Origin of the sequence: Pseudoduganella danionis, assembly GCF_009720775.1 — a bacterium.
In the GTDB taxonomy this organism is placed as follows: Bacteria; Pseudomonadota; Gammaproteobacteria; order Burkholderiales; family Burkholderiaceae_D; genus Rugamonas; species Rugamonas danionis.
In genome coordinates this window covers 343,378-401,048 of the sequence record NZ_WNKW01000001.1, presented here as the reverse complement: position 1 = coordinate 401,048, position 57,671 = coordinate 343,378, and the positions used below count along the sequence as shown (strand labels likewise).

The 57,671-nt window shown below is 61.4% G+C and carries 53 protein-coding genes and 1 pseudogene (2 of these 54 only partly in view); 21 read left to right on the top strand and 33 right to left on the bottom strand.

Annotated elements, in window-relative coordinates; genetic code table 11:
* From lnt to GM655_RS01780, 6 genes are all read left to right on the top strand, one after another.
* A protein-coding gene (gene lnt, locus GM655_RS01805; RefSeq protein WP_155432916.1) for an apolipoprotein N-acyltransferase crosses the window boundary here: on the top strand, nt 1-719 show its 3' portion. Its footprint begins 850 nt before the window's first position; the window shows 719 of its 1,569 coding nt (coding positions 851-1,569); its start codon lies beyond the left edge, outside the window; it ends in the stop codon at nt 717-719.
* 91 nt (nt 720-810) lie between these two features.
* The gene (gene glyQ / locus GM655_RS01800) at nt 811-1,731 is read left to right on the top strand and encodes a glycine--tRNA ligase subunit alpha (protein ID WP_155432915.1); all 921 of its coding nucleotides are present in this window, start codon (nt 811-813) and stop codon (nt 1,729-1,731) included.
* A gap of 14 nt (nt 1,732-1,745) precedes the next feature.
* Complete coding sequence (gene glyS, locus GM655_RS01795; RefSeq protein ID WP_155432914.1) at nt 1,746-3,854, top strand: glycine--tRNA ligase subunit beta; 2,109 nt, start codon at nt 1,746-1,748, stop codon at nt 3,852-3,854.
* Nucleotides 3,855-3,869: 15 nt separating this feature from the next.
* Nucleotides 3,870-4,436, top strand: coding sequence for a D-glycero-beta-D-manno-heptose 1,7-bisphosphate 7-phosphatase (gene gmhB, locus GM655_RS01790; protein WP_155432913.1), 567 nt, complete (start codon nt 3,870-3,872; stop codon nt 4,434-4,436).
* Nucleotides 4,437-4,503: 67 nt separating this feature from the next.
* Nucleotides 4,504-5,196, top strand: coding sequence for a lysophospholipid acyltransferase family protein (locus GM655_RS01785; RefSeq protein ID WP_371866742.1), 693 nt, complete (start codon nt 4,504-4,506; stop codon nt 5,194-5,196).
* A 17-nt stretch (nt 5,197-5,213) separates the two neighbouring features.
* On the top strand, nt 5,214-6,152 hold the full coding sequence (locus GM655_RS01780; protein ID WP_371866741.1) for a M48 family metallopeptidase: 939 nt from the start codon (nt 5,214-5,216) through the stop codon (nt 6,150-6,152).
* A 3-nt stretch (nt 6,153-6,155) separates the two neighbouring features.
* Here GM655_RS01780 and waaA read toward each other — a convergent pair whose 3' ends face one another.
* From waaA to rfbB, 8 genes are all read right to left on the bottom strand, one after another.
* On the bottom strand, nt 6,156-7,499 hold the full coding sequence (gene waaA / locus GM655_RS01775) for a lipid IV(A) 3-deoxy-D-manno-octulosonic acid transferase (RefSeq protein WP_155432911.1): 1,344 nt from the start codon (nt 7,497-7,499) through the stop codon (nt 6,156-6,158).
* A gap of 17 nt (nt 7,500-7,516) precedes the next feature.
* Nucleotides 7,517-8,530 (bottom strand): lipopolysaccharide heptosyltransferase I, encoded by a 1,014-nt coding sequence (gene waaC / locus GM655_RS01770; protein WP_155432910.1) that lies wholly within the window; start codon nt 8,528-8,530, stop codon nt 7,517-7,519.
* A gap of 4 nt (nt 8,531-8,534) precedes the next feature.
* On the bottom strand, nt 8,535-9,917 hold the full coding sequence (locus tag GM655_RS01765) for a phosphomannomutase/phosphoglucomutase (RefSeq protein WP_155432909.1): 1,383 nt from the start codon (nt 9,915-9,917) through the stop codon (nt 8,535-8,537).
* 46 nt (nt 9,918-9,963) lie between these two features.
* On the bottom strand, nt 9,964-11,058 hold the full coding sequence (locus GM655_RS01760; RefSeq protein ID WP_155432908.1) for a glycosyltransferase family 4 protein: 1,095 nt from the start codon (nt 11,056-11,058) through the stop codon (nt 9,964-9,966).
* 277 nt (nt 11,059-11,335) lie between these two features.
* The gene (gene rfbD / locus GM655_RS01755; protein WP_155432907.1) at nt 11,336-12,193 is read right to left on the bottom strand and encodes a dTDP-4-dehydrorhamnose reductase; all 858 of its coding nucleotides are present in this window, start codon (nt 12,191-12,193) and stop codon (nt 11,336-11,338) included.
* On the bottom strand, nt 12,190-12,738 hold the full coding sequence (rfbC, locus tag GM655_RS01750; RefSeq protein ID WP_155432906.1) for a dTDP-4-dehydrorhamnose 3,5-epimerase: 549 nt from the start codon (nt 12,736-12,738) through the stop codon (nt 12,190-12,192). Before rfbC ends, rfbD begins: the two co-directional genes overlap by 4 nt.
* On the bottom strand, nt 12,735-13,637 hold the full coding sequence (gene rfbA, locus GM655_RS01745; protein ID WP_155432905.1) for a glucose-1-phosphate thymidylyltransferase RfbA: 903 nt from the start codon (nt 13,635-13,637) through the stop codon (nt 12,735-12,737). Before rfbA ends, rfbC begins: the two co-directional genes overlap by 4 nt.
* Before the next feature lie 2 nt (nt 13,638-13,639).
* Complete coding sequence (rfbB, locus tag GM655_RS01740) at nt 13,640-14,707, bottom strand: dTDP-glucose 4,6-dehydratase (RefSeq protein WP_155432904.1); 1,068 nt, start codon at nt 14,705-14,707, stop codon at nt 13,640-13,642.
* A gap of 141 nt (nt 14,708-14,848) precedes the next feature.
* Here rfbB and GM655_RS01735 point away from each other — a divergent pair, with 141 nt between their 5' ends.
* The gene (locus GM655_RS01735; protein WP_155432903.1) at nt 14,849-15,706 is read left to right on the top strand and encodes a symmetrical bis(5'-nucleosyl)-tetraphosphatase; all 858 of its coding nucleotides are present in this window, start codon (nt 14,849-14,851) and stop codon (nt 15,704-15,706) included.
* Between the two features lie 58 nt (nt 15,707-15,764).
* Here the strand turns inward: GM655_RS01735 and GM655_RS01730 are convergent, their stop codons facing one another.
* Genes GM655_RS01730 through GM655_RS01705 form a run of 6 tightly spaced genes read right to left on the bottom strand, consistent with a single transcriptional unit; the run spans nt 15,765 to nt 20,433 of the window.
* Nucleotides 15,765-16,532: a lysophospholipid acyltransferase family protein gene (locus GM655_RS01730; protein ID WP_155432902.1), complete on the bottom strand. Its 768-nt coding sequence runs from the start codon at nt 16,530-16,532 to the stop codon at nt 15,765-15,767.
* 13 nt (nt 16,533-16,545) lie between these two features.
* Entirely contained in the window at nt 16,546-17,853 is a 1,308-nt protein-coding gene (locus GM655_RS01725; protein WP_155432901.1) for a dihydroorotase, read from the bottom strand.
* Entirely contained in the window at nt 17,850-18,815 is a 966-nt protein-coding gene (locus tag GM655_RS01720; protein WP_155432900.1) for an aspartate carbamoyltransferase catalytic subunit, read from the bottom strand. Before GM655_RS01720 ends, GM655_RS01725 begins: the two co-directional genes overlap by 4 nt.
* A 6-nt stretch (nt 18,816-18,821) precedes the next feature.
* Nucleotides 18,822-19,337: a bifunctional pyr operon transcriptional regulator/uracil phosphoribosyltransferase PyrR gene (gene pyrR, locus GM655_RS01715; RefSeq protein WP_155432899.1), complete on the bottom strand. Its 516-nt coding sequence runs from the start codon at nt 19,335-19,337 to the stop codon at nt 18,822-18,824.
* 43 nt (nt 19,338-19,380) lie between these two features.
* Nucleotides 19,381-19,767, bottom strand: coding sequence for a Holliday junction resolvase RuvX (ruvX, locus tag GM655_RS01710; RefSeq protein WP_371866684.1), 387 nt, complete (start codon nt 19,765-19,767; stop codon nt 19,381-19,383).
* Nucleotides 19,768-19,782: 15 nt separating this feature from the next.
* A complete protein-coding gene (locus GM655_RS01705; protein ID WP_155432898.1) occupies nt 19,783-20,433 on the bottom strand; it encodes a YqgE/AlgH family protein in 651 nt (216 codons plus the stop codon).
* Between the two features lie 177 nt (nt 20,434-20,610).
* Here GM655_RS01705 and GM655_RS01700 point away from each other — a divergent pair, with 177 nt between their 5' ends.
* Complete coding sequence (locus tag GM655_RS01700; protein ID WP_155432897.1) at nt 20,611-22,047, top strand: cryptochrome/photolyase family protein; 1,437 nt, start codon at nt 20,611-20,613, stop codon at nt 22,045-22,047.
* Between the two features lie 72 nt (nt 22,048-22,119).
* Here GM655_RS01700 and GM655_RS01695 read toward each other — a convergent pair whose 3' ends face one another.
* The 6 genes from GM655_RS01695 to GM655_RS01670 form a co-directional block, all read right to left on the bottom strand.
* On the bottom strand, nt 22,120-27,828 hold the full coding sequence (locus GM655_RS01695) for a hybrid sensor histidine kinase/response regulator (protein ID WP_155432896.1): 5,709 nt from the start codon (nt 27,826-27,828) through the stop codon (nt 22,120-22,122).
* A gap of 29 nt (nt 27,829-27,857) precedes the next feature.
* Nucleotides 27,858-30,131 (bottom strand): methyl-accepting chemotaxis protein, encoded by a 2,274-nt coding sequence (locus GM655_RS01690; protein WP_371866683.1) that lies wholly within the window; start codon nt 30,129-30,131, stop codon nt 27,858-27,860.
* Nucleotides 30,132-30,201: 70 nt separating this feature from the next.
* On the bottom strand, nt 30,202-30,735 hold the full coding sequence (locus tag GM655_RS01685) for a chemotaxis protein CheW (protein WP_155432895.1): 534 nt from the start codon (nt 30,733-30,735) through the stop codon (nt 30,202-30,204).
* Between the two features lie 2 nt (nt 30,736-30,737).
* The gene (locus GM655_RS01680; protein ID WP_155432894.1) at nt 30,738-31,103 is read right to left on the bottom strand and encodes a response regulator transcription factor; all 366 of its coding nucleotides are present in this window, start codon (nt 31,101-31,103) and stop codon (nt 30,738-30,740) included.
* Between the two features lies 1 nt (nt 31,104).
* Nucleotides 31,105-31,524: a response regulator gene (locus GM655_RS01675; RefSeq protein WP_155432893.1), complete on the bottom strand. Its 420-nt coding sequence runs from the start codon at nt 31,522-31,524 to the stop codon at nt 31,105-31,107.
* 82 nt (nt 31,525-31,606) lie between these two features.
* Complete coding sequence (locus GM655_RS01670; RefSeq protein WP_020701174.1) at nt 31,607-31,759, bottom strand: rubredoxin; 153 nt, start codon at nt 31,757-31,759, stop codon at nt 31,607-31,609.
* A 96-nt stretch (nt 31,760-31,855) separates the two neighbouring features.
* Between GM655_RS01670 and thiD the strand changes: the two genes are divergently transcribed.
* Together thiD and hemL are read left to right on the top strand one after the other, a co-directional pair.
* Nucleotides 31,856-32,701, top strand: a complete 846-nt coding sequence (thiD, locus tag GM655_RS01665; RefSeq protein WP_371866682.1) for a bifunctional hydroxymethylpyrimidine kinase/phosphomethylpyrimidine kinase — start codon at nt 31,856-31,858, stop codon at nt 32,699-32,701.
* 16 nt (nt 32,702-32,717) lie between these two features.
* Nucleotides 32,718-34,004, top strand: coding sequence for a glutamate-1-semialdehyde 2,1-aminomutase (hemL, locus tag GM655_RS01660; RefSeq protein ID WP_155432891.1), 1,287 nt, complete (start codon nt 32,718-32,720; stop codon nt 34,002-34,004).
* A 108-nt stretch (nt 34,005-34,112) separates the two neighbouring features.
* On the opposite strand, the gene GM655_RS01655 is transcribed toward hemL, so the two are convergent.
* The 10 genes from GM655_RS01655 to mpl form a co-directional block, all read right to left on the bottom strand.
* Nucleotides 34,113-35,423 (bottom strand): ABC transporter ATP-binding protein, encoded by a 1,311-nt coding sequence (locus tag GM655_RS01655; RefSeq protein WP_155432890.1) that lies wholly within the window; start codon nt 35,421-35,423, stop codon nt 34,113-34,115.
* Between the two features lie 32 nt (nt 35,424-35,455).
* Nucleotides 35,456-37,186, bottom strand: coding sequence for an ABC transporter permease (locus GM655_RS01650; protein ID WP_155432889.1), 1,731 nt, complete (start codon nt 37,184-37,186; stop codon nt 35,456-35,458).
* Between the two features lie 118 nt (nt 37,187-37,304).
* Nucleotides 37,305-38,270 (bottom strand): magnesium/cobalt transporter CorA, encoded by a 966-nt coding sequence (gene corA, locus GM655_RS01645; protein WP_155432888.1) that lies wholly within the window; start codon nt 38,268-38,270, stop codon nt 37,305-37,307.
* A gap of 106 nt (nt 38,271-38,376) precedes the next feature.
* Entirely contained in the window at nt 38,377-39,093 is a 717-nt protein-coding gene (mtgA, locus tag GM655_RS01640) for a monofunctional biosynthetic peptidoglycan transglycosylase (protein ID WP_371866681.1), read from the bottom strand.
* On the bottom strand, nt 39,090-39,908 hold the full coding sequence (gene aroE, locus GM655_RS01635; RefSeq protein WP_155432887.1) for a shikimate dehydrogenase: 819 nt from the start codon (nt 39,906-39,908) through the stop codon (nt 39,090-39,092). Before aroE ends, mtgA begins: the two co-directional genes overlap by 4 nt.
* Nucleotides 39,908-40,795: an energy transducer TonB family protein gene (locus GM655_RS01630; RefSeq protein WP_371866680.1), complete on the bottom strand. Its 888-nt coding sequence runs from the start codon at nt 40,793-40,795 to the stop codon at nt 39,908-39,910. Before GM655_RS01630 ends, aroE begins: the two co-directional genes overlap by 1 nt.
* Nucleotides 40,796-40,880: 85 nt before the next feature.
* Nucleotides 40,881-42,971 (bottom strand): ribonuclease catalytic domain-containing protein, encoded by a 2,091-nt coding sequence (locus tag GM655_RS01625; protein WP_155432886.1) that lies wholly within the window; start codon nt 42,969-42,971, stop codon nt 40,881-40,883.
* Nucleotides 42,972-43,020: 49 nt separating this feature from the next.
* Nucleotides 43,021-43,644 carry a chorismate--pyruvate lyase family protein gene (locus GM655_RS01620; RefSeq protein WP_371866679.1) on the bottom strand — a complete coding sequence of 208 codons (624 nt, stop codon included), beginning with the start codon at nt 43,642-43,644 and terminating at the stop codon, nt 43,021-43,023.
* Nucleotides 43,641-44,219 (bottom strand): YqiA/YcfP family alpha/beta fold hydrolase, encoded by a 579-nt coding sequence (locus GM655_RS01615; RefSeq protein ID WP_155432885.1) that lies wholly within the window; start codon nt 44,217-44,219, stop codon nt 43,641-43,643. The genes GM655_RS01620 and GM655_RS01615 overlap by 4 nt, the downstream gene beginning before the upstream one ends.
* Nucleotides 44,216-45,547, bottom strand: coding sequence for a UDP-N-acetylmuramate:L-alanyl-gamma-D-glutamyl-meso-diaminopimelate ligase (mpl, locus tag GM655_RS01610; protein ID WP_229632332.1), 1,332 nt, complete (start codon nt 45,545-45,547; stop codon nt 44,216-44,218). Before mpl ends, GM655_RS01615 begins: the two co-directional genes overlap by 4 nt.
* A 138-nt stretch (nt 45,548-45,685) precedes the next feature.
* Between mpl and GM655_RS01605 the strand changes: the two genes are divergently transcribed.
* The 9 genes and pseudogenes from GM655_RS01605 to GM655_RS01570 all read left to right on the top strand — a co-directional run bounded on the left by GM655_RS01605 (nt 45,686) and on the right by GM655_RS01570 (nt 53,146).
* A complete protein-coding gene (locus GM655_RS01605; RefSeq protein ID WP_155434071.1) occupies nt 45,686-46,336 on the top strand; it encodes a hypothetical protein in 651 nt (216 codons plus the stop codon).
* An 8-nt stretch (nt 46,337-46,344) separates the two neighbouring features.
* A complete protein-coding gene (locus tag GM655_RS01600; protein WP_155432883.1) occupies nt 46,345-46,893 on the top strand; it encodes a TlpA family protein disulfide reductase in 549 nt (182 codons plus the stop codon).
* Nucleotides 46,894-46,977: 84 nt separating this feature from the next.
* The gene (gene aroQ / locus GM655_RS01595; RefSeq protein WP_155432882.1) at nt 46,978-47,415 is read left to right on the top strand and encodes a type II 3-dehydroquinate dehydratase; all 438 of its coding nucleotides are present in this window, start codon (nt 46,978-46,980) and stop codon (nt 47,413-47,415) included.
* A gap of 87 nt (nt 47,416-47,502) precedes the next feature.
* Nucleotides 47,503-47,976, top strand: coding sequence for an acetyl-CoA carboxylase biotin carboxyl carrier protein (gene accB, locus GM655_RS01590; protein ID WP_155432881.1), 474 nt, complete (start codon nt 47,503-47,505; stop codon nt 47,974-47,976).
* A 112-nt stretch (nt 47,977-48,088) separates the two neighbouring features.
* Entirely contained in the window at nt 48,089-49,474 is a 1,386-nt protein-coding gene (gene accC / locus GM655_RS01585) for an acetyl-CoA carboxylase biotin carboxylase subunit (protein ID WP_155432880.1), read from the top strand.
* 2 nt (nt 49,475-49,476) lie between these two features.
* Nucleotides 49,477-50,409, top strand: a complete 933-nt coding sequence (prmA, locus tag GM655_RS01580; protein WP_155432879.1) for a 50S ribosomal protein L11 methyltransferase — start codon at nt 49,477-49,479, stop codon at nt 50,407-50,409.
* Nucleotides 50,410-50,417: 8 nt separating this feature from the next.
* Nucleotides 50,418-50,519, top strand: a pseudogene (locus tag GM655_RS23140) (MJ0042-type zinc finger domain-containing protein); the annotation flags it as partial.
* Between the two features lie 138 nt (nt 50,520-50,657).
* The gene (locus tag GM655_RS01575) at nt 50,658-52,199 is read left to right on the top strand and encodes a DUF3426 domain-containing protein (RefSeq protein ID WP_155434070.1); all 1,542 of its coding nucleotides are present in this window, start codon (nt 50,658-50,660) and stop codon (nt 52,197-52,199) included.
* Between the two features lie 8 nt (nt 52,200-52,207).
* Nucleotides 52,208-53,146 (top strand): carbohydrate kinase family protein, encoded by a 939-nt coding sequence (locus tag GM655_RS01570; RefSeq protein ID WP_155432878.1) that lies wholly within the window; start codon nt 52,208-52,210, stop codon nt 53,144-53,146.
* A gap of 107 nt (nt 53,147-53,253) precedes the next feature.
* On the opposite strand, the gene GM655_RS01565 is transcribed toward GM655_RS01570, so the two are convergent.
* Nucleotides 53,254-53,772, bottom strand: coding sequence for a YggT family protein (locus GM655_RS01565; protein WP_155434069.1), 519 nt, complete (start codon nt 53,770-53,772; stop codon nt 53,254-53,256).
* Between the two features lie 159 nt (nt 53,773-53,931).
* On the opposite strand from GM655_RS01565, the gene GM655_RS01560 reads away from it, so the two are divergent.
* Entirely contained in the window at nt 53,932-54,078 is a 147-nt protein-coding gene (locus tag GM655_RS01560) for a hypothetical protein (protein WP_155432877.1), read from the top strand.
* Between the two features lie 113 nt (nt 54,079-54,191).
* Nucleotides 54,192-55,193 carry a hypothetical protein gene (locus tag GM655_RS01555; RefSeq protein WP_155432876.1) on the top strand — a complete coding sequence of 334 codons (1,002 nt, stop codon included), beginning with the start codon at nt 54,192-54,194 and terminating at the stop codon, nt 55,191-55,193.
* 789 nt (nt 55,194-55,982) lie between these two features.
* Here GM655_RS01555 and GM655_RS01550 read toward each other — a convergent pair.
* Entirely contained in the window at nt 55,983-57,098 is a 1,116-nt protein-coding gene (locus tag GM655_RS01550; protein WP_155432875.1) for a ribonucleotide-diphosphate reductase subunit beta, read from the bottom strand.
* A gap of 93 nt (nt 57,099-57,191) precedes the next feature.
* Nucleotides 57,192-57,671 carry the 3' portion of a ribonucleoside-diphosphate reductase subunit alpha gene (locus tag GM655_RS01545; RefSeq protein WP_155432874.1) on the bottom strand. It continues 2,433 nt past the right edge of the window, so 480 of the gene's 2,913 nt are visible here — the last part of the coding sequence; its start codon lies off the right edge, out of view; the stop codon is at nt 57,192-57,194.

Here is a 57,671-nt window from a genome sequence, read left to right as displayed (position 1 = left end):
AGTTGCCGACCGACTACTTGCCGACCGTAGCCGAATTCCTCAAGAGCACAGGCAGCCAGCTCATTCTCGGCATCCCCGTGGCCGATAGCCAGACTGCCTACTTCAACAGCGTACTGGGCCTCACCGGCCAGCCGGGCGCCAGCTATTACCGCTACGACAAGCACCATCTGGTGCCGTTCGGCGAATTCATCCCGCTCGGCTTCCGCTGGTTTGTCGATCTGATGGCCATCCCGCTCGGTGACCAGACCAGTGGCGCCGACATCCAGCCCGCCTTTACCGTTCGTGACCAGCGCGTGCTGCCGAATATCTGCTACGAAGACCTGTTCGGCGAAGAAATCGCAGCCCAGTTGCACCAGCCTGCCGCCGGCCAGCAGCCGGCCACCATGCTGCTGAATGTCTCCAATCTCGCGTGGTTTGGCGACACCATCGCCATTCCCCAGCATTTGCAGATTTCGCAGATGCGTACGCTGGAAACGGGCCGCCCCATGCTGCGTGCCACCAATACCGGTGCCACTGCCGTGATCGATGGCCGTGGACAAGTGCTGCAGCAATTGCCGGTCAACCAGACCGGCACGCTGGCCGCCCGCGTGCAAGGCATGCAGGGCAACACCCCGTACATTCTCTGGGGCAACCGCCTGTTGCTGCTGCTCACCGCCGTGTCGCTGGGAGCGGCATGGTTTTGGTCGCAGCGCACAAAAAAGGGGCCAAAAGCCGCTTAATCTCTACAGGCTACTAGTAAAACCCGCTAAAATTGTTTTTTTAGCGAACCTCACACCGCGCGCCCACAGGCCGCGCCTTTGACGACACAAGATGCTGACATTTCAACAAATTATCCTGACCTTGCAAACCTACTGGGACAAGCAAGGCTGCGCCCTGCTCCAGCCCTACGATATGGAAGTGGGTGCGGGTACCTTCCACACCGGCACCTTCCTGCGCGCGATCGGCCCGGAACCTTGGCGCGCTGCCTATGTGCAGCCTTCGCGCCGTCCGAAAGATGGCCGTTATGGCGAAAATCCTAACCGTGGCCAGCACTACTACCAGTATCAGGTGGTCATGAAACCGGCACCGGAAAACATCCTCGACCTGTATCTGGGTTCGCTGGAAGCGCTGGGTCTGGATCTGAAACAGAATGACGTGCGTTTCGTCGAAGATGACTGGGAATCGCCAACTTTGGGCGCCTGGGGTCTGGGCTGGGAAGTCTGGCTGAACGGCATGGAAGTGACGCAGTTCACCTACTTCCAGCAAGTGGGCGGTCTGGACTGCAAGCCCGTGCTCGGCGAAATCACCTACGGTGTCGAGCGTCTGGCCATGTATCTGCAGGGCGTAGAGAATATGTACGACCTGATCTGGACCACCTGGGAAGAAAACGGCGAGACCAAAGTGCTCAAATACGGCGACGTGTTCCACCAGAATGAAGTGGAGCAATCGGCCTACAACTTCGAGCATTCGAACACGGAGCTGCTATTCACCCAGTTCAACAATCACGAATCGGAAGCCAAGCGCCTGATCGAAGCCCAGCTGACTCTGCCAGCCTACGAGCAGATCATGAAAGCGTCGCACAGCTTCAACCTGCTGGACGCCCGTGGCGCCATCTCCGTGACGGAACGCGCTGCCTACATCGGCCGTGTGCGCGCCCTGTCGCGCCTGGTTGCACAGGCTTACTACGATTCGCGCGAACGTCTGGGCTTCCCTATGCTGCCTGCCCAGGCTAACGCTGCCGCCGCTGAATAAACCGTATAAATCTTATGACTCAAACTCTGCTCATCGAACTGCTGACCGAAGAACTGCCACCGAAAGCGCTGGCCAAACTGGGCGCAGCGTTCGCCGCCGGCATCGTCAACGGCCTGAAATCGCGCGACTTCCTCGAAGCCGACAGCGTTGCCACCCCGTTCGCCTCGCCACGCCGTCTGGCCGTGTCCATCACCAAAGTGCGCGCCACTTCGCCCGATAAATCCATCCGCGAAAAAGTGCTGCCAGTCGCCGTGGCACTCGATGCCAATGGCAACCCGACCGCGCCGCTGGCCAAGAAACTGGCCGCACTGGGCTTCCCTGACCTGCAAGTAGCCGATCTGGAACGCGCGCAGGACGGCAAAGCCGAAAGCTTCTTCTACACCTACACGGCAGCCGGTAGCGCGCTGCACAGCGGCCTGCAGGCGGCGCTGGAAGAATCCGTCGCCAAGCTGCCGATTCCGAAAGTGATGAGCTACCAGCGTCCAGACGGCAGCACCGTGCAGTTCGTGCGTCCGGCCCACAGCCTGATCGCGCTGCATGGCGCGACCGTGATTCCGCTCACGCTGCTGGGTCTGACCGCCTCCAACGTCAGCGAAGGCCACCGCTTCCTGACCGCACCGGGTCAGCGCATGGTCACCATCGCTGATGCCGACAGCTACGCTGCCACGCTGGAAAGCGCCGGTAAAGTGCTGGCCAGCGTCGAACAGCGCAAGGAGAAAATCCGCGCCGAACTGCTGGCCAAAGCCGGTGCCGACACGGTGCTGATGCCGGAAGCCCTGCTGGACGAAGTGGCGGCGCTGGTCGAATGGCCGGTAGTCTACGAATGCAAATTCGAAGAAGAATATCTGGCCGTGCCGCAGGAATGCCTGATCCTGACCATGCAGACCAACCAGAAATACTTCGCTCTGACGGACAGCAAGGGCAAACTGCGCTCGCGCTTCCTGATCGTTTCCAACATCGCCACCGATACGCCGGCCGCCATCATCGACGGTAACGAGCGCGTGGTGCGTCCGCGCCTGTCGGACGCCAAGTTCTTCTTCGAGCAGGATCGCAAAAAGACGCTGGAATCGCGTCTGCCGCTGCTGGAAAAAATCGTCTATCACAACAAGCTGGGCACCCAGGCTGCCCGTGGCGAGCGCGTGGCCAAGCTGGCTGCCTTCATCGCTGGTGCCATCGGCGGCGACGCTGCACTGGCAACCCGCGCAGCCAAACTGTCCAAGGCCGATCTGGTCACGGAAATGGTCGGCGAATTCCCTGAGCTGCAAGGCATCATGGGCACCTACTACGCGCGCAACGACGGCGAACACGAAGATGTGGCACTGGCCGCCTCCGAGCACTACCAGCCGCGCTTCGCCGGCGACGCGCTGCCTTCGACCGTAACCGGCACCGCCGTGGCACTGGCCGACAAGCTGGAAACCCTGGTCGGCATCTGGGCCATCGGTCTGGCACCGACCGGCGATAAAGACCCGTTCGCACTGCGCCGTCACGCGCTGGGCGTGCTGCGTATGCTGATCGAAAAACGTCTGCCGCTGGCCATCAGCACGCTGCTGGCGCAAGCGGCTGCGCTGTTCGGCGATGTGGCCGGCTTCAAAGACCCGTCGGCCGAAGTCACCGTGTTCATGATCGACCGTCTGCGCGGTATCCTGCGCGAACGTGGCTTCTCGCCGAACGAAATCGAAGCCGTGGTGGCACAGAATCCGGACCGTCTGGACGATATCGTGCAGCGTCTGGAAGCGGTACAGGCTTTCGCTGCGCTGCCGGAGTCGGCCTCGCTGGCCGCTGCCAACAAGCGTATCACCAACATCCTGAAGAAGAACGAAGAAGCGCTGGCTGCCACCGGCGGTGCTGGCGTGAACAGCGCGCTGCTGCAGGACGTGGCTGAGAAAAACCTGCATGCCGCCGTGGTGCGCGTGCTGCCGGAAGTCGATGCGGCTTTCGCCAAGGGCGATTTCACGGGCACGCTGAAAACGCTGGCCCAGTTGCGTGACGACGTCGATGCCTTCTTCAACGACGTGATGGTGATGGCAGAGGATGTGGCGCTGCGTAACAACCGTCTGGCGCTGCTGTCGTCGCTGCACGGCATGCTGAACCGCGTGGCCGACATTTCCAAGCTGGCGGCCTAAATGGGAACGCCGTCCATGAAACTGATCATTCTCGATCGCGACGGCGTAATCAACCACGACTCGCCGGACTTCATCAAATCGCCGGCCGAGTGGATTCCTGTACCCGGCTCGCTGGAAGCGATCGCCCGTCTGAATCAGGCGGGCTACAAGGTGGTGGTGGCCTCCAACCAGTCCGGCATTGCGCGCGAGCTGTTCGACATGGCCACCCTTAACGCGATCCACCAGAAGCTGCACAATCTGGCCCAGCAGGTAGGCGCCAGCATCGATGCGATCTTCTTCTGCCCGCACGCCGGCGCCGACAACTGCGATTGCCGCAAGCCGAAGCCGGGCATGTTCACGGAAATCTCGCAGCGCTACAAAATCAGCCTGAAAGGCGTGCCCACCGTGGGCGATTCGCTGCGCGATCTGCAGGCCGGCTTTGTCAGCGGCTGCATCCCTTATCTGGTATTGACCGGCAAAGGCGAAAAGACACAGGCCACGGGCGGTCTGCCGCCCGGCACCATGGTCTTCCCCGACCTCGCCGCCATGGTCAACCATCTACTCAAGAGTAATGCGGCCGCCGCATCGTCCTCGGCCAGCTAAACCGTTTTTGGAGTCTGCATTGGGTCATCCCGTACTGTTTTTACGTTCCCTGATTTTCACCATCATCATGGTGATCTCCACCATCGTCTGGGCCTGCGTGTGCTTCCTCGTCGCGCCGCTGCCGTACAACCAGCGCTTCTACGTCACCGCGCGCTGGAACGTGTTCATGATCTGGTGCCTGAAAGTCATCTGCGGCATCCGCTACGAAATCAAAGGCGCGGAGAACTTCCCCGACGCGCCGGCCGTGGTACTGGCCAAGCACCAGTCGGCATGGGAAACCATCTTCCTGCTGCCTAATCTGCCACGTCCGCTGGTGTTCGTCTTCAAAAAAGAGATCCTCTACATCCCGTTCTTCGGCTGGGCCATGGCGCTGCTGCGCATGATTCCCATCGACCGCTCGCAAGGCAAAAACGCCTTCCAGCACGTGGTCCGTCACGGCAAGCGCCGCCTCGCGGACGGCCAGTGGATTATCATGTTCCCGGAAGGGACGCGCATCCCTGTCGGTCAGGCCGGCAAATACAAAAGCGGCGGCACCCGCCTCGCCATCGAAACGGGCGCCGTGGTCGTACCGATTGCGCATAATTCCGGCGAATGCTGGCCAAAAAATTCTTTCATCAAGCGCCCCGGTCTTGTTACAGTATCGATAGGCAAACCGATTTCACCGGAAGGCCAGACTCCGGAAGCGATGATGCAACAGGTGGAAAATTGGATAGAATCAGAAATGCGCGTCATTTCGCCCCACGTCTACAACGCTGGCTAGACGATCTGGTCACGCTGGTGCAGCCGGCCAAGCCGGACACCAGCCAGCTAGACCTGTTCGGCCGCGAAGCAGCGCCTGCGCGGCCCGTCTATACCGAACCGGTATGGACTACGCCATCCGGTGGCACGCCGCGCCAGCCACCACCCGTTTCTCCTTACGTCGCACCACCACAAACCGCCGTTCCCTTAAAGCCGCGTGCCGCCACGCCGCCCACGGCCGAGCAGCCGCCCAAGCGCCAACTGCTGGTGGGCGACTTCGTGCTCGAATATTCGCTACGCCGCTCTACCCGCCGTTCGATAGGCTTCATGATTGATGATGAAGGGCTGCGCATCACCGCGCCCAAGCGCATCAGCATCGCCGAAATCGACAATGCTATCCACGCCAAACAGCACTGGATACTCAGCAAACTGAAAGAACGGCGCGAACGCCGTGCGGCGCGGCTCGAAAAACCGCCGGTGGAATGGGTCGATGGCGCCAAGCTGCCCTATCTGGGCAGCGACATCAGCCTGCGCCTGCTGGTCGGTGGCCGCAACCGCAGCAGCTATGATGCCGAGACGCGCACCCTGAGCATCATCCTCGTGCCCGGGGCGACGGAAGAGCTGCTCAAGGAACGCGTCAAAGCGTGGTATCAGCAGGAAGCCAAGCAGCTCTTCGTGCAGCGGCTCGACCTGTATGCGGAACGGCTGGGCGTGCGCTACAGCGCTTTCGGCCTGTCGTCGGCCGGCACGCGCTGGGGCTCGTGCACGGCCGAGCGCAAAATCCGCCTGAACTGGAAACTGATCCACTTCTCGCTGCCGCTGATCGACTACGTGATCGCGCACGAGCTGGCGCACATCCTCGAAATGAACCACAGCGCCCGCTTCTGGAATACGGTAGGCCTGATCTATCCCGAATACGAAGAAGCCCGCAACCTGCTGCGCAAGCGCGCGCAGGAATTGCCGGTACTGTTTCCGTGAAATTTAGCGGCTAGACTGCTGGTCCGGCGCGATCAGGGCAGGCAGCAAGGCCAGCGTACGGGCGGTGGCGCCGCGGTGCTGGTTGGCGAAGGCGAGCGCCTGCTGGCCCATGCTGTCGCGGGCGGCAGCATCGTTGAGCAGCCGCGCCGCAGTCTGCATCAGCTCTGCAGCATCGGCCACGCGCAGCGCGCCACCGGCGGCCAGCGCATCTTCCGTCACCAGTGCAAAGTTGAAGGTATGCGGACCGATCAGCACAGGCTTACCCAGTGCGGCCGGTTCGATCAGATTCTGCCCGCCCAGCGGCAGCAGGCTGCCGCCCACGAACGCGCAGTCGCAGGCAGCGTAATAGGCAAACATTTCGCCCATCGAGTCACCCAGCAGTACATCCGTATCCGCTGCCAGTCCGGCAGGGTTGGCCGCGCCGTCTTCCTGCAGCGTGGCCGATTCCTGCCCCAGCGCCAGCGCGCTGCGGCGCTGCACACGCAGGCCATGGCTGACTATCATGGCTTCCACATCGGCGAAGCGTTGCGGATGACGCGGCACGATCAGCAGCAGCACATCCTGCGGCAGACTGGCACGCGCCTGCTCGAAAGCAGCCAGTATCAGTTCTTCTTCACCTTCACGCGTGCTGGCACACAGCAGCACGGGGCGCGAGCCGATGGCAGCACGCAGGCGCGCACCGATCTGCAGCGCGGCCGGTGCCACCACCACATCGAACTTGATGCTGCCCGTGACTTCCACCCGCGCTACGCCCAGCGAACGTACCCGCTCGGCATCGGCCTGCGTTTGCGCCGCCACCAGCGTAATGCCGCGCGCCGCGTCGAGCAGCAGCGAACCGAGGCGGCGCGATTTGCGCAACGACCGCTCGGACAAACGGGCATTGGCCAGCACCACCGGCACACTGCGTGCGCCGCAGACGGCAATCAGATTCGGCCACACTTCCGTCTCCATCAGGACGCAGACGGCAGGACGGAAATGGCGGATGAAGCGTCCCACCATGCTGGCCGTGTCATACGGCAGATAAGCCTGTTGCAGACGCGCGCCATGGCGGGCAAACAAAGCTTTGCCGGTGGCGCGGCCCGTCGGCGTCATGTGGGTCAGGATAATGCGGCTGTCCGGATAGGCTGCCAGCAAGGCATCCACCAGCGGCTCGGCCGCGCGGGTTTCGCCCACCGAGACGGCGTGCACCCACAGCACCTGCCCTGCGCCTGCCATGGGCGCGCCATAGAAACCGAGCCGCTCGCCCCAGTGCTGGCGGTAGCCGGGTTCTTTGCGGCCGCGCAGCCACAATCGGGTCAGCACCAGTGGCAAGGCCAGCCACCAGAGTAAGGAATAGATCAATCGCATAATGGTGCCAGCAGTCCTTAGCCTTGCGCCAGCAGGCTGCGGGCTGCGGCCAGTACTTCGGCCACCGAGGGCGGCGTGCCCTGATCGCCCAGATTGAGGATGCGCGGCGACCAGTTGCCTTCCGTCTTCCAGCGCGGTGAATCGGCATAGATTTCCACCGTTGGCCGCACAAAGGCCGCCGCAATATGGGTCAGGCCCGTATCGACGCCGATCACCAGCCCTGCATGGCGCGCCAGCAGCATGGCATCGGCCATGGACAGCTTGGGCAACACGCGCGCATTCGGCAGGCCAGCGGCCAGCACCTGCGCTTCCGCCAGTTCTTTCGGCGAACCCCAAGGCAGCAGAATAGGCATAGGCGCCAGTTCGCGCCCCAGTGCGATCCAGTTTTCCGGCGCCCATTTCTTGGCGTCGCGCGCCGTGCCATGGAAGTACACGGCGTACGGCTGGTCCGGCATCCAGTCGGGTCGCGGCTCATTCAGCGATACTTCAGGCAGGCCGAAATCGGCCGGCGTATCGACTGCGTAGCCCAGCGCAGCGCCAGCCACGATACGGCCACGCGCTACGGCATGGGTGCGCGGATCGGTCGGCACGCTGAGGTTATGGAAGATGCGCGAAATGCCTTCGTAACCCGAGCCTTCGCTACCGTTGGCCAGGCCCACTTTGCGGCCACCGGGCACGATGCGCGCTGCGCCCATGATCACGCCCGTCTTGAGCAGGCCCTGGGTATCGAACACATAATCGTACTGCTGCTGGCGCAGGGTGCGCCAGAAGGCCTTCATTTCGGCGCGGGTTTCCGGCTTGCCCAGACTCTTGCGCCAGCGCCGCAGCGCAAACGGGATGATGTTGCGCACCCGCGCGTTAAGCCGCACCAGACTGACATAGCCCTCCTCCACCACCCAGTCGATATTCGCGTCGGGGTAGTGGCGGGCGATGTCGGCCACCATCGGCAGGTTATGCAGCACGTCGCCCAGCGAGGAGACGCGCACCAGCAGAATGTTTAACGGCTTGCTGCCGGTGGTAGCTGGCGTCATGGCGTCAGAATGGCAGCTCGGCGTCCGGCTTGGCCGCCAGAATCACGCGCTTGAACTGGCCCTGGATGCGTGCCAACGCTGCCGGGGTTTCCGCTTCAAAGCGCATCACGATCACCGGCGTGGTGTTGGACGAACGGGCCAGACCGAAGCCGTCTTCGTATTCCACGCGCAGGCCGTCGATGGTGATGATCTGCTGATTGCCGGGGAATTCGGCATTGCTGCGCAGCTGATCCATCAGTTGGACGTTTTCGCCTTCGTTCAGGTGCAGATGCAGTTCCGGCGTACTGTCCGACTGCGGCAGAGAATTCAGCAGGGCCGACGGATCGGCGACACGGGTGAGGATTTCCAGCAGACGTGCACCCGAATACAGGCCGTCATCGAAACCGTACCAGCGGTCCTTGAAGAAGATATGGCCGCTCATTTCGCCGCCCAGCGGCGCACCCGTTTCACGCAGCTTGGCTTTCACCAGCGAGTGGCCGGTCTTGTACATCAGCGGCACGCCACCGTGCTTGCTGATCCACGGTGCCAGATGGCGCGTGCATTTGACGTCGTACAGTATCTGCTCGCCCGGATGGCGGGTCAGCACATCGGCCGCAAACAGCATCATCTGGCGGTCCGGGAAGATGATCTGGCCATCTTTGGTCACCACGCCCAGACGGTCGCCATCGCCATCGAAGGCAATCCCGAGTTCGGCATCAGTGTCCTGCAGCACACGGATCAGGTCCTGCAGGTTTTCCGGATGGGCCGGATCAGGGTGGTGGTTAGGGAAGTTGCCATCCACCTCGCAGAACATTTCGATCACGTCGCAGCCCATGCCACGGAACAGGTCAGGTGCGAACGCACCGGCCACGCCATTGCCGCAATCGACGGCGATCTTGATCGGGCGCGCCAGCTTGACGTCGCCGATGATGCGCTCGAGGTACTGGGCGCGGATATCGTGGGTGCTGTAGCTGCCCGGCGTGGCGGCGCTGCTGCCGTCATGCGCCACGATGGCATCGTACAGCGCGGTAATGGCGGCACCGTGGATGGCTTCGCCGGCCAGCACCATTTTGAAACCGTTGTAGTCAGGCGGATTATGGCTACCCGTAACCATGATGCCGGACGCCGCGCCCAGCACATTGGTACCGAAGTACACCATAGGCGTGGCCACCACGCCCAGATCGATCACATTCACGCCTGCGGCCTGCAGACCCTGGGCCAGTGCCGCGGCCAGCGCAGGGCCGGACAAACGGCCATCGCGGCCGATTACCACCGTGCGCTCGCCCTTGGCCAGCGCGGCCTGGCCGAAGGCCTGACCTATCTTGTGTGCGACGCCAGCATCCAGCGTTTTATCGATGATGCCGCGGATGTCGTAAGCCTTGAAGATGGACGGGGAAATTGGAACCATGATGTATCGATCAGATTTAAAAGTTAAAAGGGACAGCGGCTAGCGCTCAGGTTTTCTTATGCCGGATCATCCAGCGCGGCGCCTTGAAGCGCACGATACGCACATATATCCATACATAACTGACAATAAACAATATACAGGAAAGCATCAAGATCCATGTATGGCGCCAGAATACGGTAGCCGGTATCACTGCCATCAGCGAGAACAGCCACAGATAAGGCGAAGTCATGGAATTACGCCGGATCAGGGCACGGGCTTCCTTGCGCCCCACGGCCCACTGGACGATGCGGCGGAAAATCAGGCTGTGCAGGTGTATACCGTCCGGCATGGCCGGTGACTTACCGCGCACAAACATGCGGCGGTAGACCGAGAACAGGGTTTCGAAAGTGGGATAGATCAGCAGCAGCGCTGCATACCAGGTCGACACTTGCGGATTGCGCATCACCAGCAGCAACGCCAGCTCGCCCAGCATGAAGCCGATGAAATAGGCACCGCCGTCACCGAGGAAGATCATGCCTACCGGGTAATTCCAGATCAGGAAGCCGGCCGTAGCACCGGCCACCATCAGGGCCGCTATCAGCACGAACATATCGTTGACCTGCAGCGCCACATAGCCGAGCGAGAGCAGCATGCAGATCACCACCACGCTGGCCAGACCGTTGAAGCCGTCAATGATATTGACGGCATTGGCAATGCCGGCCACGGCCAGCACGGTCAGTGGCAGGGTCAGCCACATATACGGCAGCATCCACGAGGAAAACAGCCAGTCCAGCCGGTCGACGCGCGCATCGAGCAGGAAATAGCCCATGGCTGCCGCGATCATGGTCAGCACCAGCCGTCGGCCAGCACTCACCTTGCCCGTGTAGTCTTCCACGATGCCGCCCACAAAGGCGAAGAAGGAACAGCCCAGCAGCACCAGCAGCCAGTAGGTCATGGCGGGCACGCGCCACAGGGAAATCACGGAGCTGAGGGCGACCGAAAGAAAGATCGACAAGCCACCGATGCGTGCCACATGGTGCACATGAACTTTTTGCACTCCCAAGAAGTCCGCGTCCAAGGCCGGACCATGCAAGCGCGCTTCTTTGATCACCAGCAGGGTTAGCAGTGCCGAAGCAACAAAGCTCAGGAGGAAGGAAAACATATTTTTATAATAAAAAGACTGAGGACATCCGGTAGACCTTGTACGTCTCCCGCCGCCTGCAGACTGACACGCGATTGTACCGGATTCAGCCGTCCGAACCGGCATTTACGCAGCAAGTCTGTCCTAAACCAGACTTGCCGCCGCGCTTTTGCAACGCAGGCACACAGCACATCGGCCTACCGCTGCCCGTTGCAAGGCGCCGGCATCATAGCAGCCTGCCGCCGGACAGGCAGGCTTGCTTACCAAAGGATACAACTGGAAGGGAACCGCTGGCGGATCAGCGCATACATAACTGCAGCGCCTGTTGCCATTCAGGCAAATGGCAGAAACGGCTCATCAGCCGCTCGCTGGAAAGTACCGAATACTCGGGGCGCCGGGCCGGCACCGGATACTCGGCACTGCTAATCGGCACCACGCGGCAAGCTATGCCCGCTTCGGCCAGAATGGCGCGGGTGAAGTCATACCACGTGGTCTGGCCTTGCGCCGTCAGATGATAGACCCCGCGGTTCTGCACCCACCATTCGCGCCCGCCTGCATGCGCTTGCGCCAGCACTTGCGCCGTCACATCGGCAATCGTGCGGCTCCACGTAGGCGCGCCATGCTGGTCGGCCACCACACGCAACTCGTCGCGCTCGCGCGCCAGCCGCAACATGGTCAGCAGAAAATTCTTGCCGCGCATCCCATACACCCAGCTAGTACGGAAGATCAGGTGCGGTATCCCTGACGCTGCGATGGCCTGCTCACCGGCCAGCTTGCTGGCGCCATACACATTCAGAGGCCCCGTGGCGTCATCTTCCACGCGCGCGCCGGACTGCGTGCCATCGAATACATAGTCGGTCGAATAATGCACCAGAGACGCCCCCAAGCTACGGGCTTCTTCGGCCATCAAGGCCGGGGCTTCGGCGTTTACCCGGAACGCCAGTTCCGGCTCGCTTTCAGCTTTGTCTACCGCCGTGTAGGCGGCCGGATTGACGATCATATTCGGCTGCACGGCGCGGATCACGCGACGTACCTGATCCAGATCAGCCAGATCCATCTGTTGACGATCCACAGCCACGACATCGCCCACGCCTTGCAGGCTGCGGGCCAGTTCATAACCTACCTGGCCCGTGCTGCCCGTCAGCAGGATTTTCATGCGAACACCTCGGCATCGGCCAGCAACGCTGCCGCCTGATCTTTACCCGACAGCAGCGGCGCCATGCCTAGCTCAGGCCACTGTATGCCGATGGCCGGATCGTTCCACAGCACCGAACGTTCGTGTTCGGGCGCCCAGTAATCCGTCGTCTTGTAGAGGAATTCGGCTGCATCGCTGGTGACCATGAAGCCATGGGCAAAACCGGGCGGTATCCACATCTGCAGCTTGTTCTCAGCCGACAGCTCGGTACCGAACCACTGGCCGAAGGTGCTGGAACTCTTGCGCATATCCACCACCACATCGAACACGCTACCCGAGCTAGCGCGCACCAGTTTGCCCTGAGCCTGACGGATCTGGTAGTGCATACCACGCAGCACGCCCTTGAGCGAACGCGAGTGGTTATCCTGCACAAAGGCCGTCTCCACGCCCGTCAGCTCGGCGAAGCGGCGACCGTTATAGCTTTCGAAGAAAAAACCGCGCTCATCGCCAAATACCTTGGGTTCCAGCAGCAGTACGCCTTCCAGCGGCGTAGTCATCACTTTCATCGCGGTACAACCTTATCTTCAAGAATTTGCAGCAGATACTGACCATAGTTATTCTTTTTCAGCGGCTCGGCCAGCTTGCGCAACTGGGCCGCGTCGATATAGCCCTTGCGATAGGCGATCTCTTCCGGGCACGCCACTTTCAGGCCCTGACGTTTTTCGATGGTCGCAATAAACTGCGAAGCATCCAGCAACGATTCATGGGTGCCGGTATCCAGCCAGGCCATGCCGCGCCCCATCACTTCCACATTGAGCTGCTGTTTTTCCAGATACACGCGGTTGACGTCGGTAATTTCCAGTTCACCCCGCGCCGACGGCTTGATGCCGGCTGCGATATCGCACACCTGATTGTCGTAGAAATACAGCCCCGTCACCGCGTAGTTGGACTTGGGCTTGAGCGGCTTTTCTTCGATCGACACGGCCTGATGGTTGGCATCGAACTCGACCACGCCATAACGTTCGGGGTCCTGCACGTGGTAGGCAAACACGGTGGCGCCATCGGTCTGCTCAGTGGCGTGGCGCAGCAGCGCGTCGAGGTCGTTACCGTAGTAGATATTGTCGCCAAGGATGAGCGCGGACGGTGCATCGCCGACGAATTCGCGGCCGATGATGAAAGCCTGGGCCAGACCATCGGGCGAAGGCTGGACCGCATAGCTGAGCTGCAAGCCCCACTGGCTGCCGTCACCGAGCAGATCGCGGAAACGTGGCGTATCCTGCGGCGTGGAAATCAGCAGAATTTCCGTAATCCCGGCCAGCATCAGCACCGTCAGCGGGTGGTAGATCATGGGCTTATCGTAAATCGGCAGCAACTGCTTGGACACGCTCATGGTGATCGGATACAGACGGGTGCCCGAACCACCGGCGAGAATGATGCCTTTGCGGCGAGGAGTGGTCGTACTCATGGCTAGCCTTCGCGATTAAAGTAATTGGTTTCTACCCATTTGGCATAGCTGCCCGACTGCACATCCGTCACCCAGTCCTGATGCGTCAAATACCATTGCACGGTCTTGGCGATGCCGCTCTGGAAGGTCTCGGCCGGCTTCCAGCCCAGTTCGCGCTCGAGTTTGCGCGCATCGATGGCGTAACGGCGGTCGTGGCCGGGACGGTCCTTGACGTAGGTGATCTGGGCGCGATAGCTGCTGCCATCGGCTTTGGGCTTTTGCTGGTCCAGCATGTCGCACAGGGTATGCACCACATCGAGGTTGGCCATTTCATTCCAGCCGCCCACGTTGTAAGTCTCGCCCAGACGGCCCGCTTCCAGCACGCGGCGGATGGCAGCGCAGTGGTCGCTCACATACAGCCAGTCGCGGATCTGCTGGCCATCGCCATAGATAGGCAGCGGCTTGCCGGCCTGCGCGTTGGCGATAATCAGCGGAATCAGCTTCTCGGGGAAGTGGTATGGGCCGTAGTTATTCGAGCAGTTGGTGGTCAGCGTCGGCAGGCCATAGGTGTGGTGGTAGGACCGCACCAGATGGTCGGAGGCCGCTTTCGACGCCGAGTACGGGCTGTTCGGTGCAAACGCGGTGGTTTCGCTGAACGGGGCATCGTCCGGTCCCAGCGTGCCGTACACCTCATCGGTGGAAACGTGCAGGAAACGGAAGGCCGCTTTCTCGGCGTCCGCCAGTTCCGACCAGTAGGCGCGCGCCGCTTCCAGCAGGCTGAACGTCCCGTTGATATTAGTCTGGATGAATTCGCCGGGACCGAGGATGGAACGGTCCACATGGCTCTCGGCCGCAAAGTGCACAATCGCCCGCGGTTTGTGCTGGCGGAACAGTGCCAGTACTTGCGCCTGATCGCAGATATCGCCGCGCACGAAGATATGCCGGCTGTCATTTTTGAGCGACGCCAGATTATTCAGATTACCGGCATAGGTCAGCTTGTCGTAGTTAATCACCGGCTCATCTGACTGGGCCAGCCAGTCCAGCACAAAGTTTGAGCCTATGAAACCCGCCCCACCAGTCACAAAAATCATTTAGTATCCCGCAGCAAGAGTCAAAAGAGGAGTAGGCATTATTCTATGTGAAAGCCACGCCTTAACGGGCAAATATCGAAACTCTGCACCCGAATAACAGATTAAACCAGTTTGCCCTGCCACCAACTCAAGAGTATCCCCATGAAAACCTACGTAATCGGTGATTTACAGGGCTGCCACCAGCAGGCTCGCGACATGGTCGCGCGCATACAGGCCCATGCCGGTACGACCGAGCTGCGCATCCTGTTCGCCGGCGACCTGATCAACCGCGGCCCGGATTCCCTCGCCACTCTGCGCTATGTGCGCCAACTGGCGCAAGAAAGCAACGGCCGCATCGACAGCGTGCTGGGCAACCATGATCTGCATCTGCTGGCCGTAGCCTATGGCATACGCCCTGCCCATGCTGCCGACACGCTGGACGAGATACTGGCCGCGCCTGACCGCGACGAACTGATAGGCTGGCTGCGCCAGCGTCCGCTGGCACTGGAGGCGGATGGCCATCTGCTCGTGCATGCGGGGCTGCTGCCCCAGTGGGATGGTGCACAGGCGCTGGCTCTGTCGGCCGAAGTGGAACAGATGCTGCGCAGCGCAGGCCTCGGCGATTTTCTGGCCGATATGTATGGCAACCAGCCCGACCGCTGGCATGACAGCCTGCAGGGCGCCGACCGGCTGCGCTGCATCATCAACGCCATGACGCGGCTGCGCTTCTGCACGGCCGACGGCGTGATGGACTTCAAGATCAAGGATAGCGGCACGGCCGATCCGGCCTCCGGCCTGATGCCGTGGTTTGATGTGCCGGGCCGGCGCAGCGCCGGCCAGACCGTAGTGTTCGGCCACTGGTCGGCACTGGGGCTGATCATACGGCCAGATGTGATAGGCCTCGACAGCGGCTGCGTCTGGGGCGGCCAGCTCTCGGCTGTCTGCCTGCAGGACCGCAGCCTGCTGCAGGCCCAGTGTCCGGAATTCCAGCAGCACAGCGGCAAACAGGCGGCAAATTGAACGGCCGACGCGGCAAGGCCGGCACGATCCCAGCGCGGCTGCTCGCCGCGCATCCCTGCTAGTCGGCCGTCGCGGTCGGCGCGCTCAGCACCTGCACGCCGAGCGCCGCTGCGACAGCCTGTTCGGCCGCCTGCGCCAGCTCGCGCCGGTGCGCGCCCGCGCTGCTCAGCGGCGTCAGAATATCCAGCGTCGCCACGACGGGCGGGCCATCCAGTATCAGCATGATGCTCTCGGCAAAACTCATCTCGCCGATAAAATCCACCGACGGATGGTGGCCACCGTCGCTGCCCTGATACGACAGCGCGAACGGCTGCACCGGCACATGAGCGTCGATGGCAGCTTCGAACAGATTGGCGTGGAAAGGCAGTAGCGTGCCTTGCGCCGCCGTAGTGCCCTCGGGGAAGAAGGCCACGCGCTCGCCGTTCTGCAGGCTGTGCACCAGCCCTTTGAAGATGTGCCGCAGATCGCGCCGGCTACCGCGCGAAATGAACACCGTACCGGCCTTCTGCGCCAGCCAGCCCGCCAGCGGCCACGAACGGATCTCGGCCTTGGCGACAAAATGGCTGGGGTGCAGGCTGTGGATCACGAAGATGTCCAGCCACGAAATGTGGTTGGCCACCACCATCGCCGTATCGAGCACGGGCGCGCTAGTCGCCGACTGCCGCACCGTCACATTGAACAGGCCCAGCAGACGGGTGGACCAGCGGCGGATATGCGCATTGCGCGCCGCGTGGCCCAGCCACGGAAACACCACGGCGCAGATCAGCATGCCCTTGAGGACGTGCAGCAGCACCCGCACGATGCGGAAGAACGTCAGCAGTTTCATGCCACCCACTCAGTCAGGCCGCATTGCGCTGGTAAGCCACACGTCCTGCCACGATGGTGGTCTGCACCTGAGCTGCCAGGTTATAGCCGATGAAAGGCGTATGCTTGCCCTGGCTGGCCAGCGCAGCCGCTTGCACCGTCCAGTGTGCTTGCGGATCGAAAATGCAGACGTCGGCAGGGGCACCGACCGACAACGTACCGGCCGACAGCCCGGCCACTTTGGCCGCCTGCGAGGTAATCAGCGCCACTGCACGGGCCAGCGGACGCGGGCCGCTGGCAGCCTGGGTGGCGGCGTAGTCGTTGGCCCACTTCAGCGTCAGCGACAGCAGCAGTTCCAGACCGGTGGCACCCGCCGAGGCTTCGCCGAACGGCAGCAGTTTTTCATCATCGTCCACCGGCGTGTGGTCCGAGCACAGCGCATCGATGGTGCCATCGAGCAGACCGAGACGGATGGCGTCGCGGTCGCGCTGGCTGCGCAGCGGCGGCGTCAGACGCGCGTTCGAATCGAAGAAGCCGATGTCGGCATCGGTCAGGTGCACATGATGGGCGCCGACGTCACAGCTGACCGGCAGGCCTTCACGCTTGGCCTGACGTACCAGCTCGATGCCGGCCGCCGAGGACAGACGGCACAGGTGGACACGGGCGCCGGTTGCGCGCATCAGTTCGAAGATGGTGTGCAGCGCGATGGTCTCGGCCATCACCGGCACGCCGGACAGGCCCAGACGCGAAGCGATCGCGCCGCTGGCCGCAATGCCGCCACGGCCGATGTGGGCATCCTGCGGACGCAGCCACACGGTGTAATCAAAGGTCTTGGCATACTGCAGTGCGCGCAGCAGCACGGTAGTGTCTTCGATCGGCTCTTCTGCCTGCGAGAAGCCGATGCAGCCGGCTTCCGTCAGTTCCGCCATTTCCGTCAGTGCCTCGCCTTTCAGGCCCACCGTCAGTGCGCCCAGCGGGTGCACATTGGCCTGATTGCGCGTCTTGGCGCGGTACTTGAGCATCTCCACCAGCCCCGACTCGTCGAGCACAGGATCGGTATCGGGCGGGCTCACCAGACTGGTGACGCCGCCCTGCATGGCAGCCTGCAGTTCCGATTCCAGCGTGGCCTTGTATTCGTAGCCCGGTTCGCGCAGGCGTACCGACAGGTCCACCAGACCCGGTGCGACCACCAGACCGCTGGCGTCTATAGTCTGCTCGGCGCTGAAGCCGGCTGGCGCCGTACCGACGGCAACCACCTTGCCGGCGTCGATAAACAGATCCTGCTGGGCGTCGATACCATTGGCCGGATCGATCAGATGGCCGTTTTTAATGTGTAGTTTCATGCTTGCGTCCCTGCGACTATGCTCATTACTGCCATCCGTACTGCGATACCGAAAGTGACCTGCGGGAGTATCACGGCCTGCGGACCGTCGGCCACGGCCGAATCGATTTCCACGCCGCGGTTCATCGGGCCCGGGTGCATCACGATGGCATCCGGCTTGGCCAGCGCCAGCCGTTCCGGCGTCAGGCCATAGCTCTTGAAGTATTCCTGTGCCGACGGCAGCAGCGCGCCGCTCATACGCTCGTTCTGCAGACGCAGCATGATGATCACGTCCACGCCTTTCAGGCCTTCATCCATATTGGTGAAGGTGCGCACGCCCATCTGCTCCAGCCCACCGGGCAGCAGCGTGTGCGGGCCGATGGCACGCACTTCCGGCACGCCCAGCGTGGTCAGCGCATGGATATCGGAACGGGCCACGCGGCTGTGCAGAATGTCGCCCACGATGGCCACGGTCAGATTGGTGAAATCCTTCTTGTAGTGGCGGATGGTGTACATGTCCAGCAGGCCCTGGGTCGGGTGGGCATGGCGGCCGTCACCGGCATTCACCACGTGCACATGCGACTGGCCGGAATCCTGCAGGTGCTTGGCGATCAGGTAAGGCGCACCCGATTGCGCGTGGCGCACCACGAACATATCGGCATGCATGGCCGACAGGTTGTCGATGGTGTCGAGCAGCGATTCGCCCTTGCTGGCCGAGGAAGCCTGAATATTCAGGTTGATCACATCGGCCGACAGACGCTTGGCGGCGATTTCGAAAGTGGTACGGGTACGGGTCGAGTTCTCGAAGAACAGATTGAACACCGACTTACCGCGCATCAGTGGCACCTTCTTCACATCGCGGTCGGAAATGCCGACGAAGGAAGAAGCCGTATCGAGGATATGGTTGAGGATAGACTTGGGCAGCCCTTCGATCGACAGCAGGTGCTGTAGTTCGCCGTGTTTGTTGAGTTGCGGATTGAGCATGATGAATTAAGCCTGGTCTATGGTTAGCGTGAATTTGCCATCGTCGGACTGCTGCAGCACCAGCGCCTTGCCCGCTTCCACCTTGACGTGGGCGGCGACGAAATCAGCGGCGACGGGCAGCTGGCGCTCGCCACGGTCCACCAGCGCAGCCAGCATGATGCGGGCCGGACGGCCGTAGTCGAACAGTTCGTTCAGCGCAGCGCGGGTGGTGCGGCCCGTGTACAGCACGTCGTCCACCAGCAGGATGGTGGCGGCGTTGACATCGAAATTGATGCGGGTCGGCTTGACGTCGGCCGGCAAGCCTTTCTTGGCGTAGTCGTCGCGGTAGAACGACACATCGAGCACGCCGCAGCGTTCGGTCAGGCCCAGATCGGCAGCCAGACGTTCGGCCAGCCAGGCGCCGCCCGAGTGGATGCCGACGATGGCCACATCGGCCACACCGGTCAGACCGGCGCGCACGTCGGCCAGCAGCGTGGCGTACAGCGCTTCGGCGTCGAGTTGTTGAGGGTTGAGTAAGGTCATGGGGTGGCTAGCACCTGCTTAGGGCGCGTTCTCGTTTTAGAAATCAGTGGGTATCAAAATACTGCTGCAGGATGATGGCGGCGGCGCGGTCGTCTATCACTTCGCCGCGCTGGCCGCCGATCACGGCGGAAGAATAACGTTCATCGACCAGTTCTACCGGCAGGTTGAAGCGGCCATGCAACTGGTTGGCAAACTTGCGGCAGCGCGCAGTCATCTCGTGTTCAGCGCCATCGGGGTGCAGCGGCAGACCGACCACCAGCAGGCCGGGCTGCCATTCATCCAGCAGCGCGCCTATCGCGGCAAAGCGGGTGGCATTGTCCACCGCGCTGATGACTTTAATGGGCTGGGCCTGACGGATCAGGGTATTGCCCATGGCGATGCCGATGCGTTTGACGCCGAAATCGAAGGCGAAAATGGTTTCAGCGCTCACAGTGGCAGGGCATCCTTATGCATGGCCGGCCTCGGAAGTGAGCATCAGCGGGTCGATACCGAGCAGGCGCATGGCTGCCGTGTAGCGCTGCTCGATGGGCAGATTGAACAGAATTTCAGGGTCGGCGCTGACGGTCAGCCAGCCATTGCGGCTGATTTCCCCTTCCAGTTGGCCGGGGCTCCAGCCCGCGTAACCGATCGAGACCAGCATGCGGCGCGGGCCTTCGCCTGCAGCCACGGCTTCCAGCACGTCGATCGACGTCGTGAAGGCCACATCCTTGGTCACCGTCAGCGAGGACGAATAGCGCTTGCCCGGCGTGTGCAGCACGAAGCCGCGGTCATCCTGCACGGGACCACCGAACATGATGGGTTCGTCGATGTCCACGCTATCGACCGGTTTCAGGTCGATGCGCTCGAACAGGGTTTCCATCGTCATATCGGTGGGTTTGTTGATCACCACGCCCAGCACACCGTTTTCATTGTGCTCGCAAACGTAGACGACCGTGCCGCCGAAGACCGGGTCCTGCATGGACGGCATTGCAATTAGGAAATTATCCGCCAGATTCAGCGCGGCGGGCGCGCCCTGGGCGACGGCGGCCAGCGGATCGGCGGCCTCAGGCAGGGGGCCGGGCGCCGACGTGGTGGTGCCGAGTTTGCTTTTCGTCATAATCGTGATCTTTCTGAGCTGCCAACAATTCCTGTAGTATTCGCGCGGGGCAGCGTCCAGCTTCTGCCTGCCGGTGAGCAACTCTCTCGGTGTACAGCCATCATTACAGCGATAGTTTACACTGAATTGCGCCAACAACCACGTTTGACCACACCCGAACCTCTTGAGACAGACAGAATGAAACTGAAATCTTCGCTGGTCTGGCTGCGCCGCGACCTGCGCGCCTTCGACCATGTGGCCCTGCATCAGGCTTTGCAGCATAGCGAACGCGTGTATTGTGTTTTTATCTACGATAGCACCATCCTGTCCGTGCTGCCGCGCATAGACCGCCGCGTCGATTTCATCCACGCCAGCATCGCCGAAGTCGATGCCGAACTGCGCGAGCTAGGCGGCTATCTGATCACCCGCCATGCCGATCCGCTACAGGCCATCCCGCAGTTAGCGGCCGAACTGGGTGTCGATGCCGTGTTCTGCAACCACGATTACGAGCCGCAGGCCATCGCCCGCGACGAAGCCGTGCAGCAGGCCCTGCAGGCCGACGGCCGCCAGTTCTACAGCTACAAGGATCAGGTGATCTTCGAGAAAAGCGAAGTGCTGTCGCAGACGGGCGGCGTATTCTCCGTGTTCACGCCCTACAAGAACGCCTGGCTGAAAAAGCTGGCCGCTGATCCTACTGTACTGGCGCCCTACCATATCGAACCGCATGCGGCGCGACTGGCGCCGCCGCCAGCCACCGCCACGCCGCTGCCAACGCTGGCCGAACTGGGTTTCGAACCTAGCAATCTGGCCAGCCTGCAGATCCCCACCGGCATGTCCGGCGCGGCCAGTCTGTTCGAGCAGTTCCTGCCCCGTATCGCCCAGTACAAGGATGCGCGCGACTTCCCAGCCGTGAAAGGCCCGTCCTATCTGTCGCTGCATTTCCGCTTCGGTACGCTGTCGGTACGCCATGTGGTACGCACCATTGTCGATCTGATGGAGCGCGGCGCGGGCGGCGAAGGTGCTGCCGTATGGCTGGCAGAATTGATCTGGCGCGAGTTCTACGCCATGATCCTCTACCACCACCCGTATGTGGTGGGCGGCTCGTTCAAGCCGGCCTATGACGCCATCGAGTGGGAACAGGGAGCGCAGGCGGAAGAGCTGTTTGCCGCATGGTGTGCAGGCCGCACCGGCTACCCGCTGGTGGATGCCGCCATGGCGCAGTTGAACCAAACCGGCTATATGCACAACCGCCTGCGCATGGTCACGGCCTGCTTCCTGATCAAGGATCTGGGCATAGACTGGCGCTGGGGCGAAGCCTATTTTGCCCTGCATCTGAACGACTTCGATCTGGCTTCGAACAACGGCGGCTGGCAGTGGGCATCGTCGTCCGGCTGCGATGCCCAGCCCTACTTCCGCATTTTCAATCCGATCACGCAGTCGGAGAAGTTCGACGCCAGCGGCAAATTCATCCGCCGCTATCTGCCGCAACTGAAAAGCCTGAGTGACAAGGAAATCCATGCACCATGGCTGGTGCCGCGCATGCTGCGGCCCGATTATCCCGAGCCTATTGTGATGCACGACGAAGCGCGCAAACGTACACTGGAGCGTTACGCCGTCGTCAAAAAGACCGACTAAAACCGCAGCAGGCCGCAGCGGCCGGCGCAACGCCGGCCCTGCTCATTCCCCGTCCCCGCTATCCGTCAGGCGCTACTGCTTGCTCTGCTCGAGCAAGCCGGCTATCGCCTGCAGCAACACCTCTTCCTGATACGGCTTGCCGAAGAAGGCATTCACGCCCAGTTCCAGCGCCAGATTGCGGTGCTTGTCGGCGCTACGCGAGGTGATCATGATGATGGGAACATGGCGGCTGCGCTCATCGCCGCGCACATTGCGGGTCAGATCGAAACCGTCCATGCGCGGCATCTCGATATCGACCAGCATCAGGTCCGGCACGCTGGTCTGGAGCTGTTCGAGCGCATCCACGCCATCCTTGGCCAGTATGACCTGATAGCCCTCGCGTTCGAGCAGACGCTGGGTAACGCGGCGCACGGTCAGCGAATCATCCACCACCATCACGCTGCGTGCCGCCACCTGCGGCAGAGCATGCTCCTGCGTGGCCTGAGCGTAGCGCTGGCGCAGTTCCGGATGCTGGGCCAGATGCTGCACCAGCGCGAGCGGATTCAGAATCAGCACGATTTCGCCGGAACCCAGCACCGTCGCACCGGAAATGCCGACCATGCGCGCCAGTTGCGGACCCAGATTCTTGATCACCACCTCGCGGTTGCCCTGCACTTCATCGACCACCAGCGCCAGCCGCTCCGCGCCATGGCGCAGCATCAGCACGGGAGCAGCACGCAACGCTGCCGATGGGCCGGGATGTCCCAGCAGCGCAGGCAGATAATCAAATGCCAGTTGCTGGCCCTGCAGGCTGATGCTGCCGTGGCTCTGGCCTTCCGCCAGCAGCGATTCCCTCAACTGCGCCACCTGCTCCACCATCACGGCGGGCACGGCATAGGACTTGTCGCCTGCACGTACCAGTACCACCTGCGAAACGGCCAGCGTGATCGGCAGATGTATCGTTATGCGGGCGCCCTTGCCCGCTTCGGTCGCCAGCTCGACGCGGCCGCCCAGCGACTGGGCTTCCGACTGCACCACATCCATGCCCACGCCACGGCCCGACAGTTCGGTCAGTGCGCTGGCAGTAGAGAAACCGGGGGTGAAAATCAGCTGGGCAATCTGGGCATCGCTAGGCGATGCCTCAGGCGCCAGCAGGCCATTCTCTATGCCCTTGGCACGGATACGGGCCAGATCGAGGCCGGCGCCATCGTCGCTAAATTCCAGCACTACCTCGTTACCCTGCTGGCTTACCTGCACCAGCAGCTCACCCACTTCCTGCTTGCCGGCCGCGCTACGTGCCGCGCGGCTTTCGACGCCGTGCGCAATCGCGTTACGCACCAGATGTTCGAACGGTGCGGCCATGCGTTCCAGCACGCTGCGATCGATTTCTACGTTACCGCCACGGATATCAAGGTTGACGCGCTTGTCGACTTCCTTGGCACTCTGACGGGCAACCCGGAACAGGCGTTCGGCTATGCTGGAGAACGGCACCATGCGCACGCGCATCAGATCGTGCTGCAGCTCGCGCGTCAAACGGGCCTGCTGTACCAGATCATCGCCAGCACTTTCCACACTGCGCTCAAGCCCTTCGTGGAAGGCAGCGACATCGGCGACGCTTTCGGCCATCATGCGGGTCAGCTCATGCAGACGGGTAAAGCGGTCGAATTCCAGCGGATCGAATTCACGCTCGCCGGAAATCGACATGCGCGAAGCGATCTGCGATTCCGCCTGCATTTCCACTTCGCGCAACTGGCGCTGCAAGCGCTGCAGATTCTCGGAGAAGTCGCCGAGCGAAGTGCGCAAAGTGGCGACCTCGTTTTCCAGTCGCGAGCGGGCTATCGACACTTCGCCAGCCTGATTCACCAGCCGGTCAAGGATATCGGCGCGCACGCGCACCATCGGCGCCTTGCCGCTTGCCTGCGTGTCCTCTTCGGCCGGCGTGTCGGCACCAGCAGCACTCGCTTCGCCGGCGACAGGTGGTTGCTGCAACTGTTCGAACAGCAGCAGCGCATGGTCATACTGCGTCAGTAGTTCTTCAAAGGCCTGAGGAGTGGCAGCACCGGCGTGCAGCATGTTCTCGATATGGGTTTCCATTTCGTGAACGTGCTGGCCCAGGCGCATTGCACCGGCCATGCGTGCACTGCCCTTCAGCGTGTGTAGCAGGCGCACCAGCGATTGCGCCGGCTCCTTGTCCTGCGGCTCATGCTGCCACGCACGCAGCGCTGCACCAACCTGCGGCAGCAGATCAGCACCTTCTTCAAGGAAGACCGGCAGCAGATCGGCATCCAGCTCATCCGTGTACACAGCCGGCGGAACAGGTTCGATAAGGTCAGCCTCCGCTGCTGGCACCACTTGCATGGACATAGGCGCGGGAACGGCCTCCAGCACGGGCTCTGGCTCTGGCTCTGGCTCTGGCTCTGGCTCTGGCTCAGGCTCTGGCTCAGGCTCAGGCTCTGGCTCTGGCTCTGGTTCTGGTTCTGGTTCTGGTTCTGGCGCTATGACCGGCTCTGGTTCTACCTGAGGGATAGGCGCCAGTTCTGGCGCCAGCGCTATTGGCTCCGCCATCCGCAGCGGCGGCTCGGCAAAAGTGTCATCGAAGGCAGCATTGAACAGATCATCAATACTATCCTCGCCACGCGCTTTGACCATTTCCGGTGCAACCGCCGCCTCGCCGGCGCCGTCTTTCGCACTGGCGCTGATTTCAGCAAACGTATCGCGGAACAACTGATCCAGCGCGGCATCCATCGGCTTCTGCGCATTCAGGCTGTCCATGGTGTCGGCCACCAGATCGTCAAGCCGCGCTTCGATAGCGGGGCTTGCTGCAGGCGCCGTCGCGGCCAACTGCTCCGCCAGATCACGCAGAGCAGCGATCAGCTCCGGTTGCGCCGCCGGCATTTCTGCTGCGGCAAAGCTCTGCAGCATCTGGCGGATACGGGCTATCGTAAAGTCCAGCAGATCATGCTGCACCTGATCCAGATGCGGGGCCGGTGGCAGCAGTGCTTCCAGCGTGGCTTCCAGTGCCAGCGCCAGCTCGCGCAAGGCAGTAAAGCCTACCGTGCCGGAAGTTCCGGCCAAGGTGTGCGCTGCCTGCAAGGCCTGTGGATTGACAGGACGGCGCGGCTCATGACGCCACTCGCCGAAATCCTGCGCCAGCAGGCGCACCAGTTCATCCGTCTCGTGCAGATAGATGTTATACAGTGGCAGCGGGATTTCCAGCTCGCCTACCTGCTTCACATTATCGTCGCGCGGAGCCGCAGCGATCGTCGGGAATTCGATTACATTGCCGTTGACCACAGGCGCTGGACGCAGCGACGCCGCCGACTCGGACGGCGTGAGCTCATCGACTTCAATGGCGACACTCTCTTCCGCGCCAGCTTCAGCTTCAGCTTCCGTTTCCGCTGCGGCTGCGGCTTCGGCTTCCAATTCTGCTTCTGGCTCTGGCTCTGCCGCTGCCTCGGCTGCTAGCTTTGCTTCTGGTTCTGCTGCATCCTCAACTTCTACTACCTCAGCGTCTACTTCAGGTTCTGCGTCTGCTTCGGGTTCTGCATGTGCTACAGCGTCCGCTGCAGACTGGACTTCGTGGTCGCTTTCATCGCCACCATGCTGCACGCGCGCTGCGGCGGCAATGATGGCAGTACCATCGAGTGCCGATGCGCCGTTTTCCGCCAGCTCACCTACCCAGACTTTCATTTCACGGTGCGCCAGTTCCAGCATGTCGAATAACGCCGTCGTAGCAGGCTTGCCTTCTGCCAACCAGACATTCAACACCCGCTCCACGGCATGGGCAGCATCGGCAAACTGGAACAGCGCCACCATGCGCGCGCTGCCTTTGAGCGTGTGGAAGGAACGGCGCAAGGTCGCCAGTTCCGCTTCGCCCGCATGTGCACCCTGCGCCAGCGCGGCGCCAACCGTGTGCAGTACTTCCTGCGCCTCGGCGACAAAAATCTCCAGCAATTCCGCCTGCGACGCTTCTTCTTGCACTGCGACTGGCGCAATCGGCGGCACTAACTGCAGCGGTGCCGGTGCAGTGCTGACCGCCTGATCCAGCACAGGCACACTGCTGACAGCCGCCAGCTTACGGAACGGCACCGAACGGAAGCGCCCCAGCGTGGCATCGAAAGCAAAGCGCTGGCGGGCTGCCGCCGCATTCTGGCCCAGCATATCGAGGAAGAAGCCCAAGGCGCCCACATTCTGCGCCACCTCTTCCAGCGTCGCAGCATCGCTGCCCGTGCTACGGCCTTGCGCCAGTGCCGCCACGGTAGCCTGCACATGCTGCGCTGCACGCGTTGCATCATCCTGATCCAGTACGGCCAGCGCGCCCTGCAACTGATGCAACACGGGATCGAGTTCCAACAAGCTTGCACGCAGGCTGGCGTCGGCATAGAACTCATCCAAGGTTTTCTCGACCTGACGCAGGCTGTTCTTCAACTCGTGCGCCAGTGCCACCACCGTATCGTCCTGCTGCATATGCTCGGCGATACCATCCTGCCATTGCCCCGTAGGCGGGGGCGTCGTACCGCTGGCCAGCGCATGCAGGCGCGCACCCAGCGTATCGGCATGGGCCGCGAAGTCGCCGGGCAGATGACGGATCTGCGCCAGCCCATGTTCGGCAAACAGCAGCGTCGAAGCGATTTCCAGCGCCAGCGCATCACTGCGTCCGCCGTGCGCCGTATGGTCGGCCACACTGGACAGCTCGCGCATCAGCGCCCCCAGTGCAGGCAAACTCAATTGCTCGGAAGCGCGCGCCACATCGGCCAGCGCAGAGCTGAAGCCTGCCTCCAGCGCAGGATCATGTTCGGCGGCTGCCAGCCGGTCCCACGCTGCCTTGGCCTTGGTCATGCCAGCCTGCGCATGTGCCAGCGCGCCATTGTCGATGCGGCCGTAACGCTTCTGCTCGTAGTTGGCCGGTACTTGCCCATCCAGTGCAAAACCTTTGCGGATCTGCTGCACCGTGTCGGAGGCCAGCGTGGTGTCGGCCGAGGCGATAAAGAACAGCGCATCACGCAGCATGCCTTCCGGCTGCGCCGGATTACCCTGGCTAAGCCGGCGGATCTGCAGATTGATCAGGCCAAACAACTGCTTCACATACAGGCTGCCTGCCAGTTTTCCCGTCGCCACCAGTTCGGCGAACGCCTGCATGGCACGCCAGAAGGTCTGCGCCTGCGCATCCGTCTGCGCGCTGGCAATCGACTGCACGGCCGCCAGCAAGCCTTCCGCATGTTCCTGCTGCTGTTCCAGATCGGTGCTGCGCAGATACGGCAACAGCGCTTTCTCGAAGCTGGCACGGCAAGCTGCGTAATCGGCCGGAGCCGCTACGCTGGCTGCCGGCAAGGGTAGTGCCGTCTGCATGGGTGGATAGAACAGATCGGCCGGATGGATACGCTCCGCCCCCAGCATCTGCTGCAAAGCCTGATAGTAGGGGAACAGCCGCAGCGGCTGCACCTGCGAACCGTCGAGCAGCTCCTGCAGGTATTCCACCAGCGCCTGATACGCATCGGCCACCACCTGCGCATGATCGGTCGTGCATTTCAGGCTGCCATCCTTGAAGCGGTCCAGCGCCGTTTCTGTCAGGCGGGTCAACTGGGTAGGCCCATCCAGATCCACCATCTGCAACGCGCCATGCGCCTGATGCAGGTGCGAGCGTGCATGCTGCAACTGGGTGGCCTGATCTTCTGCCGCGCGTCCGCCCGCTTCGAACAGTGCCGTCTTCGAGCGTGCCAGGGCTTCGCGTATCTCTACCATCACCCACGACAGGGGACCGGTATCGAACTGCGGAAGAGGTGGAAAATCTGCTGTGGTCATACTTGCCTCGGTCTTTCAATACGGGCGCATCAGGTCGCGATGCGGAAGCGCGCGACGGAATTCTTCAATTCCTGCGCCAGCACTGAGAGCTTGTGAATGGATAAAGTGGTCTGCTGGGTACCTTCCTGCGTCTGCTCGGTCACCATCAGGATATGCTGGATATTCTGCGCCACGCCGCTGGCCGAAGTGGCCTGCTGGCCGGTGGCCAGCGCAATGCCGGAAATCAGTTCGGCCAACCGGTCCGACACTTGCGAAATGTCGTTCAGGGCGGCACCGGCCGCATCGGACAGGCGTGCGCCTTCTACCACGCCCTGCGTGGATTTTTCCATCGCGGCTACGGCGTCATGGGTATCGGTCTGGATGGTGCGCACCAGCGCCCCGATCTGCTTGGCCGCGCCGGCAGAGCGCTCGGCCAGCCGCTGCACTTCTTCTGCCACCACCGAGAAACCGCGCCCGGCCTCGCCGGCCGATGCAGCCTGAATGGCGGCATTCAGCGCCAGCACATTGGTCTGCTCAGTGATATCGGAAATCAGCTCGGTAATCTCGCCGATCTCCTGCGACGATTCGCCCAGCCGCTTGATGCGCTTGGACGTGTCCTGTATCTGCTCGCGGATTTCGTGCATGCCCTTGATGGCATTGGCCACCGCCGTCGCGCCCTGCTGGGCTGCGGCGACCGACTGGCGTGCCACCTCGGCCGATTCGCTGGCCGAACGCGACACATCGTTAATCTGGTCCGCCATCTGCACCACCGTAGCAGAAGCGTCGATGATCTCGCGCGACTGCTGCTGCGAAGCGGCCAGCAAGCCGCTGGAAATATTCTGCGCCTGACTGGAGGCCTGCGTCACCTGCGCGGCCGTTTCCGTCACCCGTCCTACCAGCCCGCGCAACTCTTCCACCGTGTAGTTGACCGAATCGGCAATCGCGCCCGTAATGTCTTCCGATACCGTCGCCTGCACGGTCAGGTCGCCATCGGCCACTTCCTGCAGTTCATTCATCAGGCGCAAAATCGCCGCCTGATTCTGTGCATTGGCCGCCTTGGCCTGCTCTTCCTGCTGCTGCGATTGCTGACGCATGGCCTCAGCCTCGCGCCGGCGCCGCTCCGAACTGCGGGCCCGCTGCAGCGAATCGAGCAGCAGCACGCGGCCAATTGCGGCGGCCAGCAGCAACGTCAGCGTGCCGCACACCACCATCAGCCAGAACGCCAGGCCCAGTGCATCCTGTTCCGCGCGGTAGGCCTGTTGCAGGGCGCTCAGGCGCTGGCGCAGCGCTTCATTGTCATTGAAAATTAGCTGCTCGGCGTTTTTCGCCGCGCTAAATTTATCCAGCTTGTCGAGTATGCCCGCGACCAGCTTCTGGTAATCCTCGAAGTCCGCTTTCAGGCCGGCGATCTTTTCCCGCAATTCCGGCGTATGCACGGCGCTCAGGCCTAGCGCGGGGCTGCCGTTCAGGAAGCCATCGAGCGTATTGCGGAACACGGTGGTATCGCGCCCCAACTGGAATGCCGTTTCCGAACTGACGCCACCCATGGTGAGAAATTCGCCAGCATTGCGGCTCATGCGCTGGGTCAGCATGGTCAGCTTGCCCAAGGCCGCAATCTCGCGCGGCGTTCCGCCTTGCTGCACCTTCAGCGCCAGCACTTCTTCGGTACGCTGCAGCAGGTCCGGCGACATGGCGTTCAGTTCCTTGAGCGTCTTTTCCACGCCGCTCAGGTCCTTCTTGAGCAACAGGATAGTGCCGGCCGCCAGATCGGAAGCCTGCCACTGCTTGCGCGCTGCCGCCACCGTGGGGGCCAGCGCTTCGATAGGTTCGCCCAGCCCGCGCCCCTGATAACTGCCGCCGCGCAGCATCAGATGGAAAGCGCCATTGAGCTCCTTGCGGCTCTGTTCGAGCTGGCGGAAGCCTTCCTCGCTGCCTTGCACGGCACTCGATGCCGCCTTGCCTATCCGTTGCGAGTGCACCAGAGCATCGCTGGCCACCTGGGTCTGGGTAGAACGATAGCCGCCATGGATGGTATTCAGGGCGACTGCGCCCACGCTCAGCAGCAGGCTCACGGCCAGCGTGGTCGACAGAATACTGAGCTGACGCTGGGCAGGCAGGTGGCCAATCAGCGGCAGGCGGAAGCTGCCGCCCGCGTCGAGCGGTGCAGCCGCCGCCGGCGTGCGCAATACCAGCGCATCGCGCAGCCGCAAAGGTGCATCGCCCTCGCTGACCGCGGCCGGCTCCTGCCCCATCATCAGCGTATCGCCGCCAGCATCGTCCACCGTTGGCTGGGCTGGCCGGGTGCCGCGCGAGAATATCCCCATCTTGGTCGCCTTTCCTTGCAATCACCATCACTGACGCTGCCCGAGCAGCGCCCCTGATCCCTGAAAATTCTTATAAGCCTACCTGCAGAAAACCGGGTTCGCGCACCAGTTGGGCCAGATCGAGCCGGTTCCAGCGGCAGCCCTCGCTATCCTCGAACTGCTGGCGGCACCACTGCGGTGCGTGCGCTGCATCGTCCTGCGCCACCATGTCCGCCAGATAGCGCAAGCCCAGCACCGCCTCCACCCGCACAGCGCAATGCAGCTTCAGCGCAGGTGACAGCGTAATGTCACGCTGGCCCGATGCCGTCGGCGCCGGTAACTGGCCATGCAGATAGCTGGCCAGTTCGACCACGCCCGTGAGCTGACCACGGATATTGGCCAGCCCCAGATACCATGGCTGTGTCAGCGGCACCGGCGTCAGCGCCTGCAGTGGCACGATTTCACTGATCTGGGTCAAGTCCAGCAGACAGTGCCGGCCGCCTATCATCACGCCCAGTTCGCGGCCCGTGCTGGCCGGCCCGGTCTTCGCAGCCTGCATACGTTCGAGCAGCTGCACCTGATACTGGCGCAGACGGCTGCGGCGTTCCGGCGTGCTGGCTTCCATCTTCAGCCCAGTGCAGCGATCTGCGCCAGCAGCTCGCCCGCTACAACCGGTTTCACCAGATAGGCGCAGGCGCCCTGGCGCAGCCCCCAGATCTTGTCGGTTTCCTGATTCTTGCTTGAACAGATAATGACTGGCACATCTTTCAACTCCGGGTCACGAGCGATGGCGCGCGTCACCTGAAAACCGTTCGCCCCCGGCATCACCACATCCATCAGGATCAAGTCCGGTTTGCTGGCGCGGATTTTCAGCATGGCCTCTTCGCCCGTTTCGGCCGTGCTCACGCTATAGCCGTGCCGGATCAGGATATCGCTCAGGTAGTAGCGCTCGGTGGGCGAGTCATCCACAATCAGGACGTGGTGTATGGCCATGCTATGCCTCGACTATCGGATCGGTGGCCGGCGTTGCGCCCGTGTGCTCGCGCACGGCGGCCAGCAGGCTGTCCTTGGTAAAAGGTTTGGTCAGGTAGGCAGCAGCGCCCACCATACTGCCGCGCGCGCGGTCGAACAAGCCATCCTTGGAAGACAGCAGCAACACGGGCGTGGCATGGAATTTGGCGCTTTTCTTAATCAGCGCGCAGGTCTGGTAGCCGTCCAGGCGCGGCATCAGTATGTCGCAGAACACCAGTGCCGGCTGATGATCGGCGATTTTGGCGAGCGCATCGAAGCCGTCTTCGGCCAGCACGACCTGATAGCCGGCCTGCGTCAGAAAAATCTCGGCCGACCGACGGATGGTGTTGCTATCGTCGATCACCATGATGATCAGATTTTGAGCGGACGGAGAGGCAGTCATACGCTACACGCTAGACGCTGGATGGATAGCCATACCATAGCATAGGCGGGGCGCCATCGGCGTAAATCCCGGCCCGGCGACATCAGATGGCAACCATCTCGAAATCGTCCTTGCGCGCGCCGCACTCCGGGCAGCTCCAGTTCATCGGCACATCGGCCCAGCGGGTGCCGGGCGCTATGCCCTCATCCGGCAGGCCGGCCTGCTCGTCGTAGATCCAGCCGCAGATCAGGCACATCCACGTCTTGAATGGCTGCGTTGTTTCATTGCTACTCACGTTGGCCTACCCTTCAATCTAGTAAAATGCTGAATCAGGTATCTTAATCTACCCGCCGTGCAAATCCAAACTTCTCCCTTGATATTAAGCTTTGGCGCCGCCGATCCGGCCGGCGCTACCGGCGTGCAGGCCGATCTGGCGGTTTTTTCCGCGCTGGCCTGCACGGGTCTGAGCACCACCACCGCGTTGCTGATCGGCGACAGTGCCCGCATCGAAGACGTGCAGGAAGTCGATCCCGACTGGGTCTCCGACCAGGCCCGCGTGCTGCTGGAAGATATGACCGTGGCCGCCTTCAAGGTGGGCGCGCTGACCAATGTCGAGCAGGTGGCCGCGATTGCGGAAATCCTGTCCGACTATCCCGATGCCCCGCTGATCCTCGATCCCTTCAGTTCGCGCCTGCCGGCCCTGTCCGATGACGATGCCGAAGAAGTCATGACGGCCGTGCGCCAGCTACTGGTGCCGCAAGCCACGCTGCTGATGCTATCGCAGGTGGAGCTGGGCCGGCTGGCCGAAACCTGGCGCGAAGGCGGCGACGAGAGCATGGAGTCGGACATCGACCACCTGCTGGCTCTGGGCTGCGAATTCGTGCTGGTCACCGGCACCAGCGCCGCGGCAGCGCAAGGCGAAAGCGCGGTACCGAACACGCTGGCCAACACGCTGTATGGCGCCGATGGGCTGATCAGCCACGACGCCTGGCAGCACATGGCCGGTCCCTTCATCGGCGCCGGCGGTACACTGTCGGCTGCCATTGCCGCCTTCATGGCGCGCGGCGCCGACGCGGTTGACGCCGTGGCCACGGCGCAGGAATATACTGTCGGCGCGCTGGCCCATGCACAGCGCTACGGTATGGGCAAACTGGTGCCCAACCGTTTTTTCCATCTCCAGCAAGCTTTACCTATTTGAACTCGACGACGCCATCATGACTACCACTTCCAAGAACGATCAGCTGTTCGAACGCGCCCAGAAAACCACGCCCGGCGGTGTCAACTCGCCCGTGCGCGCCTTCCGCTCGGTAGGCGGCACGCCGCGCTTCATCACCCGTGCCGAAGGCCCGTACTTCTGGGATGCCGACGACAAGCGCTACATCGACTACATCGGTTCCTGGGGTCCGGCCATCGTCGGCCACGCCCATCCGACCGTGATCAAGGCCGTGCAGGAAGCGGCGACGCGCGGCCTGTCGTTCGGCGCGCCGACCGAAGGCGAAATCCTGATGGCGGAAGAAATCTGCCGACTGGTGCCATCGATCGAACAGGTACGTCTGGTTTCGTCGGGCACGGAAGCGACCATGAGCGCGCTGCGTCTGGCCCGTGGCGCTACCGGTCGTGACAAGATCATCAAATTCGAAGGCTGCTACCACGGGCACGCCGACGCCCTGCTGGTGAAGGCTGGCAGCGGTCTGCTCACTTTCGGCAACCCGACTTCGGCCGGTGTGCCGGAAGACTTCGTCAAGCACACGCTGGTGCTCGACTATAACAACGTGCAGCAGATCGAAGACGCCTTCGCCTCCTACGGCGACGAAATCGCCTGCGTGATCGTCGAGCCAGTGGCCGGCAATATGAACCTGATCAAGGCCACGCCCGAGTTCCTGCAAGCCCTGCGCGACCTGTGCACCAAGCACGGCGCGATCCTGATCTTCGATGAAGTGATGTGCGGCTTCCGCGTGGCACTGGGCGGCGCCCAGCAACTGTACGGCATCAAGCCGGACCTGACGGCACTCGGTAAAGTGATCGGCGGCGGCCTGCCGGTGGCAGCTTTCGGCGGCAGCGCAGCCCTGATGAGCAAAATGGCGCCGCTCGGTGCCGTGTATCAGGCCGGCACGCTGTCGGGCAATCCGGTCGCCGTGGCGGCCGGCATGACCACGCTGAAGCTGATCCAGGAAGACGGTTTCTACGACCGCCTGAGCGCCAGCGCCAGCCGTCTGGCGGCCGGCCTGACCCAGGCTGCCAAAGACGCCGGCATCGAATTCTGCGCCGACGCCATCGGCGGCATGTTCGGCCTGTACTTCAGCGCCACCCCGCCCAACAACTACGCTGAAATGATGGCCGGTAACCGCGAGCGCTTCAACGTATTCTTCCACGCCATGCTGGACGAAGGCGTGTACTTCGCACCGGCCGCCTTCGAAGCAGGCTTCGTCTCGGCCCAGCACACCGATGCCGTAATCGACGAAACCATCGCCGCCGCCGCACGCGTCTTCAAAAAACTGTAACCCCGCCGGGGTCAGGTCGGGCAAAGTGCAGGGGTCAGGTCGGGCGTTGGCGCAGGGCTCGCCACGTTCTAAGCGAACTCTGCACCAATGCCCGACCTGACCCCGAGCTTAGATTTCGTCCTCTTCGTCTTCCTTGGCCATCTGGATCACGCCGGTGTTGAAGTTGTATTCGAACAGGTCGCCGTAACGGCCCCATTCGATCGCTACACGCAGCGCTTTTTCTGCTTCTTCCGCACTCAGCGTAAACCGCAGCAGCTTGAGGAACAGGTCCTCCGGCAGGTCGCCCGACTTGTCCTGCTCCAGACCATGGCAGATGTAGGCGATCAGCGGCACATGCTCGAGTAGCTGGTGGCCGAACATTTCCTGCCGCTCCGTATTGCTGGCGGCCGCATATTTGCTGCCCAGCTCAGTGAGCAGGATGTCGCCGTTGGTCAGATAGGCAAAGCCCAGCAGTATCAGGCCATTCAACACTTCCAACAGTTCCGCGTCGGTCAACTCGGTTTCTTCGGCCAGTTGCGGCAGGTCGGCACGGCCCAGGAAGGGTTCCTCGGCCAGCAGCTCCAGTATGCCTTCCATGTGGGCGATGCCGGCCTGCGGCAGACGGTCGCCCAGTTGCAGCTTGACTTCCTTCTCGCTGATCAGGCCACGGCGCCCTGCACCGGCCGTCATCAGCTCGTACACCTTGTCGATCAGCTGGCGCACTTCATTGCTTTCCGCCTTGCGCGGCTGCGGCAGCGAAATCGGCAACTCGGCGCGCACGCGGCCCGGATCGCTGGCGAAGATCAGTACGCGGTCCGCCATCATCACGGCTTCTTCGATATTGTGCGACACCACCAATATGGCTTTGGTCGGGATCTGGCCCGACTGCCACAGTTCGAGGATTTCTTCGCGCAAGCGCTCGCCCGTCAGCACATCGAGCGCGGAAAACGCTTCGTCCATCAGCAGCACTTCCGGCTCCATCACCAGCGCACGGGCAATGCCGACACGCTGGCGCATGCCGCCCGACAGCTCGCGCGGCAGTGCGCCTTCAAAGCCGGACAGGCCGATCAGGTCGATCACTTTTTCGGCGCGGCGCGCCCGTTCTTCAGCCGGCATGCCCTGCGCTTCCAGCCCCAACTCCACATTCTTCTGCACCGTCAGCCACGGGAACAGCGCGAACGACTGGAACACCATGCGGATACCGCGTGCCGTGCCATACAGCGGCATGCCGCGATACAGCACCTGCCCCGCATCGGCCTGAATCAGCCCTGCCATAATCCGCAGCATGGTGGATTTGCCTGAGCCGGACTGGCCCAGCAGCGCCACGATCTCGCCTTCATGCAGCGTGAAGTCCACGCCTTCCAGCACTGCACGGGCAGAACCATCGGCGCCACGGAAATGCTTGCCGACGGCTTTCAATTCGACGATAGGAGTGCTCATAATTCGATTCCGATACTTATACTGTTAGCGCACTAGAAGTGCAGGCGGCTCTCGGCCAGCGTGTACAGGCGGCGCCATACAAAGTGATTGAAGCCCATGACGAAGATACACATCACGCCTATGCCCAGCGCAATGCGCGGGAAGTCACCGGCCGTGGTCATCTCCTGAATATAGCTGCCGATGCCGTGCGCCTTCAGCGTGGTCGGTCCCCAGCTCACATACTCGGCCACGATACTGGCATTCCACGAACCGCCCGTGGCCGTAATCGCCCCCGTCACAAAACTGGGGAAAATGGCCGGCAGCAGATAGCGGCGCCATTTGAGCCAGCCCGTCAGGCCGAAGTTCTGCGCCGCGTGGCGCAACTCGGTCGGGATGGTGGAAGCACCGGCAATCACGTTAAACAGCAGATACCACTGGGTACCGAGGATCATCAGCGGCGACAGCCAGATATCCGGGTTCAGGTGGAAGCGCACGATGGCCACCACCGCCACCGGGAACACCAGATTGGTCGGGAAGGCCGCAAGGAACTGCGCCACCGCCTGCGTGCGCGAAGCCCAGCGCGGGTTCATGCCTATCCACACACCGACCGGCACCCACACCAGCGCGGCCAGCGCCAGCAGCAGGATGACGCGCACCAGCGTGTACAGGCCCAGTACGAACACGTGCCCCACTTCGCTCCAGCCCACTTCCGTGCTGATGAAGTGCCCCAGACTCCACAGCGCATAGAACACCACGGCAGCAATCACCGCATCCCACACGCGCTGCGGCACCAGCGAAGGCTGATCGCGCCGCGCACGGATCGAGGTGCCATCATGGCCCAGCCGGAACAGCGCAATCGAACGACCCAGCAGATCGCCAAACCATGCCACGATGGCTTGCGTGCGCTCGGTACGGCGCAGCCACGTCAGCAGCCACGATTGCTGTGCCGTGTCGCTACCTGTTTCCTCGAAACGGAAGCGGTCGGCCCACGCCAGCAATGGGCGGAAGAACAATTGATCGTACATCAGCACGGCCACGAACATGGCAGCAATCGCCCAGCCGATGGCGTGCATATCGCTCTGCGCAATTGCCAGCGCGATGTAGGAGCCGATGCCGGGCAGCTTGATATCCTGGCCCGAGACGGAAATCGCTTCCGAAGCCACCACAAAGAACCAGCCGCCGGACATCGACATCATCATATTCCACAGCAGGCCGGGCATGGCGAACGGCAGCTCCAGCCGCCAGAAACGCTGCCAGCCCGACAACTGGTACACCTGCGCCGCTTCGGACAGTTCGGCCGGCACGGTGCGGAAGCCCTGATAAGCCGAGAAGGCCATATTCCAAGCCTGCGAAGTGAAGATGGCAAAGATGGCCGCGCATTCGACGCCCAGCAGATTACCGGGGAACAGGGCGATGAACGCCGTCACGGTAATCGACAAAAAGCCCAGAATCGGAATCGACTGCAAAATGTCTAGCAGCGGCACCAGCACTTTTTCCGCCAGCCGGTACTTGGTGGTCAGCGCCGCGAACACGCAGCTGAACACCATCGAGGCGCCCAGCGCGATAAACATGCGCAGCGTAGTACGCAGCAGATAGTAAGGCAGATAACTGGGGTCTAGCGACAGCGGCAGCGCCTGCCCCAGTTCATAGGGGCGCGCCATCTGCTGGCTACCATAGGCCATCAGCACAAAGACTGCCAATACGATGGGTAATAAAGCCCAGTCCCAGCGGTTACCGCCGGCTTCCACGACCTGGCGTGGGAAAAATTGCCGTTTTTTGTTCATGTTCGCACTTTCGATGGCCAGCATACCCGATGCGTTTGACCGGAAAGTGACACTGGCGCGATTTTAAGCGATAAAACCGGCCAGCTTTATTACAGTACTGAAAGTTCGAACACAGGGCTTATTTCAGCCAGCCGCGCCGGCGGAAGTACCAGAACGGGGCGATGGCGCTGGTCACCATCAGCAGCAGCGCGAACGGATAGCCGAGCGACCATTCCAGTTCCGGCAGCCACTTGAAGTTCATACCGTAGATCGAGGCGATCAGGGTAGGCGGCAGGAAGGCCACGCTGGCCACCGAGAAGATCTTGATGATCTTGTTCTGGTTAATGTTGATGAAGCCGACGGTGGCATCCATCAGGAAGTTAATCTTATCGAACAGGAAAGAGGTGTGCCCGTCCAGCGATTCGATATCGCGCAGAATCTGGCGCGCCTCTTCGAACTGCTCGGAGTTGAGCAAACGGCCACGCATCAGGAAGCTGACGGCACGGCGCGTATCCATCATGTTGCGGCGGATACGGCCATTCAAGTCTTCCTCGTGAGCGATGGCGTTCAGGGCAGCCGCTGCGTCCTGGTCAGTGAATTCTTCCTGCAGCACGCGGCCACTAACTTCTTCCAGATTCTGGTAGATGCCTTCCAGCGCATCGGCCGAGTATTCGGCGTCGGTGGCGTACAGGTCGAGCAGCACGTCCATATAGTCGGCAATCGAACCGGGACGCGAACGGGCGCGCATACGCACCAGCCGGAACACGGGCAGATCGTCGGTATGCACGGAGAACAGCATTTTGCGCGCGAGGATGAAGGCCACCGTCACGATGCGCGAAGGGCCATCCTCTTCTTCCAGCAGGAAGTCGGTGCGCAGGTGCAGATCGCCGTTTTCCGCTTCGTAGTAACGGGCCGAGGCTTCAATGTCCTTGACTTCATCTTCGCCCGGCAGCGTCACGCCGTAAATGGTCTTGACCCATGCGCGTTCGTCATCCGTCGGGTCGGTCAGGTCCACCCAGACCGGTTCGACCTGCTCCAGATCGGCGCGCGTGTCGATAGGTACCTGGTTGAGCCGGCCGTTCTGGAGTACGAAAACATTAATCATGGGTGCGCGAGCCTTCTGGAAACAGCGCAAGTGTACCCGCAAAGCCCCTGCCTAAGCCAGCCTGTATAGGCGAATTTCCGCACCTACCGTGCTTTTTTCTGCCCGTCTAGGGTAATTCGGCCGAATTCATGCGGCGCAGGATCACTTCCGTGCGCTTGGCCAGATAGTTGGAGTCGCGGTGCTTGTCGAAAAAGCGCGGATTCGGCAGCATCACGGCCAGCTTGGCCGCCTGCGCCGGCCCCAGATTGGCCGCGCTCACGCCGTAGTAATGCCGCGCTGCCGCCTCGGCGCCGAAGGTACCTGTGCCGAATTCCACCACGTTCAGGTAGATTTCGAAGATGCGCTCCTTCTCCATCATGGTTTCCAGCATATAGGTGATGATCAGCTCCTGGCCCTTGCGCAGATAGCTGCGCGAGCCGGACAGGAACAGGTTCTTGGCCAACTGCTGGGTGATGGTGGAGCCGCCCGATACCACCTTGTGCTTCTTGGCGTTCTTGTCATAGGCCTTCTGCATGGCTTCCCAGTCCACCCCGTCGTGGTCGGAGAAGTTGGCATCTTCCGAAGCGATGATGGCGCGCTTGAGGTTATTCGAGATGCGCGCATACGGCACCCATAGCTGCTGGATATTCGCCTTGGGGTTCTTTTCGCGCAGCGCGGCCTGCTGGGCGCGCATAAAGCTGGTGGTGCTCGGGTTATGGTCTACCCACCACCAGATCTGCACGAAGAAATACAGCTGCACCAGCGCAAACAGCAGCAGCGGCGCCAGTATCAACCACTTTAGCAACCTCGGCCAGCGCCAGATACCGCGTTTGCCCGCGCTCACAGCTGCTCCCGCAGTGCCTTCAGCACGGCCGCCGTTTGCGGCTGTACTCCGCGCCACAGGCTGAAGGCTTCCGCTGCCTGTTCGACCAGCATGCCGAGTCCATCCCGCAGGCGCGCACCATGCTGGGCCGCGAACTGCAGGAACACGGTAGGCTGGGCGCCATACATCATGTCCAGCGCCAGTGCGTCCGGCGCGAACACGCTGGCCGGCACGGGTGGCAGCTCGGCACTCAGGCTGGCCGAAGTGGCGTTGATGATAATGTCGTACTGCCCCTGAATTTCGGCATAGCCGCAGGCCGATACCACGCCCTCGCCACCGAGCGCAGCAAACTGCTCGACCAGCGCTTCGGCCGTCGCCACGGTGCGGTTGGCAATCACTAGCTGGGCCGGACGGTATTCCAGTATAGGTAGCACCACGCCGCGCGCTGCACCACCGGCACCCAGCAGCAGCACCCGCTTGCCCGTAATCGGCACACCGGCATTGCGCACGATATCGGCCACCAGCCCGGCGCCATCAGTGTTATCGCCGATGATGCCTTCGTCCGTAAAGTGCAGCGTGTTGACGGCACCGGCCGCACGGGCACGGATGGTCAGCGCCTGCGCCACCTTGACCGCTTCGAGTTTGAACGGCACGGTGACATTGGCGCCCTTGCCGCCTTCGGCGATGAAGTCCTGTACTGCGGCGGCAAAACCGTCCAGTGGCGCCAGCCGGCGTTCGTAGCTGAGCTGCTGCCCCGTCTGGGCTGCAAACGCAGCGTGGATATCGGGCGATTTGCTATGGGCGATAGGGTTGCCAAAAACGCAGTAGCGATCCATCAGTGTCCTCCGCCGCTTAAATCGGCTTGTAGTTTGTCTTCGCGGGTAAATTTGAAAGTAGTGACGATCACCCACAGATCGTCTTTTTCGTTCGACAGCATATTCGGCGGGAATTTGCCGAACGGCGCGGCACGGCGCACGATGTTCACGGCTGCCGCATCGAGCTCAGGGTTGCCGGAACTGCGGTCTACCTTGATGCCGCCATCGGCCATGTAGATGGTGCCATCCTGAAAAACCGGAATCGACAGCACTAGCTGGCCATACAGCTTGCGCCCGCGCGCCTGCGGGAAATTGAGCGTGCCGATATCCTCGATGCGCTTCTGGATCGCCTTGTAATACATGGCGTAGCCCACTCCGCGCGTGCTCGGCGTGATAAAGGTTTTCTTGGGGCGCTTGTTCTGGTCTTCGATGCTTTCGCTGATTTCCGCTGCACGGCGGGCTATCGCCTTGCTGGCGTCGAGCAGGTCGGCACCCGTAGGCGTCGGGTCAGGCTTGCTCTTTTCCGTCACGGGCGGTGCCACGAACGGGGTGTCCACCTTGGCCTGCGTGAGCAGCTTTTGCTGCAGTTCTTCGAGCTGGGCGATGCGGCGCTTGGCCGCCTTGATGCTGTCGCCCGTTTCCATCTTGCGCATGTCGGGCATCGGCGACTTGGAGCGGCCCTGATCAACCGTGCCACCGCCATCCAGATTGGCCTGCGCCAGCGCGTCGGCCTTGAGCGGCGCCTTGCTATGCTTGGCATTCACCAGAATCACTTCCAGCCCGGGATCGGTCGGCTTCACAGGCGCCGCAACGGGCGCCACCAGCCGCACGGCCAGCATTGCACCGTGGGCCAGCAGCGATATGCCGCAGGCCAGATACAGGAGGCGATTTTCTCGGAAGGACTTCACACAGGGCCGCTAGCTAGGGTTGGCGCTTTATAGGCAGATAATATGGGCTGATTTTACGTGAAAGCAGGCGCGCGACAACGGCTTTTTAGGCCGCTGGCGCCGTATCCTCTCCGTCGCTGTCGCCATTTGTAGCATCGGCTGCAGCTTCGCCTTCGGCCGGCGTTTCGGCGCCGGCTTCGGCCTGCGCTTCCACTGCCAGTTCCGGCGCATCCACGGCTTCTTCCGGTGCTTCGTCGTCTTCGAAGTCCAGATCGGCATCGGCTGGTGCCGCATCGGCGGCCGGTATTTCCAGAATACGGGCTTCGATGCTCAGGTCCACTTCGTCCCAGCGCAGAATATCGAGCTTGACCTGCAGACCACGCGCCACCTGCGGCATGCCCGGCAGACGGATGATGAGCGGAATATCGACCAGACGCAGCACTTCGTCCTTGAGCACCACGGCATCCACCTGACGGGCATTTTCCTGCCCCAGCCAGCGCAGACACCAGTAGCGTTCCATGGTGGACTGGTGATCGTTGTAGGCGGCATACGCTGCATCGAACTGCGACACGATGGCGAACAGATTCGCATCCTTGTGCTTGAAGTTGGCCACCAGCGGCGCCGTTACGCCATGCTCGGCGCAGGCCAGAATCTGCCATTGATTGACCAAGTCCGTGTAGCGGCGCAGCGGCGAGGTGCTCCATGCATACTGGTCCACGCCCAGCCCCTGATGGGGTGCCGCGTGCGTCAGCATACGCACCTGCATCTTGGCAGCCCAGCCGCCCACGCCCTGCCCCTGACTACGGTAGATGCCGGGCACGCCATGGTCGTGCATCAGCTTACCCCAGGTGCTGTTGGCAAAGATCATCAGCTCGGCCACGATCTTGTCCAGCGGCGCGCCACGCTTGCGGCGGCTCACCGTCACCACATCGTCTTCCACATAGAAGTTGAAATCGACGCGGTTGTTCTGTTCCGGCTTCAGACCCCACGCTTCGCGCTTGATCATACGGGCCGCTTCCAGCACCTGCGCCCATTGCCAGATCAGGCGCAGCGATTCCTTGTGCGGGTACTCGCCCTCGCCACTGGCCAGCGTCTCTTCGTTGACCAAATCATCGAGATCGTTGTGGCGCAGGTTGTTCGCAATCGGTACCAGTTCCGCACGGGTTTCGGTGGACAGCACCGACCAGTCGGCCATATTCAGCGTGGCATACAGCGACAGCGCCGGGCAGGTTTTACCTTCGGCCAGCGTGAACGCTTCCACCACGGCGTCCGGCAGCATGGTGATCTTATCGCCCGGCATATACACGGTGGACATGCGCGCACGCGCCAGCTTGTCCACGGCGTCGTCCGGCTTGATGCCCAGACCCGGCGCCGCAATGTGGATACCGATTTTGACCTTGCCCTCATCCAGCATGGTGACGGAGAAGGCATCGTCGATTTCGGTAGTTGTCACGTCGTCGATCGAGAAAGCCTGTACATCGGCCACCGGCAGGCCTGCTGGTGCCTGCGGCACTGGCACTTCAGGGAAGCCGGCGCCACGGGGGAAGTTCTCGAACAGGAAGCGCGCCATATGCAGCGCTTTAGGCGATGCCACGCCACCCACGGCCAGCATCAGACGTTGCGGCGTGGTGTGCAGTTCATTGGCCGCCGCTTCCAGCGCCTTGAATTCGATGGTGTTCTTGTCCGGCTTGAACAGCAGTTGCAGCACCATGCTCTGCATGGCTTCCGGCAGTTGCTGGGCTTTCAGCTGATCGACATAGCCGGCCTGTATCAGCGCCTGCTGTTTCTTCTTCTCGATGCCGGCCAGCGCAGCGCGCAGCGATTGCTCGGGCGCCGCCTTGTAACGGCCACGGCCTTTTTTGTAGAAATAGATGGGTGAGGAATGCAGGCACAGGATCAGGCCCGCTGCTTCGGCTGGCAGTGGCGCATGGCCGAAGTACTCGGCGCCCAGTTCGGCAAAACCGAATTCCTCTTCACCGGCCACTTCCCACAGAAAATCGAGGTCGATCTCGGCGGCGATGGTTTTGGCCTGCTCCATCAGTTCGGCCGGTGCCGGCTTTTCGAACTGCAGCAGCACGTCCTTGGCCTTGACCTTGGTACGCTTGCCGCTGGCCATTTCAACCTGATAGGCCTCGCCAGCCTGCGTCATCATGGTGCCGACCTTGAAATCGCCGGATTCTTCGAAGAATAAATTCATTGCTGTTTTTCTGTAGGGTTGATTCGTTGTTGCTATCGTTATTGCTTGCTTATTTACTTGTCTGCTGCGGCAGCAGCGCCAGCACGGAGGGCAGGAACACTTCCGTCACCAGCAGACTGCCCTGCCGTCGCCGGTACAGGCAGCGGCGCGCATACAGTATCAGTTCATCTGCGCCAGCAGCCGCCGCAACATCAGGACCATCCAGCCCCAGCGCCTTGCGCGCGCGCAGCGCCAGCGGATGGCCCGCACGCAGACGGGCAAATTCCAGTTCGCCGCGCCGTACCTGCGGATCGCCGAACAGCGTGGTGCCCAGCGAGCGTTCGCCCAGCGCACTGAATAATGGCCAGTCGCTGGCCGTGGCCGACATCGGCACCACAGTATGGGCAAACACCACAGGCGTATTATCGCAGCGTAGCAGCACCTCGCGCTCCCACACCCGCCCTGCCCTATGCATGCCGATGCTGGCCGCTTCATCGTTCAGGCACAGGGCAGTCTGCTGGTGCAGACACTGCACACGGAAGCTGCTGCTGTGAGCTTTCAGGCGTGCCGTGAGCGAGCCATCTTCCGTCAGCCACGGACGCAGCGCGGCCGGAGCATTCAGCGCCAGCACGTGCGGCTGCCAGCGGGTCTGGCGCAGCGAGGCGCTGCGCGCAGGCGTCAGAGTATGCTTCAAGACTTTGCTCCGATACCGCAGAAGGCTAGCACTTCATCGAGATAGTCGGCAAATTCGCTAATGCCATGGTCGCTACCGTCGATGATGTGCTGCTGCGCCCCGGCATAGTGGGCCACCATGTCGCGGTAGTCGAGCACTTCGTCGCCGGTTGCGGCCAGCAGCAGATAGCGCTGCGGCTCAGTAATTTTGGCGACGGCCAGCGCGCGCAGTTCATCGATATATTCGCGCTTGAACTCGAACGGCTCGTCCGAGTGGTAGGCCGTGGTCACGCCCACGTGCTTGTCCAGATCCTTGAGCGGCACCACGGCAGGATTGAGCAGCACAGCCGGGCAGCCCAGACGTTCGGCCAGCCAGGTGGCGTAATAACCGCCCAGCGAAGAACCGACGATACGCAGTTCGCTGGCCGGCACGCCTTCAATCAGCGCCAGCACCTGTTGCATCGCCAGTTTGGGCGATGCGGGCAACTGCGGACATAGCCATTGCTGTTCCAGCCCCAGCGCCGCCATGCGCTCGGCCATCAGGCGCGCCTTCATGGAGCGCGGCGAGGAACGGAATCCGTGCAGATAGAGAATCATTGAGGCAGCGCCGCGAGGATTTTGCCGTGGATGCCGCCGAAGCCGCCGTTACTCATGACCAGTATCTGGTCACCGGGGCGGGCCGCCTTGACGATGGCCGCTACCAGCGTGTCGATATCATCGTAGGCGCTGGCATTGTCGCCCAGCGGTGCCAGCGTGTCGCCCAGACTCCAGCCCAGCGCTGCTTCGCTGCCGTAACCGAACACCAGATCGGCCGCATGCAGGCTGCCCGGCAATGCATCTTTCATCGCGCCCAGTTTCATGGTGTTCGAGCGCGGTTCCAGTACAGCGAGGATGCGGGTATCCACACCCACCTTCTGGCGCAGGCCGCCCACGGTGGTTTCGATTGCCGTCGGGTGGTGGGCAAAGTCGTCATACACGGTCACGCCGTTGACCACACCGCGCACTTCCATGCGACGCTTGACGTTCTCGAAGCGGGCCAGCGACGCCGCCGCCTGCGCCACCGGCACGCCGACATGGCGCGCCGCAGCGATGGCTGCCAGCGCGTTGTTGCGATTGTGCTGTCCCGTCAGTTGCCACTGCACGTGGCCTGCTACCTCGCCTTGGAAGATCACATCGAAACTGCCATCGTCGTATTCCTTCATGCGCCAGTCTGCCGTCTCGCTGGCACCAAAGCCTTCGCGCTCGCTCCAGCAACCGCGCTTGATCACGCGCTGCAGCGAATCCTGATCGGCATTCACGATCACGCGGCCGATGCCGGGCACAGTGCGCACCAGATGGTGGAACTGGGTTTCGATGGCACCCAGATCGGGGAAGATGTCGGCGTGATCGTATTCCAGATTATTCAGAATCGCGGTCTTGGCGCGGTAGTGCACGAACTTGCTGCGCTTGTCGAAGAAGGCCGTGTCATATTCGTCGGCTTCGATCACGAAGAAGATGGAATCCTTGTCGCCCTGCATGCGGGCCGACACGCCGAAGTTCATCGGCACGCCGCCGATCAGGAAGCCCGGCGCGTAACCGGCATCTTCGAGTATCCACGTCAGCATGGACGAGGTGGTGGTTTTGCCGTGCGTACCAGCCACGGCCAGCACCCAGCGGTCCTTTAATATATGTTCGCCTATCCACTGCGGCCCCGAAACGAAGGGCAGGCCGCGGTTCATGATTTCCTCGATCAGCGGATTGCCGCGCGAAACCACGTTACCGATTACATACAGATCAGGCTTGAGTTCCACCTGTTCCGGTCCGAAGCCCTGTATCAGTTCTATGCCTTGCGCCTGCAATTGCGTGCTCATAGGCGGGTAGACATTGGCATCACAGCCCGTCACGCGGTGCCCCGCCTCTTTTGCCAGAACAGCAAGACCACCCATGAAAGTGCCGCAGATACCAAGTATGTGAATGTGCATAAAGCGAGAACCGGAACTAAAGTAATTAATATGAAGGCCAACAGAAGATGAGATTTTACCCGACCTGCCGCCCTTTTCCCGGTTCAGAGTATGATCACGTTCATGACTGCACATGGAATTCCCGAAGTCCTGCTTTTGCGTGCCGAGATTGCTGCTGCGGCGGCACGCCTGATCGCGCAGGATGGCGCTGACTACAACAGTGCCAAACGCAAGGCGGCGCGCCAGATTCTGGGCGATACCCAGCCGCCGCCTAATCTATTACCTGATCACGCGCAGATCGAAGCCGAAGTCCGGCTTTACCAGTCTTTATTTCATAGCAACACCCAGCCCGCGCGCTTATTCCGGCTGCGCACGCTGGCGGTGGAAATCATGGAAAAGCTGTCGGCCTACCAGCCGCACCTGACGGGCTCTGTATTAAATGGCACGGCCGGCCCGCACGACGACATCCATTTGCAACTGTTTGCCGACAGCGCCAAGGAAGTGGAAATCTTCCTGCTCAATAAGAATTTGCAAATTGACATTTCCGAGACACCCCACTTCAAAGGGCCCCGCTTCGGCATGGTCGAAACCGTCAGTTTTATGTGGCACAAGGAAGGCGTGCACGCGGAATTGTATGAATTGGATGATTTGCGGGGTGCCGTGAAAAGCCGCGCGGATGGCAAAATCATGCGAGCCGATCTGGATAGTGTACGTGCCCTACTAATTAATACTACCCACGATAATATTAGTACCGATCAAACAACTAACGAATAAAACTTATCATGAATCAAAAACATCTGGCTGCTTATGCTGTTGTCGCTTTGTTATTTGGTGCTTCCGGCGCCTATGTCGGCATGAATAAGAAAGAGCCAGCACCGCCGCTGACCACCACCATGCCGGCCGGTGTGACAGGTCCGGTAGCCGAACTATATAAGCAGAGCCTGCCTGATGCGGCCGGCAAAACCCATGCACTATCCCAGTATCAGGGCAAGGCCATGCTGGTGAATTTCTGGGCACCGTGGTGCGCCCCCTGTGTGCAGGAGATGCCGGAGCTGTCGGCACTGGCCGCCGGAGAAGAGGGCAAGAAGCTGCAAGTTATCGGAATTGGTATTGATTCGGCAACAAATATCGCCGATTTTAGCAACAAGTTTAAAATCAGCTATCCGGTCTTCGTGGCCGGCATGGCCGGAACCGAGCTGTCGCGCCAGTTCGGCAACGGTGCCGGCGGCCTGCCCTATACGGTTCTGATCGGCGCCGATGGTCAGGTCAAGAAGACCTATCTGGGCCGCCTCAAATTCGACGAGTTGCGCAAGGATTTAGCAAGTCTTTAACTAGTTTCATGAGTTTTTTTTTCTTGCCATTGCCGGCGGTTGGCGGCAAAATGCGGAACTTTCGCGGAAAACGGTCCTGAAACCATGGCAACTAAGCTGTTACTGCTCAACGGTCCTAACCTGAATTTGTTAGGCACGCGCGAACCTGAGGTTTACGGCGTGCAGACGCTGGCCGACATCGAACGCGCTGCCGAAGCTCAGGCTGCGGCGGCCGGTGCCAGCCTGTCCTGTTTTCAGAGCAACCACGAAGGCGCATTGATAGACCGCATCCACGCAGCCCGCACCGAGGGAGTGGAGGCCATCGTTATCAATCCGGGAGGACTGACACACACCAGCGTGGCGTTACGCGACGCACTGGCGGGCGTGGCGATACCGTTTGTCGAGGTACACATCTCGAACATTTATCAACGGGAATCGTTCCGCCATCACTCTTTTCTTAGCGCGATCGCACTGGGTACGATCTGCGGACTGGGTATCGAAGGATATCGGTTTGCCATCGACTTCGTTCTTAAAAAGCGATAACCTACGCAATCTGCGCGCAACCGCTGCGATTTAGCTCAAAAGGCCGGGTCGCTCATTACACTAATCAAAGACATTCCTGGGGGTTACATGGATCTACGCAAGCTGAAGACCTTGATTGATTTGGTCGCAGAATCGGACATCGCCGAACTCGAAGTGACCGAAGGCGAAAGCAAAGTTCGCATCGTCAAGTCGTCCGCCATGCCACAAAATCAGATGGTCATGATGCAGCCGCAAAGCATGCCTCAATACCACGCCGCCCCTGCTGCCGCCCCAGTGGCCGCTGCCGCCGCTGCCGCTCCGGTTGCCGCTGTGGCCGCCGAACCGACTGGCCACGTGGTCAAGTCGCCTATGGTCGGCACCTTCTACCGTTCGTCCGCTCCGGGCTCGCCAGCTTTCGTTGAAGTGGGCGCCACCGTGAAAGAAGGCGACACCCTGTGCATCATCGAAGCGATGAAGCTGCTGAACGAAATCGATGCCGACAAAGCCGGCACCATTACCCAGATTCTGGTCGAAAACGGCCAACCGGTCGAATTCGGCCAACCGCTGTTTGTGATAGGCTAAGACCGGTTCCTGCCCGCCCCTGCTGGTGGCGGGCTGACCGGCTTGGTCCGCCTTCCCTCCTCTACCTGACGTCACCGGCGCGACCGGTACTCACAGACCTAGCGAACCTATCATGTTTGAAAAAATCCTCATCGCCAATCGTGGCGAAATCGCCCTTCGGATTCAGCGCGCTTGCCGCGAACTGGGCATCAAAACCGTTGTAGTGCACTCGGAAGCCGACAAAGACGCCAAATACGTGAAGTTGGCTGATGAGTCGGTCTGTATCGGGCCTGCGCCATCGAGCCTGAGCTACCTCAATATGCCGGCGATTATCAGCGCCGCTGAAGTGACGGATGCGGAAGCTATTCACCCGGGCTACGGCTTCCTGTCGGAAAACGCCGACTTCGCCGAGCGCGTGGAGAAATCCGGCTTCGTCTTCATCGGTCCACGCTCGGATTCGATCCGCATGATGGGCGACAAAGTGTCGGCCAAGCAGGCCATGATCCGCGCCGGCGTGCCTTGCGTGCCCGGTTCGGATGGCGCTTTGCCAGACGATCCTAAGGCGATCGTGCAGATTGCCCGCAAAGTCGGCTACCCTGTGATCATCAAGGCCGCAGGTGGTGGTGGTGGCCGCGGTATGCGCGTGGTGCATACGGAAGCTGCGCTGATCAATGCCGTGGCCATGACCAAATCGGAAGCCGGTGCTGCCTTCGGCAATCCGGAAGTCTACATGGAGAAGTATCTGGAAAATCCGCGTCACGTGGAAATCCAGATTCTGGCCGACGAACACAAAAACGCCGTCTGGCTGGGCGAACGCGACTGCTCGATGCAGCGCCGCCACCAGAAGGTCATCGAAGAAGCGCCGGCACCGGGCATCCCACGCAAACTGATCGAGAAAATCGGCGATCGTTGCGCTGAAGCCTGCCGCAAGATTGGCTACCGTGGCGCAGGTACTTTCGAGTTCCTGTACGAAAACGGCGAGTTCTACTTCATCGAAATGAATACCCGCGTGCAGGTGGAACACCCGGTAACGGAAATGATTACCGGCATCGACATCGTGCAGGAACAGATCCGCATCGCCGCCGGCGAGAAGCTGCGCTTCCGTCAGCGCGACGTGATGCTGTCCGGTCACGCGGTAGAATGCCGTATCAACGCGGAAGATCCGTTCAAGTTCACGCCGTCGCCGGGCCGTATCACGGCATGGCACGTACCGGGCGGTCCGGGCGTACGCGTCGACTCGCACTCGTATGCAGGTTATTATGTACCACCGCACTACGATTCGATGATCGGCAAAGTGATCGCTTACGGCGCAACCCGTGAACAGGCTATCCGTCGCATGCAGATCGCGCTGTCGGAAATGGTGGTCGAAGGTATCCAGACCAACATCCCGCTGCACCGCGAACTGATGATTGATGCCCGTTTCATCGAAGGTGGTACGAACATCCATTATCTGGAGCAGAAACTGGCCGATATGCCGGATCTGCACAAACTGAGTTTGAGTAACAAGGCACAAGCATAAACATGAGCTGGACTGAAATCGTCATCGAAATCGCCCGCGACCACGCGGAAACCCTGTCGGAAGCGCTGATGGATGTCGGCGCCCTGTCGGTTTCCGTCGAGGATGCAGACGAAGGCACCGACGCGGAAAAACCGCTGTTCGGCGAGCCGGGCATGGAACCGACCGAAGCGGCCTGGGATCACAGCCGCGTGGTCGCCCTGACCAACGAGGACGATGATCACGCGCTGATCGTGGGCGCAGCCGCCGCCCAGATCGGCCTGCAGACCTTGCCCCGCTTCACCACCCGCAAAGTGGAAGAGCAGGACTGGGTGCGTCTGACCCAGTCGCAGTTTGCGCCTATTCACATCGGCAAGAATATCTGGGTAGTGCCTAGCTGGCACGAAGCCCCGGATCCTGACGCCCTGATCCTGGAACTGGACCCCGGTCTGGCTTTCGGTACGGGCAGCCACCCGACCACCCGTCTGTGCATGGAATGGCTGGAAGCCCATCCGGCACCGGGTAAAACCGTGCTCGACTACGGTTGCGGTTCCGGCATTCTGGCCATGGTGGCCAAGAAGATCGGCGCCGGCACGGTGGCTGGTGTGGACATCGATCCGCAAGCCATCGAATCGGCTAAGGATAACGCGCTGCGCAACCAGTGCGAGATCGACTACTTCCTGCCCGATAGCTTCGCTACCTCGCAATATGCGACGCAGCGTTTCGATATCGTGGTGGCGAACATTCTGTCCAGCCCGCTGAAACTGATGGCACCTATGCTGTCGGGCCGCGTGGCCGAAGGTGGTTCGCTGATCCTGTCCGGCGTGCTGGCACGTCAGGCGGAAGAAGTGGCAGCTGCCTACGCCCCGTTCATCAAGCTGGGCGTGTGGGCGGAACAGGATGGCTGGGTGGCGCTGCATGGCCGCCTCGGCAGTGATGTGGTTCCAGCGGCACGCTAACCACAGCAATGGCGCTCGCCACTAAATGCCCCCACTGCAACACGGTATTTCGGGTCGCTCACGACCAGCTGAAATTACGTGGGGGCATAGTACGCTGCGGCTCCTGTAACGAAGTCTTTGACGGCAATGCGGCGCTACTCGCGCCGCCCGCTGCCGCTCCCCTGCCTGCTGCGCCTGCAGCAGCATCCGTAGCACCTTCTGTAGCAGCACCTGCGCCTACTCCGGCGCCAGCAGCGCCAGAACTCAGCATGGCTCCTGCCGCTGCAGACAGCAATCTTTCTGATTTACCCGTTCTGCCGGTCGACGATGGCCATGATGCGCCGTTCGAAACCGAGCCTGAGCCTACGCCGGAACCTGAGCCTGCGCCTATCCCTGCTCCCGAGCCTACGCCTGCGCCCTTGCCGCAGCAGACGCCATTTGACGCCAAAATGGACGCGCTCGACATACGCGCAGCGGAAGCACTGCAGGATGAAGCTGCCGATACCGAAGCAGCGCTGGAACTGGATACCGCCATCGAGCTCGATAGCCACGAAGGCGATCCTGCGGCACAGGCCATGTACGCTGCAGCGACCGAAGCAATCGCCGATCCGCTGGAATTACCGCCGGCCCCGGCCAGCCTGCCCAATGCTATCGACCTGCCACTGGAACTCGATCTGGACATCGAATCCGAAGCAGCGCCAGTCGCACCGGTCGAGCCAGCGCCCGCAGCGCCGGAGTTGGAACCGGAACCGGAGCCCGAGCTGGCACCAGCCGAACCTGAACTGATGCTGGCTCTGGAGCCAGAACCAGAGCCGGAACCATACACCGAACCAGCCAGCCCGGCGCAGACGGATAGCTGGCCGCCAGCAGCGGAAGCCCAGTCTGGTCCCGCGATGGCGGATCATCCCGCGCTGGAAGAGCAGCTGGCGATAGAAACCATGTCGGATGCCGAGCTGGAAGCAGCACTGGCTGCCGAACTGGCCGTGATGGAGCGCAGCATCGGCGCCCCCGCCGAGACCTCCGGCGACGCGCCCAAGGCCAGCAGCGCCAGTGAGCGCATCGAGCCGAGTTTCGACGCCCCGCTAATGCCGGAACCATCCTTCAACGCGCCGGCCGCGTCTGCGGTCGATCTGCACGCACTGGACGACGATGACGATACGCTGGTGGAGCTCTCCTCCGCCAGCAAACAGGCCGCCAGCAACAATCCCCCGACACAGGCTGGTGCCGAGGCCGACCTGCTGCTGCAACCGGCCCGCACCACCGAAGCGGCTGCCGACCAAGCAGCGGGCGAGGAACCGGGCTTTATCAAGAGCGACCGGCGCCGCCAGAAATACGGCAAAGCCATCAGCATCGCCATGGCGCTGGGCAGCGTCGCGCTGGTCGGTGCACTGGGCGTACAAGGCGTGACCACCTTCCGCAACCAGCTCGCCGCAGCCATGCCGCCTCTGAAGCCGGCGCTGACGGCAGCCTGCAATGCACTGGGCTGCAAAATCGAACTGCCGGCCCAGATCGACGATCTGAACATCGAACAGGGCGAACTGCAAACCCTGAGCGACACCACCTTCTCGTTCAACACCCTGCTGCGTAACCAGAGCGCCACGGCGCAAAGCTGGCCGCACATCGAACTGGTGCTGGACGATGCGAGCGACAAGGCCGTGCTGCGCCGCGTATTCACCCCGCGTGATTACCTCGGCCCCGACGTGCCGCTCGATAAGGGCTTCGCTCCGCACACTGAACAAGCTGTTAAACTGTTCTTCGAACTGAACCAGCTGAAAGCCTCCGGCTATCACATCGCCGTCTTCTACCCATAAAACACACCATGAACCAGACTTCCCTGATCTGCGGCTCGATCGCTATCGACACCATACTGCAATTCCCCGGCCGTTTCGACAGCCTGCTGCTGGCCGACCAGCTGCACAAGGTGAATGTGTCCTTCCTCGCTCCGACCATGCGCACCGAATTCGGTGGCTGCGCCGGTAACATCGCCTACAACCTGATGATGGTGGGCGGCGATCCGCGCATCGTCGGCGTGATGGGCCAGGACCACGGCGCCTACACCGAACGCCTGCGCAAGCTGGGTCTGTCGACCGACAACATCCTGATCAAGCCGGAAGCCTACAACGCCCAGTGCTTCGTCACGGCCGATGAAGATAATAACCAGATCAACGCCTTCCACCCGGGCGCCATGTCCTACGCGCACGAGAACGATATCGCCAAAGCCGGTCCGGCTCGCATCGCCATCATTTCGCCGGACGGCCATCTGGGCATGCAGAAGCACGCGGCCGATCTGGTCAAGCTGGAGATTCCGTTCATCTTCGATCCGGGCCAGCAGCTGCCGATGTTCAATGCCGATGAACTCATCGATTTCATCAACAAAGCCACCTACGTCACCGCCAACGATTACGAAATCGAACTGCTGATGTCGCGCACCGGCCTGACCATACCGGACATCGCCTCCCGTCTGGAAGCGCTGATCGTGACCCGTGGCGAGCAGGGTTCCGAGATCTATACCCAGGGCGAACGCATCGTGATTCCGGCCGTGCAGGCGGAACAGGTGCTCGATCCTACCGGCTGCGGCGATGCCTACCGTGCCGGCCTGCTGTACGGCATCACGCAGGGCTGGAAGTGGGAAACCACGGGCCGTCTGGCCAGCCTGCTGGGCGCCATCAAGATCGCCCACAAGGGCGCGCAGAACCACAAGTTCACGCCGGCCGAAATCGCCGACCGCTTCGAAGCCGCTTTCGGCTACCGCTACTAAGCAAAACGACGCCCGCAGGCGTCGTTCCGCATGCAGCGCACCAGTCTCAGTCTGATATGCGCTGCATGGTCTTGCTTAGGCTGCGGCATACCCGCAGCCTCTCCTTCCTAGAAATGACCGCTGAACAGCATCCCCAGCAGAATCTGGGCGATCTGCAGCAGGATCACGGCCACCAGCAGCGACAGATCGAGATTACCCACCAGCGGCACGGTGCGGCGGATAGGCCGCAGCAGCGGCTCGTTGAGCGCGCGTACGAAGGGCGCCAGCGGCGCATGGGGATTCACCCAGCTAAAGATCGCTTCGACGATCAGCAAGGCCATAAAGCCGTACAGTATCCAGCTCAGGAAGCGCTGCAGGGCCGCCAACGCCACCATCTGCGGCGATAGCCCGGCCAGCAGCAGCACCGAAGTCGCCAGCAGCACGATCAGGAAGGCGCCAATCAGGCTGGCCCAGTCATAGCCGCCTACCCCGGGCACGATACGGCGCAGCGGACGCACCAGCCAGTCCGATAACTGGAAAGTGAATTGCGCCACCGAAGCCGGTGGCCGTACGCGGATAGCCTGCATCCAGAAGCGCAGCAGCAGCGCACCGCCCAGCAAGGTGGCGATGGCGTCGACGATCAACATGACGATACTCAGCACAGAACTCCTCCAAAAAAAAACCGCTGTGTGATTGTCTCACACAGCGGCTGGTTGCCTCAGCAGGCCACCTAGCTTTTTATCAAGCTTAGGATGGACGGGTGCTGGTCGGGAAAGGCCAGGCAGCGGCTGGAGCTACCACGGTCTTTGCTGGCGCAGCAGCTGGTGCAGGGGCTGGAGCGGCAGCAGCTGGTGCTGGTGCCGGAGCAGCGGCTGGAGCTGGAGCCGGAGCTGGCGCAGCAGCAGCGGCAGGCGCAGCAGCTGGTGCAGCAGCTGGCTTGGCAGCTGGTTTAGCAGCAGCTTTTTTCGGCGCAGCTTTTTTAGCAGCTGGCTTGGCGGCTGGTTTGGCAGCAGCAGCTGGTGCGGCTGGAGCAGCAGCTACCGGAGCAGCGGCTGGAGCAGCTTTCTTGGCAGCTGGTTTTTTCGCGGCTGGCTTGGCTGCAGCTTTGGCGGCTGGCTTAGCGGCTGGTTTAGCAGCTGGCTTGGCCGCTGCTTTGGCTGCTGGCTTGGTAGCCGCAGCCTTAACTGGCTTTTTTGCTGCAGGCTTAGCTGCCACCTTTGCAGCCGGTTTGGCTGCCGCTTTTACCGCTGGTTTTTTGGCAGCTACTTTTTTAGCGGCTGGCTTGGCTGCGGCTTTAGCAGCTGGTTTGGCGGCGGCTTTAGCTGCTGGCTTGGCAGCGGCTTTCTTGGCTGCTGGTTTAGCAGCTGGTTTGGCGGCAGCTTTTTTAGCTGCTGGTTTTGCGGCTGGCTTGGCAGCAGCTTTTTTAGCGACTGGCTTGGCAGCGGCTTTTTTCGCGGCTGGTTTAGCAGCTACTTTCTTGGCAGCTGGTTTGGCAGCAGCTTTAGCGACGGTCTTCTTGGCGGCTGGTTTAGCTGCAGCTTTTTTAGCGACTGGCTTGGCAGCGGCTTTTTTCACTGCTGGTTTAGCTGCGGCTTTTGCTGCTGGCTTGGCGGCTGCCTTAGCTGCTGGTTTGGCGGCAGCTTTTTTCACTGCTGGCTTGGCGGCTGCTTTGGCTGCTGGTTTAGCGGCGGCTTTTTTCACTGCTGGTTTAGCGGCTGGTTTAGCTGCAGCTTTTTTCACTGCTGGCTTGGCTGCTGCTTTAGCTGCTGGCTTAGCTGCTGCTTTAGCGGCTGGCTTGGCAGCGGCTTTTTTCACTGCTGGTTTAGCGGCTGGTTTGGCAGCGGCTTTAGCTGCTGGTTTGGCGGCCGGTTTAGCGGCGGCTACTTTTTTTGCTGGAGCTTCAGCTTTCGCTGCCGGCTTCTTGGCAGCTGGTTTTTTTGCGGCGGTTGCCATTTTTAGTTCTCCTTCATCGGGGATGGGAAAATTCATTACAAGATTTAAACCCGTCCAGCCCGGGATTAGGCTAGGCGAATTATTCATCGGCACAAACGAAAGCCGTTTGCGCTAATGAATTCGGCACTAGCTGAACTGCTGCCCCTCCTCACGAGTGCAGCACTTCAGCCATCGATCTGTTCGCAGTCCGTGGCCGGCGCAGCGTACAGATACAAATCTTGTCGCGACGTTTTGCGGGTGGTCGGGCGTGTACTCAGCTCCAGGGACCTACGTCGCAGACCACTACTGTCTCACTCTCAAAACAAAAAACCGCCCGGCCTGAACCGGATCAGGCAAGACGGTCGATCAAAAACAGTGTGGTGTCAGCATATGGTTGTGGTTCTGTATCCTGTTTAGCGTCCTGTTTTGCAGCTCGTGCGTATCAAAAAATCCGCCGATTTGCAAACACGCTTTTTCAATTTCGTAAAGTACACGAAAACCTTGTCGGTGCGCAACCAGCACGATACGGATTCACGTGCATTTTTTCTGCGCTATGCGACTCGGCTCACCTTCGAGCACACAATCTGCAGCTTCGCATCGCCAGGCGCTGACCACTGCGCGCGCTCTATCGTCGCAGAAAGCGCTGGCCGCGAACTCCGGCGGAAATTTCGCACTTCAAAGCGCGCCTTATTCCACCTGGGTTTCTTTGAATCGCTCCGGTTCCGGATGAATTCTGTTTGCTGCTGCTTGCTGTTTCGAGAGCACCGCTGCGTCGCCATCACGCGAACACGACACGCTGTTTACAAATTCGTCGCGATTATGAGACAGAGCGCAGCGAATGGCAAGCACCGCAATCGTACAGCGCGCGCAAAAAAAAACGGATCCCGCAGGATCCGTTTTTCAGCGTGGCCATTTGGCCGGGGATTTAATCCCAGTTCAGCGCACCACCGGTCTGGTATTCGGTGACGCGGGTCTCGAAGAAGTTACGCTCTTTTTTCAGGTCTATCATCTCGCTCATCCATGGGAATGGATTGTCTTCCTGATCGAACAGCGTCTCCAGACCGATCTGGGTAGCACGACGGTTGGCGATGAAGCGCAGGTAGCCTTTGAACATGGTGGCGTTCAGACCCAGCACGCCGCGTGGCATGGTGTCTTCGGCGTAGGCGTATTCCAGATCGACGGCGCGCAGGAACAGCTGCTTGATTTCTTCCTTGAAGGCTGGAGTCCACAGCAGCGGGTTTTCCATCTTGATGGTGTTGATCAGGTCGATGCCGAAGTTGCAATGCATGGACTCGTCGCGCAGGATGTACTGGTACTGTTCGGCGGCGCCCATCATCTTGTTCTGGCGGCCCAGCGCCAGAATCTGGGTGAAGCCGACGTAGAAGAACAGGCCTTCCATCAGGCAGGCGAACACGATCAGCGACTTGAGCAGGGTCTGGTCGCTTTCCACCGTGCCGGTGGTGAACTTAGGATCGGTCAGGGTGTTGATGAACGGGATCAGGAACTCGTCCTTGTCACGGATGGACTTGATCTCGTTGTAGGCGTTGAAGATCTCGCCCTCGTCCAGACCCAGCGACTCGACGATGTACTGGTAGGCGTGGGTGTGGATGGCCTCTTCGAAGGCCTGACGCAGCAGGTACTGGCGGCATTCCGGCGCCGTGATGTGGCGGTAGGTGCCCAGCACGATGTTGTTGGCGGCCAGCGAGTCGGCCGTCACGAAGAAGCCCAGATTGCGTTTTACCAGACGGCGCTCGTCGTCGGTCAGGCCGTTCGGGTTCTTCCACAGCTCGATATCGCGCTGCATATTCACTTCCTGCGGCATCCAGTGGTTGGCGCAGCCGGCCAGGTATTTATCCCACGCCCATTTGTATTTGAACGGTACCAGCTGGTTGACGTCGGTTTTACCGTTGATGATGCGCTTGTCGTCGGCATTCACGCGCAGGGCAACCTGCTCGGCGCTGGCTTCGCCCGACTCCAGTGCAGCTTGATTGACAGCTTGAGGGGTGGCCGTGGTGGCCTCATCGTCCCAGGACAGCGACATAGTGTTTTCCTTCAGAATTCGGTTGGATTAATTAAGTTTCTAATTAAATCGGAGCGGCCGGCCCATCACACTATGCACCGGCACGCAGAGTTTTTACTGGCAGGCTTCGCATTCCTCGAAACCGTCGTCACCCGGACGCAGGTAGCAGGCCGCACCTTCGGCCACTACCGGTGCCGGTGCTGCCGGCGCTGCTGCAGCCGCGCTGGCCGAAACACCGCCATCGACCGCCACGGCGTTCAGCGCGCCGGTACGGGTGGTGGATTTCTCCAGGTGGGTCGCTGCAATGGTACGCAGGTAGTAGGTGGTTTTCAGGCCACGCAGCCATGCCAGCTTGTAGGTCTCATCGAGCTTCTTACCGGACGCGCCTGCCATGTAGATGTTCAGCGATTGCGCCTGATCGATCCATTTCTGACGACGCGAAGCCGCTTCCACCAGCCAGGTCGGCGAGACTTCGAAGGCGGTTGCATAAATGTCACGCAGATCTTGCGGGATGCGGTCGATCTTGGCCAGCGAGCCGTCGAAGTACTTCAGGTCGGCGATCATCACTTCATCCCACAGGTCGCGAGCTTTCAG

Bases quoted from the DNA above. Each gene is read 5' to 3' on its own strand.
- GM655_RS01650 (WP_155432889.1), bottom strand. From the start codon at position 37,186: ATGAACAAAAAACGGCAATTTTTCCCACGCCAGGTCGTGGAAGCCGGC.
- rfbD (WP_155432907.1), bottom strand. From the start codon at position 12,193: ATGAAAATCCTGCTGACGGGCAGCACGGGCCAGGTAGGTTATGAACTG.
- GM655_RS01565 (WP_155434069.1), bottom strand. From the start codon at position 53,772: ATGTTGATCGTCGACGCCATCGCCACCTTGCTGGGCGGTGCGCTGCTG.
- GM655_RS01575 (WP_155434070.1), top strand. From the start codon at position 50,658: ATGGCTCCTGCCGCTGCAGACAGCAATCTTTCTGATTTACCCGTTCTG.
- aroE (WP_155432887.1), bottom strand. From the start codon at position 39,908: ATGGATCGCTACTGCGTTTTTGGCAACCCTATCGCCCATAGCAAATCG.
- GM655_RS01675 (WP_155432893.1), bottom strand. From the start codon at position 31,524: ATGACTGCCTCTCCGTCCGCTCAAAATCTGATCATCATGGTGATCGAC.
- hemL (WP_155432891.1), top strand. From the start codon at position 32,718: ATGACTACCACTTCCAAGAACGATCAGCTGTTCGAACGCGCCCAGAAA.
- GM655_RS01550 (WP_155432875.1), bottom strand. From the start codon at position 57,098: ATGTCGCTGTCCTGGGACGATGAGGCCACCACGGCCACCCCTCAAGCT.
- waaC (WP_155432910.1), bottom strand. From the start codon at position 8,530: ATGACGCCAGCTACCACCGGCAGCAAGCCGTTAAACATTCTGCTGGTG.
- gmhB (WP_155432913.1), top strand. From the start codon at position 3,870: ATGAAACTGATCATTCTCGATCGCGACGGCGTAATCAACCACGACTCG.
- GM655_RS01600 (WP_155432883.1), top strand. From the start codon at position 46,345: ATGAATCAAAAACATCTGGCTGCTTATGCTGTTGTCGCTTTGTTATTT.
- GM655_RS01605 (WP_155434071.1), top strand. From the start codon at position 45,686: ATGACTGCACATGGAATTCCCGAAGTCCTGCTTTTGCGTGCCGAGATT.
- prmA (WP_155432879.1), top strand. From the start codon at position 49,477: ATGAGCTGGACTGAAATCGTCATCGAAATCGCCCGCGACCACGCGGAA.
- rfbB (WP_155432904.1), bottom strand. From the start codon at position 14,707: ATGATTTTTGTGACTGGTGGGGCGGGTTTCATAGGCTCAAACTTTGTG.
- GM655_RS01785 (WP_371866742.1), top strand. From the start codon at position 4,504: ATGGTGATCTCCACCATCGTCTGGGCCTGCGTGTGCTTCCTCGTCGCG.
- GM655_RS01615 (WP_155432885.1), bottom strand. From the start codon at position 44,219: ATGATTCTCTATCTGCACGGATTCCGTTCCTCGCCGCGCTCCATGAAG.
- accC (WP_155432880.1), top strand. From the start codon at position 48,089: ATGTTTGAAAAAATCCTCATCGCCAATCGTGGCGAAATCGCCCTTCGG.
- GM655_RS01760 (WP_155432908.1), bottom strand. From the start codon at position 11,058: ATGTTTTCCTTCCTCCTGAGCTTTGTTGCTTCGGCACTGCTAACCCTG.
- GM655_RS01725 (WP_155432901.1), bottom strand. From the start codon at position 17,853: ATGAAACTACACATTAAAAACGGCCATCTGATCGATCCGGCCAATGGT.
- GM655_RS01625 (WP_155432886.1), bottom strand. From the start codon at position 42,971: ATGAATTTATTCTTCGAAGAATCCGGCGATTTCAAGGTCGGCACCATG.
- corA (WP_155432888.1), bottom strand. From the start codon at position 38,270: ATGATTAATGTTTTCGTACTCCAGAACGGCCGGCTCAACCAGGTACCT.
- rfbA (WP_155432905.1), bottom strand. From the start codon at position 13,637: ATGAGTACGACCACTCCTCGCCGCAAAGGCATCATTCTCGCCGGTGGT.
- rfbC (WP_155432906.1), bottom strand. From the start codon at position 12,738: ATGAAAGTGATGACTACGCCGCTGGAAGGCGTACTGCTGCTGGAACCC.
- GM655_RS01690 (WP_371866683.1), bottom strand. From the start codon at position 30,131: ATGGGGATATTCTCGCGCGGCACCCGGCCAGCCCAGCCAACGGTGGAC.
- GM655_RS01730 (WP_155432902.1), bottom strand. From the start codon at position 16,532: ATGAAACTGCTGACGTTCTTCCGCATCGTGCGGGTGCTGCTGCACGTC.
- accB (WP_155432881.1), top strand. From the start codon at position 47,503: ATGGATCTACGCAAGCTGAAGACCTTGATTGATTTGGTCGCAGAATCG.
- GM655_RS01685 (WP_155432895.1), bottom strand. From the start codon at position 30,735: ATGGAAGCCAGCACGCCGGAACGCCGCAGCCGTCTGCGCCAGTATCAG.
- GM655_RS01765 (WP_155432909.1), bottom strand. From the start codon at position 9,917: ATGGTTCCAATTTCCCCGTCCATCTTCAAGGCTTACGACATCCGCGGC.
- aroQ (WP_155432882.1), top strand. From the start codon at position 46,978: ATGGCAACTAAGCTGTTACTGCTCAACGGTCCTAACCTGAATTTGTTA.
- GM655_RS01735 (WP_155432903.1), top strand. From the start codon at position 14,849: ATGAAAACCTACGTAATCGGTGATTTACAGGGCTGCCACCAGCAGGCT.
- GM655_RS01700 (WP_155432897.1), top strand. From the start codon at position 20,611: ATGAAACTGAAATCTTCGCTGGTCTGGCTGCGCCGCGACCTGCGCGCC.
- GM655_RS01720 (WP_155432900.1), bottom strand. From the start codon at position 18,815: ATGCTCAATCCGCAACTCAACAAACACGGCGAACTACAGCACCTGCTG.
- GM655_RS01680 (WP_155432894.1), bottom strand. From the start codon at position 31,103: ATGGCCATACACCACGTCCTGATTGTGGATGACTCGCCCACCGAGCGC.
- pyrR (WP_155432899.1), bottom strand. From the start codon at position 19,337: ATGACCTTACTCAACCCTCAACAACTCGACGCCGAAGCGCTGTACGCC.
- glyQ (WP_155432915.1), top strand. From the start codon at position 811: ATGCTGACATTTCAACAAATTATCCTGACCTTGCAAACCTACTGGGAC.
- GM655_RS01670 (WP_020701174.1), bottom strand. From the start codon at position 31,759: ATGTGCCTGATCTGCGGCTGGATCTACGACGAGCAGGCCGGCCTGCCG.
- GM655_RS01655 (WP_155432890.1), bottom strand. From the start codon at position 35,423: ATGAGCACTCCTATCGTCGAATTGAAAGCCGTCGGCAAGCATTTCCGT.
- GM655_RS01705 (WP_155432898.1), bottom strand. From the start codon at position 20,433: ATGACGAAAAGCAAACTCGGCACCACCACGTCGGCGCCCGGCCCCCTG.
- mpl (WP_229632332.1), bottom strand. From the start codon at position 45,547: ATGGGTGGTCTTGCTGTTCTGGCAAAAGAGGCGGGGCACCGCGTGACG.
- GM655_RS01570 (WP_155432878.1), top strand. From the start codon at position 52,208: ATGAACCAGACTTCCCTGATCTGCGGCTCGATCGCTATCGACACCATA.
- GM655_RS01695 (WP_155432896.1), bottom strand. From the start codon at position 27,828: ATGACCACAGCAGATTTTCCACCTCTTCCGCAGTTCGATACCGGTCCC.
- waaA (WP_155432911.1), bottom strand. From the start codon at position 7,499: ATGCGATTGATCTATTCCTTACTCTGGTGGCTGGCCTTGCCACTGGTG.
- glyS (WP_155432914.1), top strand. From the start codon at position 1,746: ATGACTCAAACTCTGCTCATCGAACTGCTGACCGAAGAACTGCCACCG.